The organism is Vreelandella sedimenti, assembly GCF_013416325.1.
GTDB lineage: Bacteria > Pseudomonadota > Gammaproteobacteria > Pseudomonadales > Halomonadaceae > Vreelandella > Vreelandella sedimenti.
Genome location: NZ_JACCGK010000027.1, coordinates 1 through 47,744, shown reverse-complemented (window position 1 = coordinate 47,744; position 47,744 = coordinate 1). Strand labels below are relative to the sequence as shown.

General features: G+C 52.5%; 37 protein-coding genes and 1 pseudogene. 12 read left to right on the top strand and 26 right to left on the bottom strand.

Features of this window, described 5'->3' with window-relative positions:
• Positions 1-232: 232 nt before the first annotated feature.
• Positions 233-1,192 (top strand): NAD(P)H-dependent flavin oxidoreductase, encoded by a 960-nt coding sequence (locus tag HZU72_RS22085; RefSeq protein WP_180095955.1) that lies wholly within the window; start codon positions 233-235, stop codon positions 1,190-1,192.
• Between the two features lie 16 nt (positions 1,193-1,208).
• Here HZU72_RS22085 and HZU72_RS22080 read toward each other — a convergent pair whose 3' ends face one another.
• The 6 genes from HZU72_RS22080 to HZU72_RS22055 form a co-directional block, all read right to left on the bottom strand.
• Entirely contained in the window at positions 1,209-2,327 is a 1,119-nt protein-coding gene (locus tag HZU72_RS22080; RefSeq protein ID WP_180095953.1) for an acyl-CoA dehydrogenase family protein, read from the bottom strand.
• 7 nt (positions 2,328-2,334) lie between these two features.
• Positions 2,335-3,528, bottom strand: coding sequence for an acyl-CoA dehydrogenase family protein (locus HZU72_RS22075; protein ID WP_180095951.1), 1,194 nt, complete (start codon positions 3,526-3,528; stop codon positions 2,335-2,337).
• Position 3,529: 1 nt separating this feature from the next.
• Positions 3,530-4,948 (bottom strand): enoyl-CoA hydratase/isomerase family protein, encoded by a 1,419-nt coding sequence (locus HZU72_RS22070; protein ID WP_180095949.1) that lies wholly within the window; start codon positions 4,946-4,948, stop codon positions 3,530-3,532.
• A gap of 61 nt (positions 4,949-5,009) precedes the next feature.
• Complete coding sequence (locus HZU72_RS22065) at positions 5,010-7,019, bottom strand: TRAP transporter permease (RefSeq protein WP_180095948.1); 2,010 nt, start codon at positions 7,017-7,019, stop codon at positions 5,010-5,012.
• Positions 7,020-7,069: 50 nt separating this feature from the next.
• Positions 7,070-8,230 carry a TAXI family TRAP transporter solute-binding subunit gene (locus HZU72_RS22060; protein WP_180095946.1) on the bottom strand — a complete coding sequence of 387 codons (1,161 nt, stop codon included), beginning with the start codon at positions 8,228-8,230 and terminating at the stop codon, positions 7,070-7,072.
• 237 nt (positions 8,231-8,467) lie between these two features.
• The gene (locus HZU72_RS22055) at positions 8,468-10,168 is read right to left on the bottom strand and encodes a SulP family inorganic anion transporter (protein ID WP_180095944.1); all 1,701 of its coding nucleotides are present in this window, start codon (positions 10,166-10,168) and stop codon (positions 8,468-8,470) included.
• 265 nt (positions 10,169-10,433) lie between these two features.
• On the opposite strand from HZU72_RS22055, the gene HZU72_RS22050 reads away from it, so the two are divergent.
• Positions 10,434-12,095, top strand: coding sequence for a methyl-accepting chemotaxis protein (locus HZU72_RS22050; protein WP_180095942.1), 1,662 nt, complete (start codon positions 10,434-10,436; stop codon positions 12,093-12,095).
• Here HZU72_RS22050 and rarD read toward each other — a convergent pair.
• A complete protein-coding gene (gene rarD / locus HZU72_RS22045; RefSeq protein ID WP_180095940.1) occupies positions 12,066-12,974 on the bottom strand; it encodes an EamA family transporter RarD in 909 nt (302 codons plus the stop codon). The two genes, HZU72_RS22050 and rarD, sit on opposite strands and share 30 nt — an antisense overlap.
• A 72-nt stretch (positions 12,975-13,046) precedes the next feature.
• Between rarD and HZU72_RS22040 the strand changes: the two genes are divergently transcribed.
• Positions 13,047-13,859 (top strand): amidohydrolase, encoded by an 813-nt coding sequence (locus HZU72_RS22040; RefSeq protein WP_180095938.1) that lies wholly within the window; start codon positions 13,047-13,049, stop codon positions 13,857-13,859.
• Between the two features lie 2 nt (positions 13,860-13,861).
• Positions 13,862-14,566: a pseudouridine synthase gene (locus HZU72_RS22035; protein WP_180095959.1), complete on the top strand. Its 705-nt coding sequence runs from the start codon at positions 13,862-13,864 to the stop codon at positions 14,564-14,566.
• A gap of 152 nt (positions 14,567-14,718) precedes the next feature.
• Here HZU72_RS22035 and HZU72_RS22030 read toward each other — a convergent pair whose 3' ends face one another.
• The 6 genes from HZU72_RS22030 to gloB all read right to left on the bottom strand — a co-directional run bounded on the left by HZU72_RS22030 (position 14,719) and on the right by gloB (position 22,544).
• Positions 14,719-16,302 (bottom strand): ABC transporter ATP-binding protein, encoded by a 1,584-nt coding sequence (locus tag HZU72_RS22030; RefSeq protein ID WP_180095936.1) that lies wholly within the window; start codon positions 16,300-16,302, stop codon positions 14,719-14,721.
• Positions 16,295-17,371, bottom strand: a complete 1,077-nt coding sequence (locus HZU72_RS22025; RefSeq protein WP_180095934.1) for an ABC transporter permease — start codon at positions 17,369-17,371, stop codon at positions 16,295-16,297. Before HZU72_RS22025 ends, HZU72_RS22030 begins: the two co-directional genes overlap by 8 nt.
• A gap of 2 nt (positions 17,372-17,373) precedes the next feature.
• The gene (locus tag HZU72_RS22020; RefSeq protein WP_180095933.1) at positions 17,374-18,447 is read right to left on the bottom strand and encodes a microcin C ABC transporter permease YejB; all 1,074 of its coding nucleotides are present in this window, start codon (positions 18,445-18,447) and stop codon (positions 17,374-17,376) included.
• A gap of 77 nt (positions 18,448-18,524) precedes the next feature.
• On the bottom strand, positions 18,525-20,480 hold the full coding sequence (locus HZU72_RS22015) for an extracellular solute-binding protein (protein ID WP_180095931.1): 1,956 nt from the start codon (positions 20,478-20,480) through the stop codon (positions 18,525-18,527).
• 42 nt (positions 20,481-20,522) lie between these two features.
• Entirely contained in the window at positions 20,523-21,746 is a 1,224-nt protein-coding gene (locus HZU72_RS22010) for a transglycosylase SLT domain-containing protein (protein WP_180095929.1), read from the bottom strand.
• Positions 21,747-21,776: 30 nt separating this feature from the next.
• Positions 21,777-22,544, bottom strand: coding sequence for a hydroxyacylglutathione hydrolase (gloB, locus tag HZU72_RS22005; protein WP_180095928.1), 768 nt, complete (start codon positions 22,542-22,544; stop codon positions 21,777-21,779).
• 111 nt (positions 22,545-22,655) lie between these two features.
• Between gloB and HZU72_RS22000 the strand changes: the two genes are divergently transcribed.
• Together HZU72_RS22000 and rnhA are read left to right on the top strand one after the other, a co-directional pair.
• Positions 22,656-23,534, top strand: coding sequence for a class I SAM-dependent methyltransferase (locus HZU72_RS22000; protein WP_180095926.1), 879 nt, complete (start codon positions 22,656-22,658; stop codon positions 23,532-23,534).
• Entirely contained in the window at positions 23,527-23,997 is a 471-nt protein-coding gene (gene rnhA / locus HZU72_RS21995; protein WP_180095924.1) for a ribonuclease HI, read from the top strand. The genes HZU72_RS22000 and rnhA overlap by 8 nt, the downstream gene beginning before the upstream one ends.
• Positions 23,998-24,351: 354 nt before the next feature.
• On the opposite strand, the gene HZU72_RS21990 is transcribed toward rnhA, so the two are convergent.
• Positions 24,352-25,728 carry a DEAD/DEAH box helicase gene (locus HZU72_RS21990; protein WP_328738175.1) on the bottom strand — a complete coding sequence of 459 codons (1,377 nt, stop codon included), beginning with the start codon at positions 25,726-25,728 and terminating at the stop codon, positions 24,352-24,354.
• Complete coding sequence (locus HZU72_RS21985) at positions 25,728-26,339, bottom strand: VspR family transcription factor (protein WP_180095922.1); 612 nt, start codon at positions 26,337-26,339, stop codon at positions 25,728-25,730. The genes HZU72_RS21990 and HZU72_RS21985 overlap by 1 nt, the downstream gene beginning before the upstream one ends.
• Before the next feature lie 99 nt (positions 26,340-26,438).
• On the opposite strand from HZU72_RS21985, the gene HZU72_RS21980 reads away from it, so the two are divergent.
• Positions 26,439-26,660 (top strand): helix-turn-helix domain-containing protein, encoded by a 222-nt coding sequence (locus tag HZU72_RS21980; protein ID WP_180095920.1) that lies wholly within the window; start codon positions 26,439-26,441, stop codon positions 26,658-26,660.
• A 232-nt stretch (positions 26,661-26,892) separates the two neighbouring features.
• Here HZU72_RS21980 and HZU72_RS21975 read toward each other — a convergent pair whose 3' ends face one another.
• From HZU72_RS21975 to HZU72_RS21955, 5 genes are all read right to left on the bottom strand, one after another.
• Positions 26,893-27,876, bottom strand: coding sequence for an ATP-binding protein (locus tag HZU72_RS21975; protein ID WP_180095918.1), 984 nt, complete (start codon positions 27,874-27,876; stop codon positions 26,893-26,895).
• 322 nt (positions 27,877-28,198) lie between these two features.
• Positions 28,199-29,245: a hypothetical protein gene (locus HZU72_RS21970; RefSeq protein WP_180095916.1), complete on the bottom strand. Its 1,047-nt coding sequence runs from the start codon at positions 29,243-29,245 to the stop codon at positions 28,199-28,201.
• Positions 29,246-29,445: 200 nt separating this feature from the next.
• Positions 29,446-30,297: a hypothetical protein gene (locus HZU72_RS21965; RefSeq protein WP_180095914.1), complete on the bottom strand. Its 852-nt coding sequence runs from the start codon at positions 30,295-30,297 to the stop codon at positions 29,446-29,448.
• Positions 30,298-30,467: 170 nt separating this feature from the next.
• Entirely contained in the window at positions 30,468-31,781 is a 1,314-nt protein-coding gene (locus tag HZU72_RS21960) for a hypothetical protein (RefSeq protein WP_180095912.1), read from the bottom strand.
• 104 nt (positions 31,782-31,885) lie between these two features.
• Entirely contained in the window at positions 31,886-32,311 is a 426-nt protein-coding gene (locus HZU72_RS21955) for a hypothetical protein (protein ID WP_180095910.1), read from the bottom strand.
• Positions 32,312-32,750: 439 nt separating this feature from the next.
• On the opposite strand from HZU72_RS21955, the gene HZU72_RS21950 reads away from it, so the two are divergent.
• Positions 32,751-33,371: a tyrosine-type recombinase/integrase gene (locus HZU72_RS21950; RefSeq protein ID WP_101146478.1), complete on the top strand. Its 621-nt coding sequence runs from the start codon at positions 32,751-32,753 to the stop codon at positions 33,369-33,371.
• A 256-nt stretch (positions 33,372-33,627) separates the two neighbouring features.
• Here the strand turns inward: HZU72_RS21950 and HZU72_RS21945 are convergent.
• Positions 33,628-34,511 (bottom strand): annotated as a pseudogene (locus HZU72_RS21945) (DMT family transporter).
• Between the two features lie 217 nt (positions 34,512-34,728).
• Between HZU72_RS21945 and dsbD the strand changes: the two are divergent.
• From dsbD to dsbG, 3 genes are read left to right on the top strand one after another with little or no spacing between them, the layout of a single operon-like run.
• The gene (gene dsbD / locus HZU72_RS21940) at positions 34,729-36,636 is read left to right on the top strand and encodes a protein-disulfide reductase DsbD (RefSeq protein WP_235270499.1); all 1,908 of its coding nucleotides are present in this window, start codon (positions 34,729-34,731) and stop codon (positions 36,634-36,636) included.
• A complete protein-coding gene (locus HZU72_RS21935) occupies positions 36,633-37,457 on the top strand; it encodes a TlpA disulfide reductase family protein (protein WP_041158406.1) in 825 nt (274 codons plus the stop codon). Before dsbD ends, HZU72_RS21935 begins: the two co-directional genes overlap by 4 nt.
• A gap of 26 nt (positions 37,458-37,483) precedes the next feature.
• A complete protein-coding gene (gene dsbG, locus HZU72_RS21930; RefSeq protein WP_225733647.1) occupies positions 37,484-38,266 on the top strand; it encodes a thiol:disulfide interchange protein DsbG in 783 nt (260 codons plus the stop codon).
• 11 nt (positions 38,267-38,277) lie between these two features.
• Here dsbG and HZU72_RS21925 read toward each other — a convergent pair whose 3' ends face one another.
• Both HZU72_RS21925 and HZU72_RS21920 read right to left on the bottom strand, forming a co-directional pair.
• Complete coding sequence (locus HZU72_RS21925; RefSeq protein ID WP_172117336.1) at positions 38,278-39,585, bottom strand: ATP-binding protein; 1,308 nt, start codon at positions 39,583-39,585, stop codon at positions 38,278-38,280.
• Positions 39,582-40,259, bottom strand: coding sequence for a response regulator (locus tag HZU72_RS21920; RefSeq protein WP_087108432.1), 678 nt, complete (start codon positions 40,257-40,259; stop codon positions 39,582-39,584). Before HZU72_RS21920 ends, HZU72_RS21925 begins: the two co-directional genes overlap by 4 nt.
• A gap of 289 nt (positions 40,260-40,548) precedes the next feature.
• Here HZU72_RS21920 and HZU72_RS21915 point away from each other — a divergent pair, with 289 nt between their 5' ends.
• Complete coding sequence (locus HZU72_RS21915) at positions 40,549-41,454, top strand: L,D-transpeptidase family protein (protein WP_371829555.1); 906 nt, start codon at positions 40,549-40,551, stop codon at positions 41,452-41,454.
• 883 nt (positions 41,455-42,337) lie between these two features.
• Here HZU72_RS21915 and HZU72_RS21910 read toward each other — a convergent pair.
• The 3 genes from HZU72_RS21910 to dsrO are packed head-to-tail and all read right to left on the bottom strand — an operon-like array spanning position 42,338 to position 47,415.
• Positions 42,338-45,433: a molybdopterin dinucleotide binding domain-containing protein gene (locus tag HZU72_RS21910; RefSeq protein WP_039857575.1), complete on the bottom strand. Its 3,096-nt coding sequence runs from the start codon at positions 45,431-45,433 to the stop codon at positions 42,338-42,340.
• Positions 45,426-46,655 carry an NrfD/PsrC family molybdoenzyme membrane anchor subunit gene (gene nrfD / locus HZU72_RS21905; protein WP_041158403.1) on the bottom strand — a complete coding sequence of 410 codons (1,230 nt, stop codon included), beginning with the start codon at positions 46,653-46,655 and terminating at the stop codon, positions 45,426-45,428. Before nrfD ends, HZU72_RS21910 begins: the two co-directional genes overlap by 8 nt.
• A complete protein-coding gene (gene dsrO / locus HZU72_RS21900) occupies positions 46,639-47,415 on the bottom strand; it encodes a sulfate reduction electron transfer complex DsrMKJOP subunit DsrO (protein ID WP_039857572.1) in 777 nt (258 codons plus the stop codon). Before dsrO ends, nrfD begins: the two co-directional genes overlap by 17 nt.
• Positions 47,416-47,744: the final 329 nt, after the last annotated feature.

Below are 47,744 nucleotides of genomic sequence, written 5' to 3'. Positions count from 1 at the left end.
CCTGCCCGAGCTCGAGAGCAAGCTGTAACCGCTTCTGGCATCCACTTATTGGTCGGAACAACCTGTAGCGGGGGTCTTTCGCCAGGGATGGCGAAAGTAGCGCCCATGGATGGGTTCACAGTGCCCCCGCGTAGGGTTGTTCCGACCATGCCATTGCAGTGTGACATCTTCTTGAAAGGCCCAGTGGGGCCTTTTGCAGCTTACCTCACAATAACAACCAGCGAGTTGCCCCATGCTAACGCGCCTAACCGCCTCATTAACCCTGCCAATGATCGGTTCCCCGATGTTTATCGTCTCTGGGCCTGAATTGGTGATTGCCCAGTGCCAAGCGGGCATTCTGGGTGCTTTCCCCGCCCTCAACGCCCGACCTGCTGACGTATTACGTGAGTGGCTACAGCAGATCACTCAAACCCTGGCCGACTATGACGAGCAGCACCCCGATAAACCCTCAGCGCCCTTTGCGGTTAACCAAATCGTGCACCCCACCAACGATCGCCTAGAGCACGATGTCGCGCTATGCGCCGAGTTCAAAGTGCCTTTGGTCATCACTAGTCTGCACGCGCCTAATCAAGTGGTGGAAAAGGTGCACGCCTATGGCGGGCTGGTGTTTCACGATGTCACCACGTTACGGCATGCCAAGAAAGCGATCGATGCAGGGGTCGATGGTTTGATACTGGTGTGCCATGGTGCTGGCGGCCATGCCGGGCGGTTAAATCCCTTTGCGTTTGTGGCCGAAGTGCGCCGCTTTTACGACGGCCCGTTAGTGCTGGCAGGGGCGATTAGCAAAGGCGAACAGATCGTTGCCGCCCAGGCGCTAGGCGTGGACTTGGTGTATATGGGCACGCGCTTTATTGCTACCCAAGAGGCAAACGCTCAAGCGGCCTATAAACGGATGGTGCTGGACGCAGCGGCAGGCGACATTGTCTATACCAACCTGTTTACCGGCGTGTACGGTAACTATCTGCGGCAAAGTATTGAGCAGGCGGGATTGGATCCTGATGCGCTGCCTGAAGGTGATAAAACCTCTATGCGTTATGGCTCAGGGGGGAGCAGTAAGGCAAAAGCGTGGCGGGATATCTGGGGTGCAGGACAGGGCGTGGGCGGTATTGCCTCTATGCGCAGCGTGGCCGAAGAAGTGGCCACGCTGCGTGCAGATTATCAAAAAGCGCTGGATCAATTTCGGCGACTTTGACGAAATGCCGCCGCTTTCAGGCAGCAGTTAACAGATCGCTGACCGTTTCGAGATGGTAGTCGCTGTCGCCCAGGTAGTGATCGAACATTACCAGGTGCTTGGCGTAGTTAGCGACATAGCACTCTTCGGTCATACCTATTGCCCCATGCAGCTGGATCGCCTGTTCGGCAATAAAACGAGCCGATTCACCACAGTAGGCTTTGGCCGCGGCAACTTTGTAATCCCGTTCGCTGGCTGGTAGCGCGAGACTAGTGGCGGCTAAAATCGCCATGGAGCGGGACTGCTCCAGATGCAGGTGCATATCGACCATACGGTGCTGCAGGGCCTGGAAGGTCGAAAGCGGCAGGCCAAACTGCTTGCGCTCTTTTAGATAAGCAAGGGTTTGGTCGCAGGCCTCCTCCATTGCGCCGATGGCTTGGGCGCAGAGCGCTGCCCGGCCAACGGCCAGTACCTCCGCTAGTACATCGCTAACATCTTCACTCAGGCAGTTAGTTAATGGCAGCGTGACGCTGTCCAGCGTCAGATCACCGGCGGGCTGGTCGTCGATAGTGCGATATAGGTTCGTCGATGTGCCCGGTGCGTCAGCCGGTACAATAAACACTCCCAGCTTGCCGTTAGCTAATCGAGCGGTGACCAGCGTTGCCGCTGCGGCTTCAAGGTTTAGTACCACATCTTTTCGACCGGTTAGCTGCCATTGGCCATCTTGCTGGGTAGCTTGGGTAGCTACCGAAAAGGCATCGTAGCGGGCGCCAACCTCTTGCCAAGCAAGCGCCAACTGATGCTCACCTTCAAGCAATGGGGCTAGCCACCGGGTTTGCTGTTCGCTGTTGGCGGTAAGCGCCAGCAGTTGGCCGGGCAGCACTAGGCCAGCCAGATAGGGCTCGGGCACTAAGCCTCGTCCGAATGCCTGCATAATAATCATCAGGTCGGTGCCATCGCCCCCTAGCCCGCCAACGTCTTCGCTGAAGGGCATATGCAGTAGTCCCAGCTCGGCAAAGGTGCGCCATAGTACAGAAGAGCCGTTTGGAGCAGCGGCCAGCATAGCGCGGCGCTGCTCGGGGTAAACCTGGTCGGCCACCAAGCGGGTGAGCGTATCTTCGAGCATGCGTTGCTCGTCGGTTAAAGCAAAATCCATGGTGACCTCACATGTTTAAAATGGTTTTGGCGACGATACTTTTTTGTATTTCATTGGCGCCGCCATAAATCGACAGCTTACGACGATTGAAGTACTGAGCGCTGGCGGAAGCTTTTTGGGTGCGCTCGTCATCCAGGCTGTCGTCGCCATGCAGGAAGTCGGGAAAGAATGGCAGCGCAGCAGGGCCAAGGGCGCGACGGGTAAGCTCACTTAGCTCTTGTCGAAGCTCAGACCCGCGTACTTTCAGCAGCGAGCTCTCTGCGCCGGGCACACCGCCATCTCGGGCAGCGGCAAGGACGCGCAGGTTAGTTACTTCCAGCGCCATAAGTTCGAGTTCCGCTTTCACCACCCGCTGACGGAAGCTGGGTAGCTCCATCAGCGGTTTACCACGATGTTGAATCCGGCTCGCCAGGGACTTCAAGTGGCGCAGCGCCTGCTTGGCGTGACCAAGCCCCGCAATCCCCGTACGTTCATGGGTGAGCAGGAACTTAGCGCAGGTCCAACCCTGGCCCTCTTCACCGACACGGTTGTCTACGGGTACCCGCACGTTGTCTAAAAAGATTTCGTTAACTTCGTGGGCGCCATCAAGGGTAATAATTGGCCGCACGGTGACACCCGGTATCTGCATATCAATCAGCAGAAAGCTGATGCCCGCCTGCTTCTTGGCGTCTGGATCGGTGCGCACCAGGCAGAACAGCTTATTGGCGTGCTGGCCCAGGGTCGTCCAGGTTTTCTGACCATTGACGATATAGTGGTCGCCATCGCGCACGGCGCGGGTATTTAAACCCGCTAAATCAGAGCCTGCCCCGGGCTCTGAGTAGCCTTGGCACCACCAATCCTGGTTGCTCAAAATGCGCGGCAGGTAGTGCTGTTGCTGCTCGACAGTGCCGAATTTCATGATGACGGGGGCCACCATATTAACGCCGAAGGGCACGACCGTAGGCGCATGGGCCGCGGCGCACTCTTCGTCGAAAATATGCCGCTGTACCGGCCCCCAGCCTGGGCCGCCGAACTCTTTTGGCCAGTTCGACGCTAACCAACCCTGTTTGCTAAGAATATTCTGCCAGCGCAGGTAGTCATCAGCGCGCAGATGGCGGCCCAAGCGCACGCGCTGGCTGATATCGCTGGGCAGTGCATCGGCTAGAAAGCGGCGTAACTGTTCGCGAAATGCCTGCTCTTCGGGGCTAAAGGTAAGGTTCATGCTATACATCCATAGCTGCAGTTGAGAGCGTGGCCTGGCGGTGTGGCCCTCCTAGATGACGCGGATAGCCAAACGCTTCCACCGCGAGCAAATCGATGTCACTTTCCCGGTAGCAGAAGCCCTGTTCCGACATATTGACACTCACCTGTTCAAGCGCTGACTGCTTCTCACTGGCTGCAGCTTGCTGAATGGCAGCATGCATCGAGCGAAGCATGCTTTTTTGCTGGCTGACCACGATGTTTAGTCGCAACGCTTTAAGCGTGAGTGCGGCTCGATGCTGAATAAGTGGCTCTGCGCTTACGTTGATTAGCTCAGCGATATGGCCATTTTCAGCAATGATCAGGCTTAGCGCATTATCGCTGGAGCTGCCGGTGCCAATTTCTTCCAGTGCGACTACAGGGCAATTTGCGGGGGAATCCTGAGTAGCATTCGGTGCCAGTAGACAAAGTTCGGTGGCCTCGTTGGACGCGCTGGTTAAGCTAATGCCCGCCTTTTGTGCGGCTTTCTGCAGACGTTCAAAGAGCGGATGCTCGCCGACCAGCGCCACGTGTTTAAAAGCACTCGCTTTCTCAATATTGGGCACCAAGTGGGGGCTGCGTGCGGCAAAAAACAGATGAATAAGCCCGGCGCGCTGGGGGGAGTCCATACAGGCTAGAAACAGCTCCCGCTCGCGGCGTAATCCAGCCTCAAGTGATTCGGCTTCCACGCAGGCCTGAATCGCTTCAACAATGCGAAACGGCGAGAACAGTTCGGGAGATTGTTGGTTAAGCCGATCCAACGTTGCAGTGATGGCCTGGGGATTCGCCGCTGGGGCAGAAAGCTGGCCGGTGATGCGGGGTGTTAGGGTGCCTGCCAGCACTTCCTGGGCGGCGGCTAAGCCCGCTTCAAGGGGCGTTTGAGCGTTGCTGATAGCATCGATAATACCCGCCTCAAGCGCTTCTTCAGCCTCCACAAAACGCCCGCTGGTAATCATCTCTAATGCGCGCTCAACGCCAACTAAGCGTGGCAAACGCTGGGTGCCTCCCGCGCCAGGCAGTAGGCCCAGCTTTACCTCTGGTAGCCCTAAGCGGGTTCCCGCCAGCGCGATTCGGTAGTGGCAACCGAGTGCCACTTCCAAACCGCCGCCCAGGGCCGTGCCGTGCAGGGCGGCGATCAGCGGTTTTGGGCAGGCTTCCAGGAGGGTAATCACATCGGGCAGCAGAGGAGCTTGAGGCGGCTTACCAAACTCACGAATATCCGCCCCGGCAATAAAAGTACGGCCATCGGCTAGCACGACCAGCGCTTTAGCATCTGCGTCGGCGATACCCTCTTTGAGCGCGTTGACTAAGCCGCTGCGCACGGCGTGCCCCAAGGCATTAACCGGCGGGTTAGCAATTTGGATAACGCCTATATCACCGTGGCGCTGGTAGTGAACGGACATAGTTAGGCTCTCGTATTTCGTATGATAGTGAATTGAAAAAATAACCTTGGCGTTCCATCTGTTAAGCAGCAGAGGCGCTATGCGAACGCTGATGGTGGCGCTGGCTTAAGCGTGCCATCAAAACGCCGGGCACTAGCGCAGCAAGCGCGAGGCCGATCAGTTCCCACTGGCTAAGAGGCACCATTCCACCGCCAGGCAGTGCCAGCAACAGCCCCGCGATCAGTACCAGGGCGCGAATAATGATCTCCTGCAGTGCGCCATAGCCCAATCGGCCAACGCCCATCAGGTAGCCCTGCATGGCAGAGGCAAACAGAATGATGCCGATCACGGCCTGTATAAAGACAGCCACGATCACCAGTGGTGCGCCCTGCATAATCAGCGCGGGGTTGAGTACGAATAGGAAGGGAATAAAGTAGATCACGCTACCCAGCCGCATGGCCTGCAGGCCCGTTTCCATAGGGCGGGCACCGGCCACGGTGGCGGCGGCAAAGGCCCCCAGGGCGACCGGCGGAGTAATAAAACTCAGCATGCCCCAGTAAAGGATGAACATATGCACCGCCATGGGATCCAGTCCTCCGCCTTGAATCAGCGCGGGGGCTAACGCAACGGCTAGGAAAATATAAGCGGCCGTCACGGTCATGCCGATGCCGAGCACGAAGCTGGTAACGGCGCCCATAATCAGCAGCAGCGGCACGCTGCCGCCAGCAATATTGATAAAGTCGTTAGCAATGGTGCCAGAAAGACCGGTCATAGAAAGCGCACCGACCAGCATGCCCACGCCGGCCAAAATAGCGATGAGCTCGGCAAACAGCTTGGCGGCAGACGACAGCGTGTCGGCCACGTCCTTCCAGCCCCAGCGGTTATGCTTGGAAAGCTGGTTCAGCACTAACAGCAGAGCGGTGGCGTAGAAAGGCGCTACGGCTTCGCGCTGCATAATCAGCAGCATCCAGACTAATAACGCGAAGACAAAAATAAAGTACCAACCCTCTTTGAGGGTTTGCCAAAGCGAAGGCAGCTCAACGGCGGGTAAGCCTTTAATGTCGTGGCGCGCCGCATAGGCATCAATCTGAATAAACAGACCCAGGAAATACAGAATCGAAGGAATGACGGCGGCCAGCGCCACAGCGGAGTAGGGAATGTCCAAAAACATCGCCATGACAAAAGCGGTGGCGCCCATAACAGGGGGCATCAATACACCGCCGGTTGAGGCGCAGGCTTCTACACCGCCTGCAAAGGAGCGGCTCATACCGATACGACGCATGGCGGGAATCGACAAAACACCGGTGGTCAGTACGTTACTGATCACGCTGCCGCTCATGGAACCCATCAGGCCGCTGGAGAAAATCGACACCTTCGCGGGGCCGCCGCGCACATGGCCCAGCAGCGCAAATGCCAGGTTGATAAAAAACTTACCGCCGCCACTTTTTTGCAGCACGACACCAAACACCAAAAAGCCGATCACCAGGCCCGCGAACGCCTGCAGCGGCACCCCCATGATGCTTTCGGTACTCATGGTGTGGTACATAGCGGTCTGTTCAAGAGTCGAAGGAAACGCCTGGATAGGGCCGGGGACGATATCCGCCACCAGCGGGTAAAGAGAGAAGACACCCGCAATGATAGCAATCGGTAAACCGCCTGCCCGGCGAGCCGCTTCGATAATGAGCAGCCAGTAGGCATAGCTGGCATAAATGGCGATCTCTGGCGCAGAAAAGGCCCAGCCGCGCTCCAAAATAGGTACTGCGTTGTAAACAAAATAGCCGCCAACGATAAGCGTGAAGGCGCTCAATGTGTAGTCGTACCAGGGAATAGGCTGCTCTTGTTGGCGACTGCGCATGGGCCAAAGCAAAAACACCAGCGGTAGCAGTAGCGCTACAACGGCGTAGTAGAACTGCGTCTCCAGACCCGTAACGAAAGTCATTAAGCCAACGTTAAACAGATAATCCAGAGTCATCGCCATCAAAAAGACGGTGACCGTGGCGGGTATCCAGCGCAGCGCAGGGGGAAGCTGACGAATTTGGCTGATCTTTTCTTTAACCTGCTGATTATTGGCAGGCGAGGTATCTGTGGTCATGGGAAACATCCGTCAAACAGCAGGGGCGGCAAGTGCCGCCCCGTGGCGTATCACTCAAAGATTGGCTCGAAACCGGCATCGCTCAGCGCGGTGGCACGGGCTTCCATCCAGTCGGCAGTAAATGCCTCATCATCACTGGGTGCGTCTTGCATAAAGCTTTCCCAAGCGGTTAACAGCACGTTCTGGCGTTCAACGAGTTTGTCCTGGTGGTCCTGCATTTCATCAGTCCATACATCAATTTCTTTGTAGTACTCTACGACCGCATCGTGGAACGGCACTACCCATTGAAGATCTTGTTGCTCTAGTGCATAGCCAAGTGCGCCTGGAGCGTTGTCTTTATAGTCATCAAAGTTTTCCTGCATCGCTTTAATCAGCCCATAAGCGACGTTGTCTTCCAGGTCTTGATTGGCCACTACAATCGGGTATGGGTAGCTGGCGCTTGGTACGGGGTTGTCGGCGCTAATACCTCCAGCGCCTGTGGTAATTTCATGGGGACGAAAATAGGGGGCAACTGCGGTTAGGCGCTCCCAGCCTGCTTCATTTTCCGGGTCCAGTACTGGCCAACTAATGCCGCGCGGACTGCTGGCCAACTGCTGGGCTGGTGGGGTAACGGTAGTAGTAAACGAGGCATCTACATCACCAGCAATAATGCCGTCGAAAGAGCGCCCGTAGCCGGGGTAATCAATCCGCTCAACGTCATCCCAGGTCAAACCGCCAAAGGCTAGATACGCCTCAGTACCTTTATTGAGGGCATCGTCGCCACGGATATAGGCGATGCGTTTGCCCGCCAAGTCAGCGGGCGTTTCAACGTCCAGGTCGCCCGCGACCGCAAGGGAGAGGCCAAAAGAGGCGGTGGAAGTGGTAATGACGCGAAGTGGCTGAGGGCCCCAGTCACGGTCTGCAAACATCATTACACCTTCTGCACCGTAGTAGCTGGCGATCCCGCAGGCGCAAAGGTCAACGCGGCCCTGCTTAAGCGGCGTCATGCGTGATACATCGTTATCACCCGGCAGAATGCGTACTGACGAATCGTATTTGTTCTGCAGCATATTGCCGATGGCGACGGCTTGGGCATAGCCACTTGAGTTGGTGCCATAGGCTGTCCAGGCCATGGTGCCTGGCAGTTCAATTTCGTTGGCGTGGCTGACTGCTACGCCGAGTAGCGATAGAGGTAAGGCGGCAATAAGTAGGCGTTGAGCGAAGGGACGCATTGGGATGCTCCTTTATTGTGGTTGTAGTGACGTTGATGGTTATGGCTAGTTGCTTGCTATTTGACTTAGAGTGTTTTGCTCTGCGGTATTGTATTTTGCTAAATGGTCGAGTGATAGTAGAGAAGCCGCTGGGTGGCTGTCAATGCCGTTGTTAGCAGCGGCGTCCGTTAGTCAACAACCGGCATAAAAAAACCAGGCAATTGCCTGGTTTTCAGAGTAATGGTGAGTGCTATCCAGCTACGAGAATTCTCGCCAAGCGGCGTAGGTGCTTAGAAATACCCGTCCGGTAAGCGCATCCAGGAAGTCACTTTTCTTAAGTTGATCCATCACCGGGCCTTTGACCTCGGATAAATGCAGTTTTACATCGGAGTCTTTTAAGCGTGCGTTGATCGCATCCAGGCTCTCTAACGCCGAGGCATCGATCAGGTTGACCGCCGAACAGATCAGCACAACGTGCTCAAGCTCGGGTTGGCTCGCCACCAGGTTATAAACGGTATCTTCCAAATAGCGTGCATTGGCAAAGTAGAGGCTCTCATCGATGCGCAAGAGGGCAACGTTATTGACCGTTTCGACATCGTGGCGGGTAGTGTTTCTAAAGTGTTCGGTACCGGGCACGCGACCTACCAAGGCGCTATGGGGACGGCTGGTGCGGTACAAAAACAGCGCAATAGAGAGAGTCACGCCGCTGATGATGCCGGCTTCAACGCCTTCGCCCAGCGTTAGTAAAATCGTTATCGCCATGGCGGCAAAGTCGCTGCGGGAGTAGCGCCAGGTTTGGCGCAGCATGGGGATGTCTACCAGCGTCAAAATCGAAACGGTAATCGTCGCGGCCAGGGTCGCGATGGGCAGATAGTAGAGCCAACCGGTAAACGACATGGTGACCAGCGCAATACCTAGCGCCGCAAAGGCACCAGCGGCAGGTGTTTGCGCACCCGCATCGTAGTTAATAACGGTGCGGGACAACCCACCGGTTACCGGCATGCCACTGGAAAACCCGGCGGCTAAATTGCTGGCACCCAGGCCCACCAGTTCCTGATTGGGAGAGATGCGCTGGCGCCGTTTAGCGGCCAACATCTGGCCCATGGAGACCGACTCAACAAAGCCGACCAGGCTAATCAGCAGCGCAGGGATTAGCAGGGCCCGCCATAGCGAGTAGTCTGCCCAAGGGAAGCTTAACGTGGGTAAACCACCGGGAATTTGCCCTACCACGGAGACGCCTTTATCGGCCAACTGCCAATGCCAGGTCACTAGGGTGGTAATGACAACCGCAAAGACCGGCCCCGCTTTGGCGATCAAGTCCGATAGGGTATTTGGCAGACCCATTTTGTGCAGGGTGGCTTTACCTTGGCGCCGCATGGCAATCAAGAACAGTAGGGTTCCACTGCCAATCAATAAGGTGGGTAAGTTAAGGGTGGCTAAGTTGGGCAGCAGAGTAATAAGGCGCTCCACCAGGGTAAAGCCACTACTCTCAACCCCCAGTAAGCTGCCGAGTTGGCTAGCCGCGATCAAAATACCCGATGCCGTTAAGAAGCCGGAAATAACCGGGTGGCTGAGGAAATTACTGAAAAAACCCATCTTCAGCAGCCCCATAACGACCAACATGCCGCCGGAAAGCAGTGACAGAATCAGTGCTGCCTGTAAGTAGGTCTCTGTGCCTGCGGCTGCTACCGAGGAGAGCGCGGCACCAGTCATCAGCGCGATGATCGCTACCGGCCCGACCGCGAGGGTTTTGCTGGTGCCAAACAGGGTATAGATCAGTTGCGGCAGGATGCTGGCGTAGAGGCCCACTACCGCGGGTAGCCCTGCTAGCAGCGCATAGGCCAGCGATTGGGGAATGACCATCACGGTGACGATCAAGCCCGCCAAAAGGTCGGCCCCCAATAGGCGTTTATGGTAGTGGGGGAGCCATGTCAGGATCGGCAAGTAGCGCTTTAGCATGGGGTCCTGGTGTTGTAGAAGTGGCAGAACCAAGAGAGTAAGGGATATTCCATTTTATTGCAGTGCTTATATTCATTTTCACTGCGGTAACCCAATGATGACCAAGTGCTTATAGGATTTGTATCTTCTCCAAAAGTGCTACTTCCTTCCCCCAAAGTGCTACTTCTTTCATAAGCATTACACGCTAAGCTTAGTCGCAAAGGGGGTTGAGCCCCCAGAAGTAGTATTTTCGATACTCAATAACATCAATAAAAGAGTACAGCTCATGCGCTTACTGCGATTGTGTGTTCCGGTGCTGTTTGTAGTGCTGTCGATAGGGCTTGCCATGCAAGGCGGTCTGTGGCGTTATTTGGCACTTCTATTCGCCGCGCTAGGCGGTGGCGCTATGCTACTCAGCGTGCTGGAAGGCGTCTACCGAGCCGACCAACGTCGCCTGGAACAGCAGCGGTTTGGCTTTAAGCCGCTGCGTGATTACCGTTCGCTTCGCGCCATGGCCTACCGGTTAATGAACCGCGCTAGCAGCACCGCGATTGCCTCGGCAGAAGTGTCACACTATGCCGACCTGATGGATCAGCGTCTCTCAAAGCAAGAAACCATGGCCCGTGAAGCTTCATCGAGCATGAAGGCCATTAATGCAGCCATTATGCAGGTGAGTGCCAGCGCCAGCCAAGTGGCAGCGCTAGCAGAGAGCGCCCGGGAGGCCAGTCATCACAACCATGCTGAACTGGACGATATTATTCAGGACATGAGCGATGTTGCCGACCGCTCAAACCAAGCGCTGGAAATGCTGACCGCGCTGAACGATAAAATTGAGCGTGTGCGTAACGTTACCTCCATGATTGAGGATATCGCTGAACAAACCCATCTGCTGTCGCTCAATGCTTCAATTGAAGCGGCCCGAGCGGGTGAACACGGACGAGGGTTTGCAGTCGTCGCCGGAGAAGTGCGCGACCTAGCACTCAAGACCTCTACCGCGACGCAAAGTGTCGATGAGCTGGTTAAGGATATGCATCAGAGCGGCCAGTCGGTCGTCGCCACTATGGGCCATTTAATGACCCGTATCAGCGAGCGCTCCAAGGGGCTGCAAGTGGTTGGCAACAGTCTGGGTACGATGACTCAAGAATTCGACCAGGTGCAGAGTGAAATTACCCGTGTTGCTGATGCAATGGAAAACACTCGCCAACATAGTCAAACCGTGGCGGACAGTCTGGGCCAGTTGGAAGATGATGTAGATGAAGGCAATCGTAATATGCATGATTTGGCCGAGCAGGCCCGAGCATTGATGGAGGCTGCAGAAGGAGTCGATGGTGAACTGGCTCAGCAGCATCTAGAGGGCCGCCACCAGCAGGTATTCCACGCTGCACGATTAACCGCCGATAAGTTGGGTAAGTTGCTGGAAAAAGCGATTGCCAGCGGAGAACTTTCAGACACCCGCCTGTTCCAGCCCCACTATGAACAGATTCCGGGTACGCAGCCGCCGCAATATAAAACCGGCTTTGATAGTTTCACTGATAGGTATCTGCCCGATTTGCAGGAACCATTGCTCACTCAGCTAAGCTTAAGCTATGCCATTGCCTGTGACCGTAAAGGCTATGTGCCGACCCATAACAAAGCAGTCAGCCTCGCGCCAACCGGTGACTACGCGCACGATTTAAAATTCTGCCGCAACAAGCGCATTTTCGATGACCCGACAGGCAGCCGTTGTGGGGCTCATGAAAAACCGCTGCTACTGCAAACCTACAAGCGCGATACCGGCGAAATCATGCACGACCTCTCTGTGCCGGTGTATGTGCAGGGTAAGCACTGGGGCGGTTTCCGGGTTGGCTACCAGCCTGAGCGTGATATAGCGGCTCCCCCAGCGTTGCAGTCAGAGGCCGCCCTAGTCCCCCCGCTTGCACTAACCAGCCGTAGCGTAGCGCGGGCGTGATTGCCATGCCGACCAGGAGTAGAGCGCGAGCCCGGCCCAAATAAGCACAAACGTTGCCAGCTGGATAAGGCCAAGGGGCTCGCCGAACACGGTTAAGGCAATTAGAAACTGGATGCTGGGGTTGATGTACATCAAAAAGCCCAGGGTCGCCAAACGCAACCGGCGTGCCGCGCCGGCAAAGGCCATTAACGGCAGCGCGGTCAAAGCCCCACTGGCGATCAGCAGGCCAGTCGATGACGTATCTTGTAGAAAATGCGAGCTGCCGTTCCAGCTTAACCAGCTCAAGGCGATCAGGGCGAGGGGGAATAGGAGTAGGGTTTCCACAAACAGGCCTGATAAACCGTCCAGCGGCACCTGCTTACGAAACAGGCCGTAACTGCCGAAGCTTAACGCCAGTAGTAGACTAAGCCAGGGCAGCTCGCCAAGCATTACGAACTGTGTAGCAATCGCGATACTGGCCAAGCCCAGTGCGACCAGTTGCAACTTTGCCATCACTTCCCGAAGTACCAGCATACCTAGCGCGACGTTCACTAATGGCGTTAAGAAGTAGCCCAGGCTCGCCTGCAATACCTGCTTTGACTCCACCGCATAAATATAGATACCCCAGTTAAACGCAATCAATAGCGCACAGGCCAACACCCGACCAAGCCGCTTGGGTTCCCCCAAAGCGGTGACAACGGGCGGCCAGCGGCGCAGCAGGGTAATCAAGCCGACCAGAAATAGACACGCCCAAATGATACGGTGAATCAATATTTCAAAGGCGGGAACGCCGTCAAACAGGGCAAAAAATAGCGGAAAGCAGCCCCACATGGTGTAGGCAGTTAGCCCAAACATAACGCCTTTGACGGCATCAGGATCGCGTGTTGGGGTAGGAAGCATAGCAGCCTCATTATTTAAAGATGCTAATCTAGCATAAACGTTGCCTTGAGACTGACGAATTGGAGGTGTTAAGTGAGTCAACTTAGGAACACGCTAGTCCAGTGCGATCTGCGCTGGGAAGACCCCCAGGCCAACCACGCCCATCTTGAGAAGTTGCTGGGCGAGCTGGATAGCCGCGATACGGATCTTATTGTATTGCCAGAGATGTTTGCCACTGGCTTTACCATGAACTCCCGCGAAATGGCCCAGCCGATGGCGGAAAGTCAAAGCGTTGCCTGGCTACAGGCCCAAGCGAAGGCGCGCAACTGCGTGATGACCGGCAGCGTGGCGATCGAAGAGGACGATGAGTTTTATAATCGCTTGATTTGGGCAACTCCAGAGGGAGAGTTAACCCACTACGATAAGCGCCACTTATTCCGTATGGCCGGTGAGCATGAGCGCTATGGCATGGGCAGTGAGCGTAAAGTGGTAGAACTCAATGGTATTAAGCTACTACTGAGCGTTTGCTACGACCTGCGTTTTCCGGTGTGGATGCGCCAGCAGCCAGCAGAAGGGGAGCATTTCGAGTATGATGCGCTGCTGTGTATCGCCAACTGGCCAGCACCGCGTCGTCATCCATGGCGTACGCTGCTACAGGCCCGTGCGGTAGAGAACTTAAGCTATGTAATTGGCGTTAATCGCGTTGGAGAAGATGCCAAAGGGCTTGCTTATAGCGGCGACTCCCTGTTGGTCGACTTCAAAGGTGAAGCGTTAATTGATAAACCTGCCCATACCCCGTTTATAGAGACGGGCACGCTGGATAAAACTGCCCTTGATGCTTTTCGTGAAAAATTCCCTGCCTGGCAAGATGCCGACCACTTTAAGCTGCTGCCAGGAGTGGGTTAATGATGCGCCTTGATCGCTTTTTGAGTGAAACATCACCGTTAACCCGCAGCCTCGCCAAGCGGGCACTCAAAAATGGCGAAGTGACCCTAAACGGTGAGCCGATCAAACAGTCGGCAACCCAAATCGATACCGAAAACGATGTAGTGGTACTCAACGGCGAGCGGTTGGCGCTGGTAGGGTTGCGCTACATTATGCTGCACAAGCCCGTTGACGTTGAGTGCAACGCCCGTCGCGGGCTTTACCCGCGGGTGATCGATCTAATTGATCTGCCCAAAGCTGATCGATTACAGCCGGTAGGGAGGTTAGATGTGGATACCACGGGACTGCTGCTATTAACCGATGATGGCCAGTGGTCGCACCGTGTCACGTCACCGCGCCATCGCTGCGCCAAGGTGTATATCGCCGAGCTAGCGGAACCGATGGAAGGCGCGACAGCGGAGTGGGCGATTGGTCAAGTCGCCGATGGCCTGATGCTGGATGGAGAGGAGACCCCGACGCAGCCCGCAATACTCAGGCTGCTTTCGCCCACCCAGGCAGAACTCACCATTACCGAGGGGCGCTATCACCAGGTGAAGCGTATGTTTGCCGCCTTGGGCAATCACGTGAACTCACTGCACCGCAGCTCTATCGGTGACTTAGCGTTGGATGCCAACCTGGCGCCCGGCGAGTGGCGAGAATTAACCGTCGACGAAATCGCGCTTTTCTGAGTCCTTGCTTAAGTGCTCTATTAGCCGCTTCCCACAATGGTAGGCGGCTTTATTTTATCCGAATATTTATACCGTTATCTTTTGGTTCTGTCATTAATAATGCAAGTATCTTGGCTTGATAAAGTTAGTAAATCCGAGTTCGTGAGTCAGAGCTAGTGAGTCAGATGCGCAGCGGCAATCAGCGCTTGAGTATAAGCGTGCTGTGGCGCTGAAAGCACCTCTAGGCAGGGGCCTTGTTCGACCACTTCGCCATCCTTGAGCACCATAATACGGTGTGCCATGGCACGCACAACGGCTAAGTCATGGCTTATGAATAAATAACTTAGCTGACGGCGTGCCTGCAGATCGCGCAACAGGGCGACTAGCTGCTTCTGCACGGTACGGTCTAACGCCGAGGTTGGCTCATCCAGCACCAGCAGTTCCGGTTCTAAGATAATCGCTCTTGCTACGGCAATTCGCTGGCGCTGACCGCCGGAGAACTCGTGTGGGTAGCGCGCGGCACAGCTCTCAGGCAAACCTACCTCGTGCAGCGTTTGATTAACCCGCTGGGCGACTTCTTCAGTGGTGAGATGAGGGTGGTGAAATCGCAGCCCTTCACTGACGATATCAAACACCGGCATACGCGGTGAAAGCGCGCCATAGGGGTCTTGAAACACCATCTGCAAGCGGTGACGGTGGCGACGTAACGCATCGCCGGTTAGGGCGCTTAGTTTATCGTTGCCAAGGGTAACATCGCCTTGGCTAGAGACTAGCCGCATGACTGCTGAGGCCAGCGTGGTTTTACCCGAGCCGGACTCACCTACAATGCCCAGGGTTTCCCCTGGTGCTATTTGGAAATCTATTGGATGTACCGCCACAAAAGCGGGGGGTTGGCGCTTAAATAAACCAGTTTTAGGACGCTTAAAGCTCACGCTCAATTGACGAGCGGTCAGTAGCGGCGCTGCATGCTCTATAGTTTGGGGCCTACCTTCCGGCTCAGCGGCGAGTAGCGCTTTAGTGTAATCGCTTTGCGGGTGTTGAAAGACCTGCTCCACTGGGCCGATTTCCTGAATGCGCCCCTGGTACATAACGCATATGCGATCGGCATGGCGGCGCACCAGGTTTAAGTCGTGGCTGATAAACAGCATACCCATGCCATGGTGATCGCGCAGTTCACACAGCAGAGCAAGAATCTCTTGCTGTACCGTGACGTCCAGCGCGGTGGTAGGTTCATCGGCAATGAGTAGTGAGGGATTGTTGGCAATCGCCATGGCAATCATCACCCGCTGGCGCTGCCCACCCGAGAGTTGGTGGGGCCAGGCATCCAACAGTTCATCCGGGCGCGGCAGTTTCACTTGTTCCAGCAGTTCTTTGCAGCGCTCACGGGCCGCATGTCCGCGTAGCCCTTGATGCAACCGCAACGCCTCAGCAATCTGCTTGCCTACCCGATGCAGCGGATTGAGCGAGGTCATCGGTTCCTGAAAGATAAAGCCGACGCGGTTGCCACGCACTGTGTTCCACTCAGTTTCCGTTAAATTGGCCAGATTGGTATCACCCAGCCAGCGTTCGCCTTGAACGCTGGCATTACTGGGCAGCAGGTTCACCATGCCCAGTGCCGATACCGATTTACCCGAGCCGGACTCACCGACAATGGCCAGGGTTTCACCTGCATGGAGGGTGAGTGAGAGTGAGTGAACCACCGGGGTGTTATCGAAAGCGACATCAAGGTGTTCAATGCGCAGCAGGGGATTAGGCATGCTGACTCTCCTGGGCTGGGCCTGCTTGGCGCTGTTGTACGTGGCGGGGGTCAAAGGCGTCGCGCAAGCCCTCGCCGATAAATACCAGCAGTGACAGCATGATCGCCAGGGTCATAAACGCCGTGATGCCCAGCCAAGGGGCGTGCAGATTGTTTTTGCCCTGGGCCGCCAGTTCACCTAGCGAGGGAGCACCCGGCGGTAGGCCGAAGCCGAGAAAATCCAGAGCGGTCAAGGTGCCAATGGCGCCGGTAAACAGAAATGGGATAAACGTCAGCGTGGCGACCATGGCATTGGGTAGCACGTGACGCCACATGATCAAGCGTGACGGCAAGCCCATGGCTTTGGCCGCGCGCACATACTCCAAATTGCGTGCACGCAGGAACTCGGCACGCACGATATCCACCAAACCCAGCCACGAAAAGAGCAGCATAATCCCCAGCAGCCACCAAAACCCCGGCTGAACAAAGCTGGCTAAAATAATCAGCAGGAACAGCACCGGTAAGCCGGACCAAATTTCAGTAAACCGCTGACCAATTAAATCAATTTTGCCGCCAAAGTAGCCCTGTACACCGCCCACCACCACACCGACGACTAACGATCCTGCGGTGAGTACCAGTGCAAAGGCTACCGAGAGTCGAAAGCCATAAATCACCCGCGCGGTCACATCCCGCCCTTGGTCATCGGTGCCTAGCCAGTGGCGGCTATCCGGCGGAGCCGGAGAAGGACGGGTCATATTCATATCCAGGGTCTGGTATGAAAACGGAATGATGGGCCATAGCGCCCAGCCGTGATCATCAATTTGTTGCTGAACAAAGGGATCCAGATAGTCCGTTCGGGTCGGTAGAAAACCGTCAAACTCGGTTTCTGGGTAGTCTACCAGCATGGGAAAGTACCACTGGCCGTCATACTGCATGATGATTGGTTTGTCGTTGGCAATTAGCTCGGCAAACAGGCTAAGGATAAACAGCGTGGCAAATAACCAAAGTGACACCCGTGCACGACGATTGGCTTTAAAAGCGGCCAGTCGACGGCGAGTAATAGGCGATAAACGTGATGATAAAGAGGCCATTATCACGACTCCCGAGTCGAAAAATCGATACGCGGGTCTACCCACACGTAGGTCAAATCGGAAATCAGCTTGAGGATTAAGCCGATCACGGTATACAGGAATAGGGTGCCAAAAATTACCGGGTAATCCCGCTGCATGACCGCTTCGAAGCCGAGCAGGCCCAGCCCATCCAGGGAGAAAATCACTTCGATAAGCAGCGCGCCGGTGAAGAAAATGCCGATCATTGCGGAGGGTAGGCCCGCGATAATAATCAGCATGGCATTGCGAAACACATGGCCGTAAAGCACGCGCCGCTCGTCGGCGCCCTTGGCGCGGGCGGTAATCACATACTGCTTGTGAATCTCATCAAGAAAGCTGTTTTTGGTTAGCATCGTCAGTGTGGCAAAACTGCCAATCGAGGCGGCGATAACCGGCAGTGTGATATGCCAGAAGTAGTCTTTGACCTTGCCCCAGGCTGAAAGCTGGTCGAAGTCGGGTGAGGTCAAACCGCGTAAAGGGAATAAGTCCCAGTAGGTGCCCCCGGCAAACAGGACAATGAGCAGGATGGCAAATAGGAAGCCCGGAATGGCATAGCCGACAATCACTAACCCCGAGGACCAGACGTCAAACCGGGAGCCGTGGCGTAGCGCCTTTTTAATGCCTAAGGGGATAGAGATTAAATAGACCAGCAGTGTCGTCCACAGCCCCAGTGATATGGAAACCGGCAGTCGCTCGATCATCAGCTCGGTGACTGGGCGGTCGCGGAAGAAACTGGTGCCAAAATCGAGGGTGAGGTAATCCGCCATCATGCCGATAAAGCGTTCGTGGGCGGGTTTGTCAAAACCAAACTGCTGCTCCAGCTGTTCGATAAAGCGTGGGTCAATACCTCGGGCTCCCCGGGAGTCATCGCTGACTTGGACGTCGGCGCCACCCATATCCAAGCGGGTGCTGGCCATGGCGTCGGCGCCTTCAAAACGCGCCAACATCTGATCAATTGGCCCGCCCGGCGCCGCCTGAACAATAATAAAATTGAGTAGCATGATCCCGAAAAGGGTCGGAATCATTAGCAGCAGTCGGCGTAGGGTATAACGGGCCACAGAGTACTCCGAGGTTTATGACGATGAAACCGTTGAGGACAAGCCGTTGCGCTAAAGCAGTTGTAACATAGCCGGAGTTAACGGCCGCGCTGGCGGCGCTGAAGTTCTGCTTCACGGTCGGTGTCTACCCACCACGCATCCAGATCCATGGCGTATTTGGGGAAGGGTTCGGGGTAGCCGAACTTATCCCAAATGGCGATGCGGGTCTCCCCAGAGTGGTAATGGGGAATCACATAGAACCCCCAGCGCAGCACCCGATCCAGCGCGCGCGTGGCGGTATCCAACTCTTCGCGGCCATTAGCACTAATGATCTCTTCCACCAGTGCATCGACCGCCGGGTGTGCCAGCGCCATCCGGTTACGGCTTTGCGGTGCCTCGGCGGCGGCGCTGGTCCAGAAATCGCGCTGCTCATTGCCTGGGTTGTTCGACTGAGGGAAATGACTGATCACTATGTCATAGTCATAATTACGCTGCCGGTTTAAATATTGATTAATATCAACGATACGCAGCGAAGTCTGTACACCCAAGCGGGCCATGTTGCGGAGCATGGGCTGCACCACCCGTTCAAGCCCTGAGTCGTAGAGCAACACTTCCAGGCTTAAAGGCTGGCCGGTTTGTTGGCTAACCAGTATGCCGTCTTCAACGCCATAACCTGCCTCGCGGAGGAGGTCGAGCGCTTTTCGAAGCCGCTCACGCAGTTCGATGGGCTGATCGATAGGCAGTGGCTGGGTGAAGAGACGGTCAGAGCCATGAGATGCAATCAACTCCTCCCGAAAGGGCTCCAATAGCGCCAGTTCCTCCTCAGAGGGTAAGCCGGTGGCTTCCATCTCTGAGTTTTGGAAAAAGCTCTCGGTGCGCTGGTAGGTGCCGTAAAAAATATTGGTGTTTAGCCACGGGAAGTCGAAGGTAAGGCTCAATGCTTCACGGACTCTGGGGTCTTGAAATTTCTCTTTACGCTGATTGAAGACAAACGCCTGCATCATCGAAGGATTAACGTCAGGTACCGTTAGCCGCTTTACCAAGCCCTCTTCATAAGCTGGGAAGTCGTAGCCAATTGCCCAGGTGGCGGCGCGGGCATCGGTACGAAAGTCGGTGAGACCCGCTTTAAATGCTTCCCAGGCAATATCCCGATCACGATAGTAGTCGTAAATGATGCGATCAATGTTGTAACGGCCAACGTTGACCGGCAAACCTTTACCCCAGTAATCCTCATCGCGCTGGTAGACAATTCGCCGTCCAGGATCTACTTCGCTAATGCGGTAGGGCCCGGAGCCTGGGTGTGCCGCAAGGGTGGGGGAGGTGAATTCGCGGGGCTCCCAGTAGTGGCGGGGAAGTATGGGTAACTGGGCGACGATTAACGGCAGTTCTCTTGATTGAGTATCGTTGAAGGTGAACCGTACCTGATGCTCATTGAGGGCGGTGGCTTCTTCCACCCCCGCGTAGTAACTGGCGTAAAACGGATTTCCCTCTTCGCGGAGCAAGTTAAGCGAGAACACCACATCGTAGGCAGTGACAGGCTCTCCATCTTGAAAACGCGCTTCAGGGCGCAGATCGAACTCAATCCACTCTCTGTCAGGGTCAAGGCGCACGCCCTCTGCCAGCAAGCCGTAAAGGCTAAAGGGCTCATTGGGGTTACTGGCCATGAGAGTGTCATAAATTTGTGAAATGCCGGTAACCGGCGTGCCGCGAATAATAAACGGATTGGTCGAGTCAAAGCTGCTCCCCACGGCGGTATGGGTAATGGTGCCGCCTTTGGGGGCTTGAGGATTTACATGCGAGAAGTAGGGGAAATCGGCTGCTAGTTCAGGGCTATCGTAAAGCGATAGCCCATGAACTGTTTCAACAGGTACCACGTTGTTTGCGTCGGTGTTCAAGTCACCCACCACATTGGTGTTGCTGGCGGTGACAGACGAATCACTGTTAGACGTCGACTCTGACGCTATCGTTTCGACGTCTGAAGCCAGTATTGAAACGTTGAACAGCAGGCCACTGATGAGTAGAAGCGTTTTCGCAAAAAACAAACCACGCGGCATTTCAGACATCCCATGTGAACAAAGCCAACTAGTTAACCCGGTTTAACGCCCTGAAAGTGTCAGCAGCTGGCCTGGTTGCAGAGCGCTGGGGCGGTCAATCGCATTCCAGCGTATAAGGTCTTGCTGGTCAATATTATACCGGGCCGCAATCGCAGAGAGACTGTCGCCTCTTTCAACGCGGTGGGTATTGCCATTGCTGTTTTGCGCAAACGCTTGGTTGCTGCCTTGTGTTTGACTATCGCCTTGTGAAAGCTGTGCTAGCATCTGGGTATCCACTTCTTCAGGTACCAGCAGCGTCTGTGCACTGCGGGGGTCAATGCTGCCATTGAGCAGGCCAGGGTTTAATTCGGCTAACGCGGTTTGGCTGACATCCAGCAGTTGAGAGGCTTCTGAAAGCGTCACTGCGTGGGCCAACTTAACTTTAGCGAAAGCTGGGTCAACGTGTATTTCCGGCAAGCTAACACCGTACTGCTCAGGGTTGTTAATGATGGTCGCGATGGCTTTCAGTTTGGGCACATACTGCATGGTTTCATAGGGCAGCGAGAGATCCCAGTAATCCCCATTTAGACTTTGGCTTTGGGCCTGGCGTTGAGCGCGGTTAACGGTGCCTGCGCCGGCATTATAAGCCGCTAAGGAAAGCATTAGATCACCTTCATACCACTGATCGGCCTGCATTTCCAAGTAGTCCAGCGCCGCTTCGGTGGAGGTCAAAACGTCTAACCGGCCATCGTAGTTTCCGTTGCGTACCAAACCCAATGCATCGCCGGTGCCGGGCATAAACTGCCATAGCCCAGCAGCACCGCGATGACTTCGCGCGCCGGGGTCGAAGGAGCTCTCGACGAAAGGGATCAACGCGACTTCACCAGGCAAACCGCGCTCGCTAACTTGCTGGGTGATCCAGGCAAGCCAGGGAGAAGCGCGTTCGGTGATAGTAGCAATGTTTTCGGGGCTGGAACGGTAGTGCTCAATCCATTCATCTACCCGTGCCTGTGCTTCGACTGGCAGTGACTTCTCTTGCCATTGAAAACTTTTACGCAGCGTTGTCCAGGCGTCTTGGGGTTCCAGCTCCAGCGCCTCCCAAAAATGGATTTGAAACGGAGTGGGGCGTGGTTTTGTAGCGTCTACTGATTTACTGGTTGATGCCGTAGATCCTTCATAGGCTGTCGCAGAGGCTTGTGAGCTTGCCGCAGCGGCTAACATTAGGCCCATTATTACGGTACTGCCCGCGCTCAGCATCAAGCGCTGGCGAATCGTTCGATAGGTCATAGTTGCATTCGTTTGGTTTCGATAGCGTTCTTAAAAACGGTTCTTCCACTCGCGTAGAGTGGTAAACGTAGCGAGATCATCATTATTAACACCCTGGGTGCCTGCCGCTTGGCGCACGCTATCAGTGCCCAAGCGAAGGTAGGGATTAATTTTCAGCTCGCGTCCTATCGTGCTGGGTAAGGTGGGGCGATCCAATGCCCGCGCCTTTTCACACTCCTGCAAGGCGTGTTTGACGTCTTCGTTTTCAGGATCCGCAGCACGGGCAAACGTTAGGTTTGCCTGAGTGTACTCATGGGCTGCAAAGACCAGTGTATCTTCAGGGAGTTCCGCAAATTTTTTCAGCGCGGTATACATTTGCTCCGGCGTACCCTCGAATAAACGACCGCAACCCGCGCAAAAAAGGGTGTCACCGCAGAACAGTAGTGCAGGGATACCCGCTGTGAAGTAGCTGATATGATCCAGCGTATGGCCGGGGGTCGCCATGACGTCAAATAAGCGACCCATAATACGGACTTCGTCGCCGTCACCCACGGTTTCATCGATGCCTTCAATCTTGGGATTGTCTGGACCGATAACGTGTGGAGAGTAGCGTTTAATTAATTCTGCTAAACCACCAGTATGATCATGATGATGGTGGGTAATCAGAATGCAGTTGAGGGTAAGCGACTCACGTTCAAGAAACTCGATCACCGGGGCTGCTTCACCGGGATCCACCACACAAACGCTTTGACTGGTATCTTGTCTTAATAGCCAAATATAGTTGTCGCTAAGGGCAGGGATCGGTGTCACGCTCATCATCGGCGAGATCCTTTAAGTTACGAAAAAACACATCAAACATTGCGCTTATTAGCGCTAAATCGGTGCGTAAAAGGCGTTAAAAAGCCGTTACTGTGGAGGGAAGCGCTGTTCATGTCAAATTCGACGACGGCCACGACACTGGCTAAGCGCTTACAAAGTAGCCAGCCTTATTGGCAAACAGAGGCGGGGCGTTCGCTGTGGGAAACCCAGCGTGCCTGCTTAGGACCTGTGGTGGAATCCCGGGTGGGCGGCCATAGCTTGGAAATGAGCATGGGGCCGGCGCTGATGACCATGTCGGCCATTGCGCACCCCATACGCTGGTCGCCTACGCGTCAGTTAGCCGAAAACGATAGTACCTTGGTGTGCCCACCGGATCAGCTTGCGCTGCCGGATCGCTGTTTAGATGTGATGGTCATTCACCACTGGCTTGAGCATTTAACCGATGCCCATTTCACGCTCCAGGAGGCCGCACGTGTCACTGCTGACAATGGCATTATGGTGCTGTTTGGCTTTAACCCTATCGGTGTGAGTGGGCTTACCCGGCAGTTGCGAAAGCGCCAACAGACGTTTCCCTGGAGCGGTACCTGGCGCTCGGCTAGCCGCCTGCGCGACTGGTTGGCGTTTGTCGACTTTGAGGTGGAGCGGGTAGACTATTGCTGTTTTAGGGGGCGGATGAACGCCAAATGCGGTGAATATTGGGAGTCGTTAGGGCGGCGGCATAACCTGCCACTGGGCGAAAGTTATATGATTCAAGCGCGCCGACAGCAGCGCCAGGCGCCGGTGCAGCGTTTGAAATTTGGTTTGAAGGCGCCAGCGTCACCGGCCTCGTTGGGAGTTACCCGCTCGGGCTCATCCGCCCATTATCAAGCGCATCCCACTAGAACACCTCAAGCCAAAACACGGCAAACGGATAGGCACAAAGCTGATTTACAGAAGCCTGTTTTAAATAGATCTGCTTTAAATAGACCGGGGGATCAAGAGATTGACTAAAGAGGCGACCGGAGATCTACCCCGGGTAACGGTGTATACCGATGGGGCTTGTAGGGGAAATCCAGGGCCCGGCGGATGGGGCGTCGTGCTGGCGAGTGGCGAGCATGAGAAAACCTTGAAAGGCTATGAAGCAGATACCACTAATAATCGCATGGAGTTAATGGCTGCGATTATGGCGCTACGCACCCTCAACACTCCTTGTGAAGTGGCGCTCTGGACTGACTCCCAATATGTTCGCCAGGGGATTACCCAGTGGATTCATAACTGGATCAAGCGCGGCTGGAAAACCGCTGCCAAGCAGCCGGTCAAAAATGCCGAGCTGTGGAAGACCCTGCACGAAGAGACCCAGCGCCACCAAGTCGAGTGGCACTGGGTAAAAGGGCACAGCGGCCACCCAGGCAACGAGCGCGCCGATGCGCTGGCCAATGAAGCGATTGATGAGCACCAAAAGAGGAGAGCATGATGCGTCAGGTGATCCTATTCTATACACAAGAAAGTAGTGTAAACAACCGCGTGAGTGAGTGAGTGCGAGGTTTTTTAGCCAATCGGCGTAGTGGTTTCACATAAAAATGTAAACGACAGCTAATTTTGGCCCTTCCTGTTTACACTTTCTGCTCTTTCCACGTCTTTCCACGTCTTTCCTAGGCTGCAGTTGATCGTCTGCTGCATACATACTCACCATGCATTCGCGCCCTTTGAGGGGCGCTCCTTAGCCAGCCAAAGAGTAACAGGCATGAGTTGCCCAGGTGGAGTCATTTGGATGATGGTTCACAGGGTGTACTTTTTGACCTATAAGCATGAGAAAAAAGGGAGGGGGCTATATCAGAGTTAGCAGATATTGTCGGTAATATTGTGAAAAGCTAAGCGTCAGCAGTGGTAGTTCAACGGATGTCGGTTCGCTGGCATCAGTGTCTTCGATTGGAGAATAGCTATCATTAGCTGCGGTGTCACTCTCACTATAGCCGTTAGCGTGATCAAGACGGGCTTTCTCCAGACGTTCATTGAGCTTTTTGGTCTGCAGCGTTGCCTGATCCTCAGGCAGGTCATCGGCGATTCTCTGAGAGTATTTCCGAAGCAGTGGTTCAGCGATCACGTAGAGCCACGCCTCGTTATCTGCAGCGCCTATTTTTCGTAGAATACGGCCTAACACCTGCCGGTAATGCAGCTCTGTGCGAATGCGGCTGAGGTAGGTGCAAACGCATAGGCGCTGTATGTCAGTCCCTTCTGAAATCATGCTGACCGCGACGATCCAGCGGGTACTGTTATGCCGGTACTGATCAATCAGCTGGTGAGCTCTGGGTGTTTGGCTGGTTACCACCCTATAGCTTTCGCTCTTTGCCTTCAGAAGCTCGGCAATTTGGTGCGCATGCTCGATGTCAGTAGCCACAACTAGCCCGCCGGCATTGGGTACAGTCTTCCTTACCTCGCTCAGTCGATCGATACCGACATCGAGTACCGCGTTAAGGATGTCATCGTGCCGCAAGAGGTCTTCGTAGCTGATTGGGGATTCGCCAAGTAGCTGTTTAAACGATGAAAACGCACGTACTGACGCCGTATTTTCGTTTTCTTCCACCAGCTGGATCTGGGGGTTGTCGATCAGAGTAATCCGCGGAGAACGGCACACGCCATCCTGGATGGCGGTTTGAAGGTCATAGCGGTAATCACAGATCAGCTGGCCTTCGGGGTCGGTATAGCGGGCTAACGCAATTGGCAGCTTGTCGGAGCGCCAAGGGGTTCCTGATAGCGCTAACGTGTATGTCGCCGCATTTTGAATGCGTTGAATTATTTGCTGGCCCCAAGTGTTGCTGAGAAGCGGGTCATGGCCTGCACAGTGATGGATCTCATCAAAAATGGTCAATGTGCGATACGCCGTGAATAACGTCCAAAAATCAGGGGATTGATACTCCATGGATTGATAGGTGTAGGCAGCTCCCACCGAGGCAAGCGTATCGCCAAACCTCTGATTCAATACAGCAGCAAAGGTGCGCTGTATGCCGGCTACCACTTCTCTCGTCGGCGCAAAGCAGATAACGAAATCAATGTACCCTTCGTCAAGAAGCCACCGGGCTATTTCGGCAGCAAGCCGGGTTTTACCGCTAGCGGGTGTCGCTTGGACGAAGAAGTCACTGTGATTGGAAAAATGTACTTTCGCTTGTTTCAAGCAGTCTGACTGCCATTTACGTAGTGGTTGGATTATCGAGCTCCCAGGCGGTGCAGGGCTTTTTCTAAAGCGCTCACATTGCCAAGCAGGCGTGAGCTCCGCTCGTGAGCGTCGCGGTAATCAAGGGTAATGCCAGGCTTGAGTTCGGGATAATCACTCATAAGCTGTTGAAAAGTTTCTGCTTCACCCAGTGCCGCAAAAAAATCACTTTTTGTCTCCTTCAGTTTTTTCTCCAAAGTGGCGTAGCTGGTACTTTCAATATGATCATCGATCTTCTTCTCCTGGACAGTGCTCTCATTGATTGTTGACGCTTTTTGCTTCTCCTCTAAGTGAGGAGCGAGGCGCTGATGCCATGCTTCAAAGCATTCCCCCTCAAGACATAGCTCAGCCTCCTTCAGGGAAGGCAAGACATGAAAAAGCTGATCACGTTTTCTCTGTTCACGATCCTTTTCAATTAGGCCCGCGGTTATCAGAACCCTGATTCGCTCGTAAATGAAGCGTCGCAGAGCCGTGCTGTGCTGGGCTTCCATGCCGTATTGCTCCATGTACTGGTCCCGAAGGCTACGAACGGTGAACTGGGCATTTTCAGGGCTCAGGAGGAATTCGAAAATTCGCTTATCAATGGAAGGAGAGGTGCTCGACATGGCCATCACCGTAGGGGGATAAAAAGAAATGCGGATTATAGTCCGTGGCTAGATAGGTCGCAACGAAGGATAGTTCCGCCCAAAGAAAATGAGGCGGGTATGGAAGAGTTAGCAACGGCACTGGGAAGAAACATCAGGCAAAAACGAAAGGAAAAAGGCTTCTCCCAAGACGCTTTTGCCTTGGCTACCGGCATCGACCGCAGCTATATAGGGAGAATCGAGCGGGGGGAGGTCAATATCACCGTAGAGAAGTTATACGAGATCGCTGCCGTGCTCCAATGCGAGCCTGCATCTCTTCTGCCTGCTCAAACTACTCTGTAAAGGAAAGGGCACAAACCGGCCAAGAGCGGTCTTTCAGGCGATACTGATTAATGCCTAGCATAAAGGCAGTTTGTGGAGCGGGGGGTACCGCAAATCTACTAAACATGTAGGCAATTGCTTTCTTGTGTAAATCCATTCTCATCTCTTGCGGCTAACATCACACCTAAATAACCAGCGCAGCTTTGCTGCGTCCAGAGCCGAAGGCGCGAAACCGATTAATTTGTTAGCTTACTCAAACCGTTTTAGATATTTCAGAGGCCGCGCTATGCCGACCTTCTTTTCCAGCTTCTTCTTCACCAACACTAATAATATCTTGTAAAACACCAGCAAAGCTGCGAGGATTTTTATTTAAGTGAATGCCAACAAATGTTCCCTTAAAAGGCAACTCCGCATCAACTTTATTGCCATTTTCACATGTTAACTTTCTTAGCCCGCTTCCCACACAAAACCAACCAAAGCTATTTCCCAACTCAGACAGAACATATAAACCAAATCCCGAATTTTTATATATATTTTCTTCTTTAGACATATTCTGAGTACGAGTAATACCTGGTTTTACAGCCTCAATCAGGGCATCCTCTTCATTTAATTCATATGCGGTGGAAAGAGTTTTGTGAATCCCACAACCTTCATCAATTATTGCTATTTCAGAATGACCATTTACCCATCGTTGTCCACATATGAAGCATGAGTCTGCACCAGAGTGTTCCAAAGCATTTCTAATCACCTCACGAATTGAATAACTAAAACCTTTCTTGGCTTCTCCATTGTCTTCACCAGCTAAAACATTAGCTAACCCATCAGATAAAAAAACGATTGCATCGATCAACTCCTCGCCCGTCTCAGCAATAGATTCATCTAAATCTGCACGTCTTATTTCTCGAATAGGCAAATATCTAGTATTTCCTTGTGCAACACCTACGTTCTTTCCAACATCTTTCATACCAGCGTAATCAAAAAAACCGAGATGCATTAAATAAGAGTGAGCATTATTTTTTTCTGAAATACCTGATTTAGTAGTCTTTAAACCTAATTCACGGCGCTTACTTATCCATCTGCGGAAATAACTTCCCGCAACAAGCATTGCCATTGGCTTGGAGAAGCTCAAAGGAGAGAAGTCAACGTTCACATTGTCTATAGTTTGACTTTCCGAAAGAACTTCCTGCAGTTTACCTAGAGATGAAGGTTGAAATTGATTTGGTAATCTAAGTTCCATATTTTAAATCTCACTCTATGCTTAACTAATAGATATTAGACTTCCCAACCTACGATTTGATGAACATGCCTGAGCGCTTACCCGACAAATACAGCCTACCATATTCTCCCAAGCCTATGATTCTTTAGAATATTAATTCACATTAGCCTTGATGTCCAAAATTCGCCTTCCTGCTGCATTTTCAAGAATGACCGCTTTGGGTCGTCAACTGCAGTCTCACCATTAGCGTAGCTTGTAGCTATTCACCCAGCCAAGAGCGGCCTATAACCTCATTTGCGGCTGGTTTGGAAAGCAGAGAAGCTAGTTCGGTAACAAGCACTTGCTAGCCTTTAAAATCAGGGTTTGGCTGCATAATAAACTGCCATAATGGTAAATATTTTCCTTTGTATCCATCTGGTATTTCAACCGAAAATACACTTGGTTCCAAATTGGTGTCCAACGCAATAACACTTTTCTCGTATATTGTTTGCTCACCATACGAACAGCTTACCATTGCGCTCAATTCACCAATTATAGAAAACACCTGCTCTTCTGGAGGAAAGTCCGGTGTAGATGTAAACCTAACACCCGAGAAATTACCATCGTTATAGATAGCTTCGGCCTCACTTTCATTCCAAGTGCCAAATCTAATCAAGTAAAAGGCTATCGATTTTTCTAAAACATCGATAACTTCTCGACCCGAGCTATATATTTTTACGTTACCAATTATAAAGCTTGCTTTTCCTTTTTCGTCTATTGTGGCTTCTTGTGAAGCATCAGCAAGTAGCTCTATAGACAGATCTGGTTCAGTAGCAATTGTACGATCACCCAGTAGTGACATTTCGTTTTGTGCCATTGCATTAATAAAGTCGATGACGTATCTTTTCTTCTGCTCAAAAAGAGACTCTTTACGTAGCAAGAACCACTTATTATAGCGTGAAAAATATACAGCAAAAAGGAGCTGAGTGCCGTGCATCTCAGCATAATTTTCAACTTTTTCTATATAGTCTTTTTTAAAAGGATATAGCCACTTAACATTGTGAGAGTGGCAGTTTTTTACTTCAATAAAATACTGACTCCCATCATTGAGTACCACTTTATAATCTGGAGCCTGAATATTCTGTTCAGTAGTGAAAGCTTCGCCACTATCCTCTTGCTTAATAAGGCGGCAGTTTCCGAGTGCTCCAGCCACATAGGCAAAAAGAGATTCTACCCGCTTGCCGTGCAGAAGGTTTTGATTTTCTTGAGAAGTTTTAAGTGAAGCTCCTATGCGATCAATGAAGTCGTCCACATCTTCCGTTACTGTCAATTTGTACCCATGTTCGCGCCCCAGAGCGGTAAAAAGATCTATAACTTCAAACTTCTCGGGATTTCGCTTGATTCGCTTCAAAATTTCTCCGATTTCTGAATGATAACACCTGTAATTATCCTATTTCTACGTATAGTAGCTTTGGATCGTCAACTGCCGCTCCACTATCAGCGTAGCTTGAAGCTCTGCACGCGGCCAAGAGCGGACCTTCAGAAAACGCTAAAGTATTCCTAATAAGGAAAAAGTGGCTGTCCTTCTCTCTACCTTGTATGAAATGTTTTTTACTCGTTTGTAAAACAGTTATAAGAGCGAGATAGTATACCGTGCGGTATATAGGTATATAGATCCATCTCGCCGTATTCAGCCAGTTTGGCATAAGCCGAAGCTTCGTTCGATTCTATTAGATCTTGTTCTTTTTTTTGCTGATTTTTTACGCTGGTTATCTCTTCTTCTACCTTAGCTATATTATTTATCAAATCTTCACGGCTTTGTAAAACAAAGTTATTGCGTGATAAGTCATCTTGCAGCATAGAGAGCTCTGTTTCTTTGCGAATTACTTCGTAGGAATAACTGAGATCATTCCCCCAGGTGTTAGTACCACTACCAAGCTGCCATGTGCCAGGTTCAAGTCCAACCATTCTTTGACTATGCACGTAATAGTCTTCATTCATTCTGATGGGAACTTGGAGTTCGTTAGTATTTGAATAACGATATCTTTCCTCCAGAAAGTCAATTTCTATTCGCATATTTCCTGTGAGTTGGCTGTACTGGGGCTGCAGTAGAGATGAAGTATTTGTGATATTTCTCCCATCAATTCCTTGAATTTCAAAAGAATTTATAAAACCTGATATATCAGGCGGGCTAACACTCATTAGCCTTTCAAATGAAATCCCGCCATCGTGTGTTTCAATACCATCAACCCTAACCCAGTCAAGACCTTCTTTCACATAAAGTTCTCCGGAGGAAAGTATGTTGCTTCGAAACTTAAAGTTTTCACTTTGACACCGAAAGGTTATCTCAGACGTAAAGAAAGAGTCCTTCACTTCTTTGTATTGACTGTAAAGTGATTCACCTTGCTGACCATAAACTTCAAAAGATAGAATCAGCAGTATGCAGGGCAGAAATTTGATCATTATGGCGACCTATTTATGAACAAGTACTAAAGTTATCTATCGTCCAGAAGTGGTATATTTAGTTAATTCTTATGTAACGCTTGCAGCATGGGCGCGACGTCAGTAGCATCCCTTGCCTGCATTTGTTATATTCACTTCTCGATAACCATAAACTTTGCGGTATGGGTTAGCTATTTTGCTGCCCCCACTAAAGATTTTGTCTCTTTATCTTTACTATATTTTTTTGATATTGGCGTTTTATATATTTCGCTCACAGACTCCATTATTAATTTATCTTTATTGTCTTCGCCAACTAGTTGATCGGCATATGAGTTTATAGTCAAAGCTACAGCTGACTTAAAAGCATATTCTTCTTGAAAATTTCTTTCTTTAGTATATTGGGAAATTGCAAATAGCAACAGGCCAATTGCTGGTAGCGCTTTTAATGAATTTATAAAAATCACCTGCCATTGCAAGTTAGCCAAATCACCATTTCCAAACAAAAAGAATATCCAAGTGATTGTAGCAATCGCAGTAACAGGCACGCTCCACTTCCAAAATGAAATGGATGATCCAAGTTCGCCCTTACGCTGCTTAAATGTTTCAAAAAGTGAAGCTCCCACCTCTCTTCCAATTAGATCATCAAGGTATTCATTCCTTTCAGCAAAGTAGTCAGTCTTTCCTTCTACTAAAGATAACATTTTTTCAAATTTATTTTTTAAATTGATATATTCTTTATTTTGGGTGTCCACTACTGAGGCCTGACTCTCTAGAGCTTCCCGTACATTTTTGAGCTCAAGCCTTGATTCTTTATAAAGCTCATCAGTTTCGTTTATTTTTAATTCTGATGCATCATTAAGAGAATTAATTTTCTCAGACAAAGATGTTGCGCTAGAATGTAGTTCTAAAATTTCGTTATTGTGACTTCGAGAAGCTGCTAAAAGAGATTCAATTTCACTTAGTTCTTTTCTTTTTGCCTCTTTAAATGTCTCAAGATCTGCTTTTGCAGACTCAATATCGTCAAGTAAATCCTGTAATGAAGCAGCACTTTTCTCCAACTGCTTACTAACTAATTCTATCCTCTCCTTTTCACTGTTCACAGCTTCTTCTGAATGTCTGAAGTATTTTCTTTTACTTTTTTCCCAAAAACCGTTAACTGCTTGATAGTGAACTAATCTATTTAGATGCGCTACCGCATTAGGAAACCTTTTAGAGGTAACATAAGCATTAAAGTTTGATAGGTCGGTATTTAAATCGGCACCACCATACTCGTTATGGAATTGATATTGAAATGGTAGCGCTTTGAAGTATATACCTTTTAGCTCTTCTCTAAACTGATTAAATACTTTGTTAGCGAGTGATAAAAATTCCTTAGGGGTGTACTCACCTATTGCCACCTGGTTTTCATCTACATTAGGAAACGCGGCACTTATCAGTGAAGTCATATCAATTTGAAAATAGTTGTCAATTTGTGTTTGAACCTGATTTTTCTGGCTATTGTTCATATTTCCCTACTTGATAAAATTAAGAATATAATGCCAGCCAGCATGCGCGGCTCCGAAATGGAGGTGAAGCCGCAATGTAGTAGGCGTCGCCGTGACTGGTTTTGTTAAAAGCAAATACGAACCTCGCTTACAGCCATAGCTGATGCCAATAGTCCGAAAACTGTAAATGCAGATGCGGCCCAGAGGTACCTGCGCTTGCTATCGAGCACACGGTCTTTGTGTGCCTTGATTTTATCAGGCATTCGAACATCGATTGTCGACTTTCTTGGAAATACTCCGGCAAATGCCAATATAAGGCCAATAAAGAAGGCGGCCAATATCGTTATACGGAAACCTTCAGGTACATCTGAATTATAAAGAAAAGCAACTCCACCACCAATCAACGCCACATTAATAGTAATCAGCAGCTTCAGAACTTCATTAGCTGTTCCAATATTGGCTTTGACCGTTTCGTAGCCCCACTGGATGTAGAAGTTCTCGTCCTTAGTGGTTGCCCTTGCATTACCTTGAACGATTTTCTCGTCAGTCATTGCTCAACTGTGACCGAGTTTCTAGTACCACAGCTTGGACAATTAACAACATAAGTAGGTGGTCTCGGAACGTTATCATCCATCAAAAACATTGTTGCACCTTCCGTTTCAAATGTGGCTATCTTGTCGCAATTTGTGCATGTGTAGGTTACGGATGCCATTGTCTCTCTCCATTTTTAACAGTTAAGCATTTATACGCTGTGATACAAAATGAACGTGACGGCACGTTCAAGAATATTATCTAGCGCACTACGCTTATCCTAAACTATTGGAATCATTGAATATTAATTATATCTTGACAGCATAACACGCATGAACTTACCAGCAGCATTTTCCAGAACGTCCGCTCAGGGTCGAGCCCTGACCATGAATTAACCTTAGCACATGACGAGCGTGAATTGAGCCATTCTTTGACCTCCACCTGATGGAGGATCATGCTATGAACTTTCCGACTGAAATCTCATTTACACCTTGGAATAAAGGCAAGTTGGTTGGGCAGAAGGCGCCTCTGCGCCTTCGAGATATCTGGGCCATACGTGTGCGCCTACAGCTTGCCAAAAAGACGAGAGACCTTGCCCTCTTCAATTTAGCCATTGATAGCAAGTTACGTGGCTGCGACCTTGTCAATTTACGAGTTCGGGATATAGCCCATGGTACGTGCATATCACCACGTGCCATCGTAATGCAGCAAAAAACGCATCGACCTGTCCAGTTCGAAATAACCGAGCAAACCCGTAACGCTATTGAGGACTGGATACAGCTGGCTCAACTCAGAAGCGAAGATTTCTTATTTCCCAGCCGAATCAATAGCGCAAAGCATCTCTCCACGCGCCAATATGCCCGTATCGTGAAAGCCTGGGTCACCGAAATAGGTTTAGATGCTTCAATGTATGGCACGCACACGATGCGTCGTACAAAAGCTTCGCTGATATACCGTCGCACGAAAAACCTTAGGGCAGTGCAACTGCTCCTGGGTCACACAAAGCTGGAAAGCACCGTCAGGTATCTAGGAATAGAGGTAGATGATGCGTTGGAAATGGCAGAACAGACAGAGGTTTGATAAGGATAAACGACGGCCTATTTCAGGTCGTCGTTGCCCGGCCAATAGCGGAAATTTAGTAAGTTTTGATATAATGGGTAGTTTGAGCGGTTTGGCTACTCCGCGCCTTCTGTAATATTTAGTTAGGCAAATATCAAATAAGCCAAGAAAAAACTCGTTACCTTTCTCTGTTCACCCTTCGCAAGTCGTCAATACCTACAGATAGCTGTAATCACAGCGTTGGATCCTAGATCAGAACGATAACCAGCTAGTGATTCTATCCGGAGGGTGGCCGTCCAGAGCTTGAAAAGACGCTCAGCGCGGTCACTGTGACTAATATCAGTCCCATACCCAGAATTTGCGGCCCTACCAGGGTTTCGCTTAACACCACGACGCCGAACAGCGTCGCGGTGACCGGTTCGACCATTGCGACAACGGAGGCCACGGCCGGGGCAGTATGTTTCAAACCAATGATATAAAGAACAAAAGACAAACCTGCGCCGAGTACACCGAGTACTGCGAATAGCGGCCAATCCGGCGTGCTCAGGACAGCAACCGTCTGGCCAACATCACTCGGCCAGATAAGAATACTGGCAAGTACCATAAGCGCGATAGAGAGAATAGCCTGCGGGCTACCGTGTGGCGCCGCATACTTGAAGCCGAAAATGAATATTGCGTAGGACAGTCCGGCAAGCAGACCAGCACCTACACCCATCGCCGTAACGCCACTCGCACCGACGTCATAAATCAGTGTAAGCAATACGACACCAAGAATCACTACTGCGATCGCGGCCCACTTCAGCGGCGTGGGACTTTCGAGCCTTAGAGCGAAGGATACGAGATATACGAAGACTGGGGCGCTGTACATCAATGTAGCCGCAACAGCAACGCTACCGTGCGCAATGCTTAAGAAATAGAACGAGAAGTTACCCCCTACGCCGACACCGGCGATGACTGACCAGAACCATAACCGGCGTTTTGTCAGGCCACTACTGTGTGGACGCAGTATTAGCCAGATGAGGACGCACAGTAGTCCGATCGCACCCGGTAGAAGGAAACCACGAACGCGTCCCAACCGTCGGCTATAAGGATTCCGCCGATCCCGCCAGATAACCCCCAGAAAAGCGCCGCCAGCACCACAAAAATTGTACTCGCACCCATCCTGTAACCTCGCTTCTCGTGTTGAACTAACATCGTTGACGGCGGGGAAGGGCGTCATGGGACCCTGCTCCGGGCCGCTGAAAGCAGTGCGTCGGTCACTGCCCGAGTATCAGGTAGGGCCGTCTGTACGCCAGCCAAGCCACTAGGCAGGAAAACCTTCATTTTCAGTTAATCCCCATAAGCCATCCTATCCAGCATCGAATCAGGAGTGCTGGAAATGCGAGCTATGAACAGGCCGATACAAGAGGCCATGTGCTTTAGGCTGGTGCAGTGGGTACTATTACTGGGGTTGCTAAGCGTTACCACAGTAGCCACTGCACAATCTTTTTTTGGCCAGCAGGAGAGCGTTCTTCCTCCAGAGCAAGTCTTCAAGCCAACACTTAGCCATGATGGCGAATCTCTGGAGATTGATTGGCAAATCGAGCCCGACTACTACCTTTACCGCCACCGTTTTTCTGCTGAAGCCGATGGGCGTGAGCTATCGCTGAATATCCCTGACGGGGAAACCATTGAGGACGAGTATTTTGGACGCTCTGAGGTTTATCGTCATTCGTTGAGTATGATCACCCAGCCTGGCAATGCTGAAACAATTACTCTTCGCTGGCAGGGCTGCGCCGATGCGGGCCTTTGCTATCCACCTCAGGAACAGACCTTTGACTTAGCGTCTGCTGGCCAGGACATATCCAAAACCGACGAACCATCGGATGCCACGAACGAATCCTCATTTGAAGAAAACCCTACTTCTGACCCAGAAATTACGATGGCAGAAGACCAGCAACTGGCGGCGCAACTGGCCGGAGGTAATTGGTTCTGGACGCTGGCGGCATTCTTCGGCATGGGGCTGTTACTGACGTTCACGCCTTGTGTGTTGCCGATGATACCGATCCTTTCGAGCTTGATCGCGGGGCGACGAGAGGTGGGCGAGAGCCACCGAGCGGCAGGCTTAGTGATGTCTACTGCCTTCGTCCTTCCCATGGCGGCCACCTATGCGTTACTCGGCGTGGCCGCTGCCATGGCAGGCGCCAATCTACAGATGCTGTTTCAGAACGTCTGGTTTATCGGCCTGTTCTCGCTACTGTTTATCGTTCTCGCCTTGGCCATGTTCGGCTTATTCGAATTAGAGCTGCCGAGAGCGCTTCGCCAGCGGCTTGATTCAGGCATGTCGCGTCAACGTGGTGGTCGCTTGAAAGGGGTTGCCATCATGGGCGTACTCTCTGCACTGCTGGTGGGTCCCTGCATGACCGCGCCGTTAGCGGGAGCGCTACTGTTCATTGCTGATAGTGGCAACCCCTGGTTGGGCGGCGCAGCCCTGTTATCGCTTGGACTCGGAATGGGCCTACCACTCATCCTGATCGGCACCGTGGGTAGCCAGCTTCTACCTAAGCCGGGTGCCTGGATGATTCGCATCAGAGCGCTTTTCGGCTTTGTATTACTGGGGATGGCGATTTGGTTTGTGGCTCGCGTAATACCTGATGCCATCGTTCTCGGCCTTTGGGGCGCTCTAACACTTAGCTTTGCGATAGCCCTCATGTCGCTTGCTCGGAACGAAGGCCTTAGTGGCATCACGTCTCAAGTCTTGACGGCCAGTGCAGCAAGCATAGCCATATGGAGCGCGCTTATGTTAATCGGCGCTGCCGGCGGTGCCTCTGATCCTTGGCGTCCGCTAGCGATTTTTACATCAACTAATGGAGGCTCAAACACAGCAGATTCGATGTCAAACAATGAGCAACCGCTTACCTTTGATGAGGTTGAAGATCTAGCCACGCTTGATGCCCGTATTGACCAAACCGGGGTTAGCGGCCAGATGACGCTCGTCGAATTTACGGCCGACTGGTGCATCTCTTGTAAGGTGATCGAACAGGAAGTTTTCGCTGACCCCACTGTTCAAGCCGAACTGGAGAATGTGCAACGGTTGAGCATCGACGTAACTAACTACGACGCATCTGACAAGGAGATCATGGAGCACTTCGGCATCGTTGGGCCGCCAACGCTAATGTGGTTCGGCTCTGACGGGCACGAGCGGCGCAGTGCGCGCATTATCGGCGAACTAGACGCTGACACATTTCTGAAGCGCTTCGATCAGGCCAAACAAACCGGCAGCAGTACCACTGGAGGTGGTTCATGAGTCCCCTGGATCGCAGCCTCGTTATCGGCCCGTTAGCTCTGAGCGTAGGGCAGCTTTTGCTGATGCTTTCGATAGTTATCGCACTGATCATCGGAGGCTGGCTAGGCCGCCGTCGAAAGGTCAACGTTGGCGATAGCATCTTCAATGCCATGCTCTTGGGTGTGATCGGGGCGCGACTTGTTTTCATCGTTCAATATGGCGAAAGCTACGATACGTTCTGGTCGTGGTTTGACATACGCGATCGCGGCTTCGAGCCGCTAGCGGGCCTTGTCGTCGCCTTGGTTTACCTTGCTTGGCGGCTATGGCGCCAACCTCACGAGCGCGGCCCTCTCGGGACAGCCGTAATATCAGGGGCTCTGACCTGGTCGCTGACGGCGGGGGCACTGACACTCATGGTATCTCAAGGTGCTAGCATTCCTTCGACGGCGTTAACCACGCTTAAGCATGACGAAGTGACTCTTCCCACTATGCTAAGCGAAGCTGATCGCCCCATGGTGGTCAATCTTTGGGCCAGTTGGTGCCCGCCGTGTCGACGCGAAATGCCTGTATTTGAGCAGGCTCAACAAGAGCGAGACGACGTGACGTTCGTGTTCGTCAATCAGGGCGAGAGCCTCAGCACCGTTAGTGCCTTTTTACAGCAAGAGTCACTCACCCTCGATAATGTCTACCTCGACCGGAACAATGCGCTCGGCCATGACGTGGGTGCCATGGCCATGCCCACCACGCTTTATTACAACGCCGATGGCACGCTTATCGACACCCACTTTGGAGAGCTGTCTCGCGCCACGCTCGATCGCAGTCTAGCGCGTTTCAACCTCTAACTCACCTCACTTTGGAGACAACACACATGGCCGCTTTCAACGCCTGTATGACACCACTACGCCTCACACTAACGCTTGGGACTAGCATTGCGCTGGCAACAAGTCTGCCTGCAACTGCCGCTGAGTGGCCCGCCCCTATTCAAGAGCTCGAACAGCAAGGTCTCACGATTCATGGAGAATTCGATGCGCCGGACGGGCTGACTGGATATGCAGGTAGTGCTCGTGGCCAGACGATTGCGGCATACCTTACCTCGGGAGGCGAGCATGCGCTAGTTGGTACACTGATCAATGCCGAGGGCCAGGACGTTTCAGCTGAGCGGCTAGAGCAACTCGTCAACGGTCAAAGAAACGCCGAGTTATGGCAAGAAATGGATAGCCAACACTGGGTGCGCGATGGCGATAAAGAGGCACCCCGTATCGTATATACCTTTAGTGACCCCAACTGTCCTTACTGCCGCCAACTGTGGGAAGACGCCCAACCCTGGGTTGAAAGTGGCGACGTTCAGGTTCGTCATTTGATGGTAGGTATTCTCAAAGCAGACAGCCCTGAAAAGGCAGCTGCGATACTCAATGCGGATAATCCTGGCGAAGCGCTGGCTGAGCATTACCGCAACGATGCCATGCCCGAAAATCAAGGGGATGACCAAAGCGAGCAGTGGGTTAGCGAAAACACCCAGCTAATGCGCGATGGCCAACTCTTCGCAACGCCAGCGACCTTTTATCAGGATGACAACGGTGACGTGCACAGTGTGATGGGTGCTCCCTCGCCCGATAAGCTTCGAGCCATTATGGGGAGTGATTCACCTTAATCTAAACGGGTTCAACCCGAAGTCAATTGAAGCGTCACTCGTAGCCCAACACCATTGCCAGATGCGAACGTCACTCGGCCTCCTGCCCGGGTGACAATCGCCTCGACGATCGAAAGACCCAAGCCACTACCTTTAGGATGATCTCCCCGATGAAAGCGCTCCGTCAGTCGGGAGAGGTGTTCGGCAGCAATGGTTTCACCTTGACTAGTGATATCGATGACTGTCATTCCCTTTGATTCCTGTACGGAAATCTCTATCGGCGCACCGGGTGCGCCGTGACGCATCGCATTTTCGAGCAGGTTGCGTAGAACCGTCACGAGAAGCGGCTCAGATAGGGCGACATGTACTTGGTTAACGCCTTGGGGATAATGACAATGATCACGGCTACCGGTTTCTGTCATCGCAGCCACCAATGCCCCCCCAAGAGGAGTAGGATCAGGACGACGGGCACGTGTGATGTCCTCACTTTCCATTCGCGCCAATAGCAAAAGCTGACCAAGCGTTTTCGTTAGTCGATCTACCCCAGCTTCAGCTTGCTGCATCGCTTCGTACTGCTGGTGACCGTCAACACGCCTCGCGATTTGCAGATGTGTGCGAACGGCAGTTAACGGTGTACGAAGTTCGTGGGCAGCATCGTCGGTAAAGCGCTGCTCCAATTCAAGCATACGTCGCGTTCGTGCCAGTAGCGTATTGAAACTATCGATCAGCGGGCGAATTTCACCAGGCAATCCATGAAGAGGTAGTGCCGAAAGGTCATTGTGTTCGCGCAGAATAAGTCGTTGTTGTAACTTGGCAAGCGGCGCAAGTCCTCGTGTTACCCCCCACCATAGCGCAACAAGACTGCCCACCAGCGCCAGTAGAAATGGGTAAAGCGCGGCCCGGCGAACCTGCAGCAGCAGTGCTTCTCTCTCTTTCAGACGATCAGCCACCGTAATACGCTTGTCGTTATCAACTAACGTGTAAACTCGCCAGCGCTGCCCGTTGTGCTCGCGATAACGATACCCCTCAGCCTCAACGGCAAGCACGTCGTTCATTTCCGGATGCGTACCCGCCACCACTTGACCACGAAGCGATGATACTCGACAAGCGATACCATCCAGCGAAGGAATCGTTGGCGTTTCATCTTCTGTACCGTTCCAAGACGTTGCTGGCACGCGATCCAACAAACCAGCCACCATTCGCGCCGATTGAGCCAGACGCTGATCCAGAGACTCTTCCAACTGCGCCGACAGGTCGCGCATTGACCATATGGCAGTGATACTCCATAGCAGCACGAGAGTAATTCCAAGTGTAGCAACCAGACGTAAGCGCAGATTCATGAGGTCGCATCACTGTTGTATTTGCCAAGTCGATAACCCAAACCTCGCACGGTTTCGATCACGTTGCGTCCCAGCTTGCGACGCAGTTGGTAGATGTGCACATTAAGCGCATTGCTTTCGATCTCATCATCAATACCGTAAAGGCAGTCCTTCAATTGATCGGCGCTCAGAATTCGCCCGCGAGCTCGAATTAATGCTTCCAGCAGCATTAACTCGCGTCGCAACAGGACGACGGGTTCTCCATCCAACGTGACGCTACGTGTGACGGGGTCTAATGCCAGGCTGCCGTGACGAATGGCGTGATCCACTTGCCCTGCCGTACGGCGTAATAACGATTGGAGCCGGGCTGTTAACTCGTCAAGATCAAACGGCTTGACCAAATAGTCGTCTGCGCCTCCCTGAAGGCCCTCGACGCGGCTCGCTACCGCATCTCGAGCCGTTAGCATCAGCACTGGCGTCGCCACGCTCGCATGACGCCAATGCTTCAATAACGTCAAACCATCTCCATCGGGCAATCGACGGTCGAGAATAACAGCATCGTAGTTAATGGTGGCTAGCGCGCCTTTCGCAGTATCCAAGGTGGTGACGGTATCAACCACAAAGCCGCTCAGTGCCAATCCTGCTTCGACGCCAGCCGCTACCGGGGCATCATCCTCGACCAGTAATACCCGCATACTTACTCCTCAAGGTCATAGAAAATGGTTTCTATCAGCAGTATGCCATTAGGGGATGAAGTTAATATGAGGCAGCCCCATTTTGCAGCCGATAGATCGAAACCATCCAAACCAACAACTAAACAGCATTATGTAATGCCAAAAGCCGCCATTATCCACATCCACGCTTCATTTACAGTTAATGTTCATCATGCCTAATGAGCTTTTGGTCGTATAGTGAGTAACGTTTCTTATGAACTCTTGCTTTGTAAAACCTGCAGTCAGTGGTCGACTGCTTCGCTGCGTATTCATGGTGGCATTGTGGCTTGCTTCATTTTCGGCTTTTGGCGAGACCTCACGGCCGCCAGGACATTATCTATTGCCTGAAACCGGCAATATCGTGGGTGAAGCTTATACCGTTCAAGTAGAGAACGAAGAGGATACCCTGCTCGATATTGCTCACGCACATGGTGTTGGCTACGAAGAAATTCGACGGGCCAATCCCGACACTAGTCTTTGGGTTCCTGGGAAAGGAACGCAGGTTCAGATTCCGGGGCAACACATACTGCCGGATGTAGAGCGTAAAGGAGTGGTTATCAATATCGCGGAGCTGCGGCTTTACTACTATCCCGAGGTGCAAGATGGAGAAACACCTCGCGTCGAAACCTACCCCATTGGCATCGGCCGCGATGGATTCGATACACCATTGGGGATTACCAAAACCACCATGCGCCTTGAGGACCCCGCTTGGTATCCTCCCGAATCCGTTCGTCAGGAAGCGGCTGAACGCGGCGACCCACCGCCTGACGTTGTTCCGCCAGGGCCCGACAATCCCCTCGGTCAGCACGCCATCTTATTGGATATTCCTGGTTATTTAATTCATGGCACGAACCAACCAGATGGCATTGGCATGCGCGCCAGTCGAGGTTGTATCCGTATGCACCCCGACGATATTAAAGCCGTATTTGAGCAAATACCCAACGGTACCCAGATCAATATTATCGATGAGCCGATCAAGCTTGGCTGGGACGCCGACCACTTGCTGTACTTGCAGGCATTTACTTCGCGTAATGAACAAGAAACGAGCATAAGCGACTTGCTGAATATCGTTAACAAAGCTGACGAACTGCCGGAACAAAAGCGCTCAAACATTGATTATGAAGTGATGCAGAAAGCGCTTAAAAGAGGTAGTGGACGTATAGAGCCGCTAATTTAACCCACTTTTTAGTAAATTTTAGCGGTTGTTATGGGTTCAATGTGGCCAAGTGCTTTCATAAGTGATGCCGTCACGTCCGTCGCAGGGTTTACTGTATCCTGGGATTCCCCTGCCATCCATACAAGGCATCATTTACAGCGTTCTTCAGGAATAAATGGGGCATTCAAAGGGAATAAAGTATGGTGGTAAGCAGCGAGAAACTCTTTGCAGAGTGTTAGTTAAAATTAGGCTTTAAGACAGATCATCGCGTGTAATTTCAACTTTGCTAAATGCATTAAGCACGGAGGCCTCACAAGGTACACTCTCATTGTTTGATTTAGGATGTTTGAAAGGATCGGCAAGCTCTAGGCTATGGCTAGTCAATTTTTGAACGACACCTTGGACGAGCCGAACGCTCCAAAGTCCTAGAGAAGTCACAGTACCAGCCCAGCACTGTAACCAGCTCGCTGACTATTCGTGCTGGCTGCTTATGGGAGTCTGGGCTGGATGAGCCGTGTACTTAAAGATGGTTCCCTATCTAGGGCATTTAGGCTCCACCACTTTTGGACCTTTGAACCTCGTCATCTGATGACACAAGATCATGCCTGTGGCTACGGCCTAATAGGCCAACAATTCCTCCGAGCACCCACTCATGAATGAATATAACGACCATATCGCCAGCAATTAGCAGATAAGTGACAGTTAAAATGTTGCGTTTCTAGTCAAGTTGATAAGTGTCCGAACCAGGCAGAGAAAAAATACTGAGTTAACTATAAACCGTTGGCCAGTTTTAATTGACCACTACAGCCTTAGCGGACACCCTTAGAAGCTCATGAGGGCGTCCTTGTTTTTTTCATTCCAAATTTGCAAAGCTAGCTGTATATATTCTATTGCTCTGCATTGGTTAGACTCGTCTAACTTTTACTGGTAAGCCTTGGCGCACGCTGGCCCCACTGATTGGCTCTAGCCAAGTGCCATCTACTTTCCGTGTGGGGTCTTGAAAGCCTAGGTCATTAATATTGATACCTGCACGCATCCAGGGCATATCCGGCTGGGATACCCCGTCGATGACATGTGGCGTGGCACCTAAATCCTTGTGGCCATAGCCGTGCTCAATGCCCAGGGCGCCAGGTATTACGCTTTCACTGACTAGTGCCAATCCCACAACGCTTCCGCCAGGGCTTTCTATGCGAATGGTATCACCGTGCTGGATACCAAAGCGCTCGGCGTCTTGGCGGTGCATTTGTATCGGGTTATAAGGCTTGATCATACGTAGCCGCTCACTCCCAATGGCGTAAGAGTTCATCAGATTGGATTTGAACGAGAAGGCTAGCAGCGGCCACTCCTGCTCAGAAAATATCTCGCGCATAGGTTGCTTGTTCGCCATCTGAGGCAGCTTATGGCAGGGGACGCCGCTATTGGGCAGGCCATTAGTGGTATCAATACTGGTGCCTACCGATTCGTTGTAAACACACAGCGTTTGCTTCCACTGGTATTTCAATTTTTCACCGATGAAGTGCTCGCTGGCATCTTCAAAGCGTCCACCCCGGGCATAGAGATAGGCAACTCTAGCGCGTTCATCAGATTTTAGCGTTCTTGCGATTTTAGGCAGCAGTGGGGCAATGCCTCCATGAGCAATATCAGCGTCATCTGCTTCTGGCAGTGGCTCTTCTTGAAAAGCGATATTGGCCGCGGCTCGCAGGTAGTAATCCTCAGCGCGATTGAGCGGGTGCAGATTTCCTTGGGCATCGGGAATTGCGTTGTCGCCAAAGCCGGGCAGACCCAGGCGCTTGGCCACGGCAATAAAGAAGCTGTCCATTGACACCGGTTCTCCCTCGGCGGTTTTTTGCTGGCGTGGCTCAACTACGGGCCAGCAGGCGGTGGTTAGTTTGCCGAGGGTGCCTTTCCACGCGCCAGTAAACCCCCACACCTCGTACATCACGGAATCAGGCACGATGTAGTCGGCGTAGCGGTTGGTTTCATTGATAAAGCCATCCACGGCGACAAAGAGCCCTAGACGCTTAGGGTCCTTCAGCTTGTCGACAATGACGCTTTTCAGACCGGCCTGACCATAAATCGGGTTGGCCATACAGCCAATCACCGCTTTGATGGGGTAAGGATAGCTATCTAGTGCAGAGGGTAGGTGCTCTGTGAGTGTCGGCGGTGCCAACGAGCGCCACGGCGCTCTAGCCGGGTAAGGATTTTCGCCTGCGGCGACTTTGCGCTGATACTCGGAAGACTTTTCGTAGGGGAAGCGCGAGCGGGATAGAAATACCCCCTGAGGTGCGCGCTTACCAGGAAAGTTGGCTAAGTCGTAGCGTGGGCCCTCGCCGGTACCGCTGTAAGTGCCGCCGCCCACGGCGCTGCCACCCTTCATGTTGTAGTTGCCCGCCAGTAAGTTCAGCATTTGCACGCTGAACGCGGCGTAGAAACCGTTACCCGACATCATGCCGCCGTGACAGTTAACAGCGGCTTTTCTGCCATGGCTGGCATAGCGGCTGGCCAATTCAATAATCGTCGCCTTGGGAATGCCACAATGCTCGGCATAGGTGTCTAGGTCGTACTCGTGGGCAGATTCGCTTAGCAACGTCAGGCTGCTTTTGACGGTCACGGTGGTGCCATCGGCAAGCTCAACCGGACGTTCGGCAAAGAGCTCGGCGGTCATCACCTCTTCGCTTAGCGCGAGTTCGCCATTGGCGACTACCATCGGCGAGTCAGCATCGTTATCCGCTTCCGCTAGGCCCAGGTCGCTGGCGCGAAGAAAATAACCTCTGCGGGGGTGTTCATAGGTGTCAATCACCAAATGAGTGGCGTTGGAGTGGGTGGTTTCGCCCGCTGCATTGGCGGCGGCTTGGCCGGGCAGAGCTAGGAAGTCACTAGCATAGCCTTGGTTGTCGAGTAGCCACTGGATGATTGCCATGGCAAAAGCGCTGTCTGTCCCAGGACGAATAGGCACCCAGCGGTTGTTGTCGGCTGCGTGGGAGGTGGCGGCATTGAGCGCTGGGTCGACCACCACGTACTCCAACGTACCGGCTGCACGGGCTTGGGCAATCAAGCGGCCTTGGCGTTTAAACGGGTTGCCCGCTTGGCTGGGCGCACAGCCGATATACATGATGAAGCGTGCGTTTTGGATATCTGGCTTAACGTGGGCGTTGGTGACAATATTGTTCATCACCGCGCCAGATCCCATGCGGAAAGCCAAACCACAGTAAGCGCCATGGTGACCATAATTGCGGGTAGCAAAGGCATTGAGGGTAAAGCGCTTGAGTAGGTCTGAACGCCCGTAGTCAGTGGCTTCCATCACCATTAATTGGTTGGCCTTGGGGCCATATTCAGGGTTGTCAGGGTCAATCAGGGTGTCGTGATCGCGAATATCGCGCAGTCCATCAACGTGGCCTTCGTTAAACAGGTCGCCGCCTTCGCAGATTTCTTCAATTAGCTGCTCAAAGGAGATTTTCTGCCATTGACGGCTACCACGTTCACCTACTCGTTTCAGGCAGTTGTCGACTCGGAAAGGGTTGGTAATTTGGCTCATCATGGCGTTGCCACGGGCGCAGGCGGTGGAGCGGTTTATCTGACCCTGTTCACCATAGGCGCTAACACTACGCAGTGCATCCGCCACCGGTGTACGCATAGGTAAATGGTCGTCGGCGGACAGCGGGTGGTAGGGATTGCCTGATACCCGCAGTACTTCGCCAAGGGTGTCATCGACCCTCACTCTCACGCCGCATCGGGTAGTACAGCCGTAACAAATAGTGAAGGCGACTCGCTGGCCGGGGGTTAAGGTGAGTTCGCCAGTGTCTAAATCGACGCGGTATTCTGGGGTCAGCGAGTTGCCATGAATATTGTGCCTGGGTTTTTCACCCGCGCTACCGGTAATGCCCTTGGCCATTTTTGCCAGTGGGTCGGCATAGCCCACGGCAAAGGTGGCTGCACCACCAGCGGCGGCAGCGCCTTTTAGAAAACGGCGGCGTGACGGGTCTTGAGCAGACTTAGACATGACTAGACGCTCCTTTTTTAGCGGTGAGAGGATGAGTAGAAGCATCTTGGGCAGCGTGGGTTGGCATTGCTATAAGGCCGCCTTGTTGGGCCTGTCGCCAGGGAATAAACAGTTCAATCAGGAGAATAACGGCGAGCCAGAGACCGAAGGTGCCAACAATGCCTAAAATGCCGGAAGAGCCGGCGGGAATACCATAGTGGTGAAATCCGGCACTATTGCGCGCCACATGCTGAACATCCATCAGTACCACCCAGCGAAACATCCAGCCCATGTGTATGGCGACGAGGCCTAGCAACCATGCCCAGGCAAACAGTGCTGGCTGGCTAGAGGTTGGAGCGCCGCTCGGCCCGGGCTGGCGCAGGGTAGGGCGAGTCAATAAAAACAACACGGCGGCAAACAGCGCGATGCCGGTAATGCCTCCCCAGAGGGCAGTGTTGCGCCACGAGGCGCTATGGCGCACGGATTCCAGCGCGGTGGCGACTGAGCCTACGTGGGCATTTACGCCATCTAAAAACCAGCTAAGCGCGATCAATCCTGCTAGCGCACAGGCCACTAGCAGCACATACAGCATCTGTCGTATAGCGGTTTGCGAACAAAGCCCACTAACCCTGTTCAGCACTAACACCAGACCGGAGGCGGCGATAAATCCGGTGGTCGCCAGCATGGGCGGTAGCCACACGGTGTTCCAAAGCGGACGGGCCTTTACGATTGCTAGTTCCGCACCGGTGTAAAGCATAATGCCGCTGGAAAGTCCCAGCGCAGCCAGACCTACCACCGCGACCATTGCTCGTGGCGTTGTGCCTCTGCCCAGTGAAAGCCAGGTGGCTAGCATGCCACCGAGTCCTGGAGTGCCGCACTGTGCCTGCAGCGCGGGCCGCCATGCCAACCAAGCAAGGCCAAGCACGCTAACCAAATAAAGCGGCAGAACAACGCTGCCAATCGACATCCACGAGTGGCTATTGGCGTAAGCGTAGAAGTGCCAGAACCGCAGTGGCTGGTGCAAATCCGCGAGTAACGCAACGGGCGCCACTAGCGTAGTGCTAACGCAAGCGATTAGCGCCAGACGTGCGGTAGGCAGCCAGGTTTTTTTACCGAATACCAGTGCTGGGGCGGCTAGCCATAGGCTGGCGTAGGAAACCGCAATCATAAAAAAGTACTGAACCGCCCACGGGTACCAGGCGATGTCATAGCGCGGTGCCAGTAGCTCAATGGTGGAATTCATAGCCCATCTCCTGACCGTGGGGGTCGAGTACTTCGAGCGCAACGGGCTCGGCCTTAGGACGCGTGGTGAAGCGCTCATCCATGCCTAGGTAGAACACCTGAGGAAGGGTGTTTTTTTCTGGTTGTAGCACCATCAATGCATCGCGATGTTCATGAATCATGCGGCTGATTTGGCTTTGAGGATCGCGCATATCTCCAATCACGCGGGCACCGCCTACGCAGCTCTCAACGCAAGCGGGCAATAGTCCGGCTTCTAGACGATGGGCACAGAAGGTGCACTTGTCGGCGGTTTGAGTGCGTTGGTTAATAAAGCGAGCATCGTAGGGGCAAGCATTGACGCAATAGGCACACCCTACGCAGCGGTCGCTATCGACCACCACAATGCCATCCTGCTGCTGGTAAGTGGCTTCTACAGGGCAGACCGGGACGCAGGGTGGGTTTTCACAGTGGTTACACAGCCGGGGCAGCATAAAGGTGGCTAATTCGCCGCTTTCCTGATGCTGTACTTCATACTGGGAGACCGTGGTGCGAAACTGTCCCAGCGGTGCAGCGTTTTCGATATGACACGACACCGTACAGGCTTGGCAGCCGATGCACTGGCGTAAGTCGATAAGCATACCGTAGCGTTTAGTTGGGTCGCCTTCGCGGCGGGCAGGTTGCTGATTAATGCCAGCTTGGGCAAGGCTTGAAAACGGCATCAGCGCAGCGCCTGCACTTAAGCGTGCCATTTGACCCAAGAGCGAGCGACGTATTGCGTCCATAGCGCCTCCTTGGCGAATTAAACGGCATTCGCAGGGCGAATGTCGGAATACCCTTAGATTACGCCTTTGCTCAAGGTAGAAAGTTGATACGTGTCAATGTGTTATGATATATCGCTTAATGCTCTCTTAATGTTAAATGACTAAGTAGCTGTTCTGTATATGGAATTTCATCTAGCATTAAGTAATTAGCTTGTTACATGGGAATTTTTTAGCGCGCATATGTAAAAAAGCGCTTGCCCCAATAAACATGGCAAGCGCTTTTTCTATGGTTTTGTTTGCTTAATAGGCACTATTAAATTGGTTCTTCGTCACTTCACGTGGATTTGGCC

Coding starts and splice junctions, on each gene's coding strand:
- HZU72_RS21980 (WP_180095920.1), top strand. CDS start 26,439: ATGGAAGAGTTAGCAACGGCACTGGGAAGAAACATCAGGCAAAAACGA.
- HZU72_RS22025 (WP_180095934.1), bottom strand. CDS start 17,371: ATGGCCTCTTTATCATCACGTTTATCGCCTATTACTCGCCGTCGACTG.
- HZU72_RS22070 (WP_180095949.1), bottom strand. CDS start 4,948: ATGTCCGTTCACTACCAGCGCCACGGTGATATAGGCGTTATCCAAATT.
- HZU72_RS22060 (WP_180095946.1), bottom strand. CDS start 8,230: ATGCGTCCCTTCGCTCAACGCCTACTTATTGCCGCCTTACCTCTATCG.
- gloB (WP_180095928.1), bottom strand. CDS start 22,544: ATGATGAGCGTGACACCGATCCCTGCCCTTAGCGACAACTATATTTGG.
- HZU72_RS21985 (WP_180095922.1), bottom strand. CDS start 26,339: ATGTCGAGCACCTCTCCTTCCATTGATAAGCGAATTTTCGAATTCCTC.
- nrfD (WP_041158403.1), bottom strand. CDS start 46,655: ATGAATTCCACCATTGAGCTACTGGCACCGCGCTATGACATCGCCTGG.
- dsbD (WP_235270499.1), top strand. CDS start 34,729: ATGCGAGCTATGAACAGGCCGATACAAGAGGCCATGTGCTTTAGGCTG.
- HZU72_RS21935 (WP_041158406.1), top strand. CDS start 36,633: ATGAGTCCCCTGGATCGCAGCCTCGTTATCGGCCCGTTAGCTCTGAGC.
- HZU72_RS21955 (WP_180095910.1), bottom strand. CDS start 32,311: ATGACTGACGAGAAAATCGTTCAAGGTAATGCAAGGGCAACCACTAAG.
- HZU72_RS22015 (WP_180095931.1), bottom strand. CDS start 20,480: ATGCCGCGTGGTTTGTTTTTTGCGAAAACGCTTCTACTCATCAGTGGC.
- HZU72_RS22085 (WP_180095955.1), top strand. CDS start 233: ATGCTAACGCGCCTAACCGCCTCATTAACCCTGCCAATGATCGGTTCC.
- HZU72_RS22000 (WP_180095926.1), top strand. CDS start 22,656: ATGTCAAATTCGACGACGGCCACGACACTGGCTAAGCGCTTACAAAGT.
- HZU72_RS22080 (WP_180095953.1), bottom strand. CDS start 2,327: ATGGATTTTGCTTTAACCGACGAGCAACGCATGCTCGAAGATACGCTC.
- dsrO (WP_039857572.1), bottom strand. CDS start 47,415: ATGGACGCAATACGTCGCTCGCTCTTGGGTCAAATGGCACGCTTAAGT.
- HZU72_RS21920 (WP_087108432.1), bottom strand. CDS start 40,259: ATGCGGGTATTACTGGTCGAGGATGATGCCCCGGTAGCGGCTGGCGTC.
- HZU72_RS22010 (WP_180095929.1), bottom strand. CDS start 21,746: ATGACCTATCGAACGATTCGCCAGCGCTTGATGCTGAGCGCGGGCAGT.
- HZU72_RS21975 (WP_180095918.1), bottom strand. CDS start 27,876: ATGGAACTTAGATTACCAAATCAATTTCAACCTTCATCTCTAGGTAAA.
- HZU72_RS21950 (WP_101146478.1), top strand. CDS start 32,751: ATGAACTTTCCGACTGAAATCTCATTTACACCTTGGAATAAAGGCAAG.
- HZU72_RS22075 (WP_180095951.1), bottom strand. CDS start 3,528: ATGAACCTTACCTTTAGCCCCGAAGAGCAGGCATTTCGCGAACAGTTA.
- HZU72_RS22035 (WP_180095959.1), top strand. CDS start 13,862: ATGCGCCTTGATCGCTTTTTGAGTGAAACATCACCGTTAACCCGCAGC.
- HZU72_RS21965 (WP_180095914.1), bottom strand. CDS start 30,297: ATGATCAAATTTCTGCCCTGCATACTGCTGATTCTATCTTTTGAAGTT.
- dsbG (WP_225733647.1), top strand. CDS start 37,484: ATGGCCGCTTTCAACGCCTGTATGACACCACTACGCCTCACACTAACG.
- HZU72_RS21915 (WP_371829555.1), top strand. CDS start 40,549: ATGGTGGCATTGTGGCTTGCTTCATTTTCGGCTTTTGGCGAGACCTCA.
- HZU72_RS22050 (WP_180095942.1), top strand. CDS start 10,434: ATGCGCTTACTGCGATTGTGTGTTCCGGTGCTGTTTGTAGTGCTGTCG.
- rarD (WP_180095940.1), bottom strand. CDS start 12,974: ATGCTTCCTACCCCAACACGCGATCCTGATGCCGTCAAAGGCGTTATG.
- HZU72_RS21925 (WP_172117336.1), bottom strand. CDS start 39,585: ATGAATCTGCGCTTACGTCTGGTTGCTACACTTGGAATTACTCTCGTG.
- HZU72_RS21910 (WP_039857575.1), bottom strand. CDS start 45,433: ATGTCTAAGTCTGCTCAAGACCCGTCACGCCGCCGTTTTCTAAAAGGC.
- HZU72_RS22030 (WP_180095936.1), bottom strand. CDS start 16,302: ATGCCTAATCCCCTGCTGCGCATTGAACACCTTGATGTCGCTTTCGAT.
- HZU72_RS21960 (WP_180095912.1), bottom strand. CDS start 31,781: ATGAACAATAGCCAGAAAAATCAGGTTCAAACACAAATTGACAACTAT.
- HZU72_RS22065 (WP_180095948.1), bottom strand. CDS start 7,019: ATGACCACAGATACCTCGCCTGCCAATAATCAGCAGGTTAAAGAAAAG.
- HZU72_RS22055 (WP_180095944.1), bottom strand. CDS start 10,168: ATGCTAAAGCGCTACTTGCCGATCCTGACATGGCTCCCCCACTACCAT.